The sequence below is a fragment of the Leptospira gomenensis genome, from assembly GCF_004770155.1.
Taxonomy (GTDB): domain Bacteria; phylum Spirochaetota; class Leptospiria; order Leptospirales; family Leptospiraceae; genus Leptospira; species Leptospira gomenensis.
Genome location: NZ_RQFA01000080.1, coordinates 230,686 through 288,356 on the forward strand (window position 1 = coordinate 230,686; position 57,671 = coordinate 288,356).

Sequence of the window (57,671 nt, forward strand, 5' to 3'; positions counted from 1 at the left end):
GACGATCGTATCGTTTGCGAAACGGAACCGGGCCAATTGATTTTGAGCAAATTGGATTTTCAACCCGAGGATTGGAGCATCTGGAAGTTGTACGAAGAAGTGCGAAGTAAATAGGGAATTTTTACGTTTCCCTTTTATATTCCTTTTTTTTAATATACGAGCGAATTCATTCGAGGATATCGGTCGCCGTTTTACAGAAATAAGTTGAGAATCAAAGGTTCCCGACTGTTTACCCCGGGGATGGGTGCGCCATATCTCGTTTTGACGTAACTTCCTCCGCCTTGGTTTAAATCCAAATACGAACCGGAAGGGACGATTCGAACCGTGGATTCGAAATTGGACTTGGACGCCCAGTCCTTAAGAAAGGTTTCGGAAGAGGTTTCTCCGATGGCCACAACCCTCGAAACGAAAGTCTTCTTTACCCTTTCCTGAAATTCCTCGTTCTTCAAAGTTTCCAGATAAAAAATCGCGAATCTCGCAAAGGGAAACTGAACCGTTACTAAAGAGTTTGTAGTTTCAGATTCGACGGGAACCTTTGCAAAAGAAACGTTTCCCTGAAACGCATCGAAATACCGTTTCCAATTTTCCGACGGAGAACGATAAAGGATTTCCTTCGCGACTTTTCCGTCGGGTTGAAACAGGACGGAAATTTCTTTCCATTCGTTTTCTTTTTCGGAAAGATTCCTTTCGCTTTTATCGTCTTTGAAAATCGTTTCGAGCGCGGCTTCATCGGATACTATGGAACCCGCGAGCAGATAGACCGAGTATGTTCTTGCAAGATTGGAAAAAATTCTTTTATAGATGCGAGCCGTTCCGTTAACGGGATTTTCGGCTTCTCCCGAGAGTTTTTCGATGGATCGTCTCAATAATAGTTCGTATCTTAGAACTTGAAACGCCTCTTCCAATCCGGAACGTTGAAATACGTCGCGCCGGGAATGTAGGAAATATAAAAAACTTCCCGTGTGCGCCGGAAATACGACCAAGGTGTTCTTCTTAATTAAACCTTTTTGTTGCGCTTGTTTGATCGGAGCTTCCAAAGATTTTAAAAATCTTTCCTCCGAAGAAAAATCCTCCAACTTCCATTCCGGTTGGATCGCGAGAACGTTTCCCGCATTTCTGTCGTATCCTGCACTCAGGATCTGATATTCCTTCCGGGGCAGGGAGTTGTATTGTTCGTCCGAGACCGGTTTTCCTGAAAATAAGACGGCAAAGATAAAAAGGACGGGAAGGAGCACGAGTGCTGCGATTGTATTTTTCCAAAAAGGAGTCATATTCTTTTTTTCTAATGAACTAACGAGGCGTATTCTTTGAGATATAGATTTACTGCGTCGAGCATGTATTCCGAAAACAGGGAATTGGGATCGTAGGTTTTCACGTTTTCCCACGCTATATAATCGTGTTCTTCGGAAAGTACGATTTCTCCTCCGAGAAAATCCGCGTGATACGCGATGATGATACACGGAAAATTCCCTTCGTTTACCCTGTGTTTGTGTACAAAAAGAGGTTTTTGCCGAACGCGGATTCGAACGTTCGTACCTAATTCTTCTTCGATTTCGCGCTCCATACTGAGGCTCCAATCTTCGAAAAATTCGTCCTCGTTCATCCTTCCTCCGGGAAGATCTCCTAGGCCGGATTTACGATCCCGTAATACGAGGAATTCCTCCTCTTTTCTTAAAAAAAGTTTTTGAGTGATTTGAAAAAGGCCGTGTTTACTCAAGGATGATCGCTTCTCCGAATTTCCTTACAGGGACTTATTATTTTTCGCAAATGACAATCATTTTTATTCTTTCGAACGAACGGCCGATCCATCCAAGCTCATCGATTGGAATAAAAGAACGCCAAAATCAAAGTCAAAACGATGAAGATAAGATTGAGAATAAATCCCGAATGTAGCTGTTTTCTTTCGGTAGGTTTTAAAAAATAAGCGGCAAAGATCACCGATATAAAACCTCCCAGATGGGCCCAACGAGCTACTCCGTCGTCCGTAAAGACGTTGCTGATATCGGAATACACCATGATCCAAGCGACAAGAAATACCGGAAACGGGATGTTTTTTCCGTTGAATCGTAACGAGAACGGAGAGAGTAACGCGGCGACCGCCGCGATTCCGGATATCGCTCCCGATGCTCCGACTACGGGAGTCGGATCTCGTAAGACCACTCCTCTGATAAACGAATCGAGCAAAGAAGAGATCAAGGCCGCCATAAAAAAGAAAAGAAGCCATCTTCCTTTTCCGGCTTTGTGTTCCACCGCTCTTCCCAAAAAGAATAGATAAAACATGTTTCCGAAAAGATGAATCAAACTGCCGTGATAAAATACGGCGCCGATCCAAGCGATCGGATGGATTTGTCCGGGATGATTGAGGAAATACTTGGAGATCAAATGTTCCGGAAGAAATAGATTCACTCCGAAAAAAGTGAGCGTCATTAGAAAAACGAAAAAGGTCGTTAGAGGAAATTCGAAAAGAAGAATCCGGATCAAAGTTTTTTTCTCTCTCCCGGAAAATATAAGGTAAGATAGGACTTTAGAATCAACTTCAATTCGATCATCATTCGATTGGAGAATTCCTTATCTTTTTGTTCCCGAATCCATCGGTTTAGGATCGCGTCCGTAACTTCGACGACGATTCTCGATATGATCTTATTTTCGGCAGGATCGACGTCGAATTGAGAAAGAATTCGGGAAACGTTTTCGGAAATTTTGATATTGTTTTCCCGGTCGATTTCGATCAATTCCGGATCTTGTTTCATAGAAGACCACAAGGGAGCGAATCCGGGTTCGGTAAGATAAAAATTCGCGAACGAATCGATGACGGAGTCGATCAAGTCCTGCCAAGAACGTCCGGTAAGATCCGATTGAAAAATTTCCGTTAACATTTGGTTGACCCGTTCCAAATGTCTTTGTCCAACCGCGTTGAGGACCGCGTGTTTATTGGGAAAGTATTGATACAAAGAACCGATGGGAATTTCCGCTTCCTGAGCGATCATATTGGTCGTGATCGCTTCCGCTCCGTGTTTTTCCAAGAGAGAAGATACTACATCCAGAATTTTTTGAACCCTATCTATGGATCTTTTTTGAGAAGGCTCTTTTCTTGGATTTAAGGAAAGGGAATCTTTCGCGAAATCGCCGTTCGGATCCTTTTTATTCTTGGTTGTCCCTTTTTTGGAAATCAATGCGAATCTCCGCCTTACGACGATCTCGTCCCATTTAGGAATTTTGCGGAATAAAATTCAACCAAGTATTACCGGGTTGTAACGATTGATTTCTGCCGAAGAAGGGACTCGCCGTTACGCAGCCTCACTTCGTGCTCGGCTTGGCTCCACGGCGTCTCGAACTTGCCTCAGCACATCCTGCGCTTCGGTCGCGTTTTTCGCTTTTTACGAAAGCTCAAAACGCTTTCAAGTTCTCGCTTCGAGTCCCATTTTGTATTTAAACTTTGATTTCTGCCGAAGAAGGGACTCGCCGTTGCGCAGCCTCACTTCGTGTTCGGCTTGGCTCCACGGCGTCTCGAACTTGCCTCAGCACATCCTGCGCTTCGGTCGCGTTTTTCGCTTTTTACGAAAGCTCAAAACGCTTTCAAGTTCTCGCTTCGAGTCCCATTTTGTATTTAAACTTTGATTTCTGCCGAAGAAGGGACTCGCCGTTGCGCAGCCTCGCATCGTGCTCGGCTTGGCTCCACGGCGTCTCGAACTTGCCTCAGCACATCCTGCGCTTCGGTCGCGTTTTTCGCTTTTTACGAAAGCTCAAAACGCTTTCAAGTTCTCGCTTCGAGTCCCATTTTGTATTTAAACTTTGATTTCTGCCGAAGAAGGGACTCGCCGTTGCGCAGCCTCGCATCGTGCTCGGCTTGGCTCCACGGCGTCTTTCTCGCGCGCTCATCCATCCTGGATTCGCATCGCGTTTTTTCGCTCCCTATGGGTCGCTCAAAACGCTCCCGCTCGAAATCTTCGAGTCCCATTTCGTATTTAAACTTTGATTTCTGCCGAAGAAGGGACTCGCCGTTGCGCAGCCTCGCATCGTGCTCGGCTTGGCTCCACGGCGTCTTTCTCGCGCGCTCATCCATCCTGGATTCGCATCGCGTTTTTTCGCTCCCTATGGGTCGCTCAAAACGCTCCCGCTCGAAATCTTCGAGTCCCATTTCGTATTTAAACTTTGATTTCTGCCGAAGAAGGGACTCGAACCCCCACGACCTTGCGATCGCTGGCACCTGAAGCCAGTGCGTCTACCAATTCCGCCACTTCGGCGAGGTGGAATGCAGTGAAAACTGCTGTTACAATTTCGGAAGACTCGGGTTTTACGTCATCCATTATTTTGGAATTCATTGACAGGGAGATCCGTCCGATTCTATGATCCAGGTAGAATGAAAGCTGAACGAAAAACCTCCGAAACCGAAATCAAGTTGGAGATGAACCTGCGCGGTTCCGGCAAATATCGTTTCGATACCGAGATCCCTTTCTTCGAGCACATGCTTTCCCATATCTCAAAACACGGCTTGATCGATTTAGATCTCTGGCTGCGAGGAGATATCGAAATCGATTGTCATCATTCCGTCGAAGACACGGCGATCTTATTGGGTTCCACGATCCACAAACAACTCGGAGATAAGGCGGGAATTTTTCGCTACGGTCATTTCACTCTCACTATGGACGAAGTGTTAACCACCGTCGCCGTCGATCTCGGAGGAAGATATTTTTTCAAATACACCGGACCCGAACTCACCGGTAAGTTCGGAATTTACGATGCGGAACTTTCCCTCGAGTTTCTCCAAAAACTTGCGTTGAACGCGAAGATGAATCTTCACGTCGTGGTTCATTACGGAGATAATCGTCATCATATTCACGAATCCATTTTTAAGGCCCTGGGCAAAGCGCTCCGAATGGCGATCGCACAGGATTCCGCCGCAGCCGGCGCGATTCCTTCCACCAAAGGAGTGTTAGAGTGATCGCCATCCTGGATTACGGAATGGGAAACATCCATTCCTGTCTCAAGGCCGTTTCACTTTATACGAAGGATTTCGTTTTTACGAACGACAAAACGAAAATCGAAAATTCAAAAGCTCTAATATTGCCGGGAGACGGACATTTCGATAAGGCTATGGAGAATCTGAATGCGACCGGACTTCGGGATACGATCGACAAACACGTGCAAGGCGGTAAACCTTTGTTCGGAATCTGTATAGGCTTTCAAATTCTTTTCGAATCCTCCGAAGAGATCGCCCAAGGCACGAGAAAGGAACAGATCGACGGCCTCGGTTATATAAAGGGGAAGATTAGAAAATTTCAAGGCAGAGATTTTAAGGTTCCTCATATCGGTTGGAACCGTCTTCAGATCCGCAAAAAAGAAAAGAGTATTCTTTTACAGGGAATTCCGGATCAGTCCTTTTTTTATTTCATTCATTCGTTCCGTCCCACCGACGCGGAAGGAAACGCGATTACCGGACTTTGCGACTATTATCAGGAGAAATTTCCGGCGGTCGTGGAAAAGAATAACATCTTCGGAACCCAATTCCATCCGGAAAAATCGCACACGCACGGTCTTAAACTTTTGGAGAATTTCATTCAATCCGTATGATCATCATTCCCGCCATCGATTTATTGGATAACTGCGCGGTCCGTCTTTTTAAGGGGAACTACGACGACCGAAAAATTTATTCCTCCGAACCTTGGAAACTCGCGGAAGGATTTTCGAAAAACGGAGCTTCTCTTTTGCATCTCGTAGATCTCAACGGTGCCAGAAACCAGATCGGAATCAACGAAACTTCTATATTAAAGATTTGTGAAACGACTTCCCTGAAGGTTCAACTCGGTGGAGGAATCCGCGACAAGGAAAAACTCGCCTATTACGATAAGATCGGAATTCATCGTTTTATCATCGGAACCGCCGCGGTTACGGATCCCGATCTTCTCAAACACGCGCTCGAAACATACGGAAAAGATCGTGTCGTCGTCGCCGTGGACGCGCGCGACGGTTTGGTGAAGATCGCTGGTTGGGAAAAGGATTCGGGAGTTCATTACCGGGATCTTCTCGAACGTCTTGCGAAAGCGGGAATCGAACACGTAGTCTTTACCGATATAGCGCAGGACGGAACCTTGGCCGGACCCAATCTGGAAGCCTATCGAGAAATTCTGAATTCGTTTCCGTTTCAGTTGATCGCTTCCGGAGGAATCTCTTCCTTAAAGGATCTTATGGATCTTTCCTCTCTCAAAACGGAAATTCCCCTTTACGGAGTGATTACGGGCAAAGCGTTGTACGAAGGGAAATTGGATTTAGCGGAAGCGATTTCTTCTCTTTGAGGAAAGAGCGGATTCAGCCGGATTTTTCTTTCCATAGAACCAGGAACCATACATAAAGGTAAATCGATCTTACAGGTCGGGGAATATCATGAAACAATCATCCAAAAATAAAATATCCGTCGTTCTTTCCGCGTTAGGACTGATTCTTTCCTTTTTATTGATCCAAAAATATTACGGAGATCCGGGATCCGTAGGAGAAGCGTTGTGTAACACTTTGAGCGAACCCGGCTCTTGCGACAAGGTTTCCGAAAGCTCTTTTTCCGCGATCCGTAACGTTCCCGCTTTGGGAGATATTCCGATCGCGTTATTCGGTTTCGTATTCTACGGTTTCGTCGGATTTCTTTTCGTTCTTTCCGAAATCAAAAAGGAAACCGCGGATTCCAATCTTAGAATCGCTTTTTACGTTTTACTTTTGGGTTTGATCGTAGACGGGGGATTGTTCGCTATTTCCGTGGGAGTCATCCAAGCGTTATGCGGTCTTTGCGCCGCAACGTATGTAATCACGATCGCCCTTCTTGCGGTAAATTTTTCCGGCTTTAAATCCCTTTCGGATAAATCGATCCCCGCGGTTTCAGCGTCCTTGAACGGACAATACCTCAATCTTTTGATCGTTGTGCTTTCGTTTTTCGTCGTCGGTCTTTACGGCGGAAGGATATCAACGGGCGGATCCCGTTTGGTTTCCGGCGGATTCGGAGAAAAAACCGCCGCTCAGTTGATTCAAGAATTCGAAAAAACTCCGACGGTCCGGATCGATTTAAAGGATGTTCCCGTGGTCGGAGATCCGAACGCTCCGATAACCATCGTAAAATACGCGGACTTCAACTGCGGTCATTGTATGCACACTAGTAAAATCTTAAAATCTTTCCTTTCCGAATATAACGGTATTATAAAAGTTGCATATAAGAATTTTCCATTGGACGGAAACTGTAATCGTCTCGTGGGAAGAAAATCCCCGGAAGCGAGTTCTTGTGTTGCGGCAAGCGCGGCGCTTTGCGCCAATCAGCAGAATAAATTCTATCCGGTTTATACGGGTCTTTACGACGACAACGAAGCGGGCGTTATGCACACCGCTGCGACCGTAATACGACTTGCGGAAAGGAACGGTCTGAATATGGATCAATTCCGTTCTTGTATGAGTTCGACCAAGGTTCGCGATCAGATTTCCAGGGAAGTGGAAGAGGCGGAAGTCCTGAAGATCAATTCCACGCCGACTTTATTCATAAACGGCAAACCTCTTCCGAAAAGCGGAACTCCCGACGTAGATTTTCTGCGCCAGCTGATCAACCAACTGATCAATCAAAGTTGATTTCGGTTTAGTTCATGGAGACGGAGAAACGATTCTGCAGAAACTGCGGAACCCATATCTTGCAGGATTCCGTTCAGTGCGTTTTTTGCGGATCGTTTCAATCTTCCAAAGCGGTTTCTTTTTTCCGATATCTTTCCGAAAGTAAGTTTTTAAGACTTAAAGTTTTTTATCCGGGAATTCCGATATCCGGAATCGCGTTTTTCGTTTTTTATTTTCTTTTCGGAAGGGAGTTTCTTTCCTTCAAGGCGCCTCTTTTGTTTTCGATTTGGTCTCTGTTCTTTTCGATTTCGGGTTGGATCGGAGAAGTCATTTTGGATCTGAAATTCAGAGGAGACGTAAAAGATTTTCGGGAAGGATTTATAGAATGGCAAAAACATCTTTATGATCGTTCTCCGTATCTTTCCTACTTGGGAATGGTCCTTTTCGTAGCAACTCCGCTGATTCAATGGCAAAATTCTCTGTCCTTTTCTTTCGTTTCGGCCACGATTTGGACCGGCTTGCTCTCCTTCATCGTTTTTGTCATCGTTCCTTTACTCTGAAAGTTTCATGTCTTTTTCCGATTTTAAAAAGGCGTTTCGTCTTCCTATAACCCTCAATTCGATTTTAGGAGGGGCTTTCGTTTCCGTTTTGTTTTCCGTTCTTAAGTTTTCGAATACGGAAGGATTGGAGAATATTTCCTATCTTGAACTTTCGCTTTTTGTAATATTGAATGCGCTCAGTGCGATCCCGCTCAATTATCAATTGGCTTCCGGAAAATGGAATCTTCAAAAATGGACGCGCGTCTCTTTTTTCGCATGGTATGTTCCCATGCTTTTTTTCAATGCGTGGCTTGCGGTCCAAGTTCCGGATTTTTTGGTCGTTATGGTTACGATTCTATACGCGGCTTATCTGGGTTCCTTCGGCGTGATGAAACGGCGTTATTTCATATTTGGTGCGTTGATCTATTCATCGTCTTTGTTCTTTCTTTATTTTACGGGAGTGGCCGGAACTCCCCCGGTCCGTTTTTCGGACCGCACTTTGGTGATATTTTTTATCGTTCTCGTACTGACGATACTCATCTATTTCTACTGGATGAGTGTGACCTCCGGTTTTCTAAAAAGTCAGAGTGAAACGGTGCAAAGGTTATTGCGCGAGTCCCGTAAAGACAAACGTAAGTTGTCCGAAGAAAGGCAAACGATCGAAGACCTGATGACGAGATTGAACAAATCATTTCAGATCATCAAAAAGGATTTGTCCACCGCCACTCGAATCCAAAAAAGTATCCTTCCTTCCGGATTCGACCAATACCAAGACGTTTTAGTGTGCGCGGAATATTTTCCCCGGGACGAGGTGGGAGGCGATTTATACGACGTAGCACGTCTCGGAGACGGAACATATCGGTTTTTTCTCGCCGACGCAACGGGTCACGGAGTACAGGGCGCGTTGATAACTATGGCGATCAAAGTGAATTACGAATTCGTAAAGTATTCCGGAAAAAGCCCGGGTGAAATATTAGAAATTTTGAATACAGAATTCATATCAAAATTCAGATCGCTGAATCTTTACTATACTTGTATTCTCGCCGATTTGGATCTGAAAAAAGGGATTCTGAGATATTCTTCGGCCGGACATCCGGAGCAGATCCTTCTTCAAGGAAGGGAACCGCACAAACTTCCTAAAACCGGAAGAATGATCGGACTTTCGCCGACATCCATTTATCGAGATAAGATCCTTAAGATCGACGCCGGAGATAAATTATTTCTTTTTTCGGACGGCCTTTTCGAGGAGCAAAACGAGGAACGCCGATTTTTCGGAGAGGAACGTCTTTATGAGATATTTAAGAGCGGCTCAGACGAAGATGTACGTCAAACCGTGGACCTTGTTCTTAAAGAATTACGCGATTTTTTAAACGGAACTCCGTTTCAGGACGATCTTACTTTTATAGGCATCGAAATACCTGAATAGTATTCCGTCTTCGGAAAACTTTTTTCGATTTTTGGTTCGCGATTTCGTAAAATAGAATTTTCATTCATCCGTTCTTTCGATATCAGTGATTTCATGTCGTATTCCAAAATCATAAAACGTTCCCTTTTAGTTCCGTTAATTTCGATTGCCGTATGTTTCGGTCTGATCGTTCATACGATTTTTTTTAAACCGCTTACACTCGGATTGTTCTACGAAAAATTTTTTTGGGAATCGATTCTGGAAGATCCGGAATATCTTACTTCCTTGGGGGTTCTCAGCCGATTTGGAATCACTGGATATCAGAAAAAACTAACGGACATATCGGTCGAAAAACAAAAGCAGGATTTGGAAATGGCGAGGAAAAACCTTGAAATTCTTAGATCCTACGGAAAGGAAGGTTTGAACGGCCAGGAGCTTCTTTCGTTCGAAATTTTAGAATGGTCTTTGGAATTGCGGGTTTCCGGCGGAAAGTTTTTATTTCACGATTATCCCGCTAATCAGCTTTTCGGAGTTCAAAGTCAACTCCCCACTTTTTTGGCGACTCAACATCCGATTAAAAATAGATCCGACGCAGAGGATTATATCGTTCGATTGGAAGCGGTTCCTAAAAAGATAGAACAACTCATCGAAGGAATTCTGCTTCGGGAACGAAAAGGAATTCTTCCTCCCGATTTCATTCTGGACCGTTTGATATCCGAAGTGCGGGGGTTTATTTCCTCTTCTGCAAAGGAGAATCTTTTATATACTTCATTCGAAAGGAAGATTGGCAAAATAGATTCGATACCTAAGGAGGAAAAGATACGACTTCTTTCCCGGGCGGAAGAATCGATAAAAAGCAGTATATTTCCTGAATATTCAAAATTGTTAAATCTTTTTTCGGAGCAGAGAAAAAAGGCCGATTCCAAGGCCGGTGTTTGGAAATTGCCGGAAGGGGACGAATATTACGCGCAGGAATTAAAAAAACACACGACTACAGATTTGAGCGCGGAGGAAATCCACAAACTGGGATTGTCCGAGGTGGAACGAATTCAGAACGAAATGAAGTTCATACTAAAAAGATTGGGAAAATCCGGCTCGATTCCCTCCGTCATGGCGGAACTCCGCAGAGATCCGGAATTTTTATTTCCGGATACGGAGGATGGAAAAACACAAGCTCTAGAAGAATATAAGAATATTCTAAAAGATTCGATCCAAAAAACGGAGCCTTTATTCGGCAGAATGCCCGAAAGTAAGGTGGAAGTGGAAAGAATCCCCGTCTTCAAGGAAAAAACCGCTCCCGGGGCATACTACGACGAACCGGCGTTAGACGGTTCAAGACCCGGAATTTTTTACGCTAATTTGCGCGATACCAAGGAAATTCCCAAGTTCGGAATGAGAACTTTAACCTATCATGAGGCTATTCCGGGCCATCATCTTCAGATTGCGATCATGCAGGAATTGAAAGGGCTTCCCCGTTTCAGAAATACGATCACTTTCACCGCCTACGTGGAAGGTTGGGCTTTATACGCGGAGCGTCTCGCCAAGGATTACGATTTTTTCAACGATCCGTATTCCGATTTAGGAAGACTACAAGCAGAACTTTTCCGCGCGGTCCGTTTGGTGGTGGATACCGGATTACATTACAAACGTTGGAGTAGGGAACAGGCGATCTCGTATATGATGGAAAATACTGGAATGCCTCCGAAAGACGTGACTGCGGAAATAGAACGTTACATCGTTTACCCGGGGCAGGCTTGTTCGTATAAACTAGGTATGTTGAAAATTCTCGAGCTGAGGGAAAAGGTCCGCGCGGTAAAAAAGGAAAAGTTCGACATCAAGGAATTTCATTCCGCTGTTTTGGAAAGCGGTTCTCTTCCTCTGACGATTTTGGAAAAAACCGTAAACGAAAAATTGTTAAACGAAACAAAATGACCGTTTCCGATTTTAGGAAGCGTACGGCGTATGATCCAGGGTTTTGTCCTTTCCGGCATAGTAGGCGTGTTCTATCGCGGCGTGAAGATATTCCTTCGCTTTAAAAATGGAATCCGTTAAACCGAAATTTCTCGCGATATGTGCAGCTATCGCCGAAGAATAAGTGCAACCTGTTCCGTGCGGATAAAATCCTTCTACGAATGGCTTTCGGAATGTTGCGGAATTTTTTCCGTCGAAAAAAACGTCGAGAGCGATCGTTTCGTTCTTTAAATGTCCGCCTTTGAGAAGTACGGGAACGCGATAGATTTCGAAGATTTCACGGACTAAGGCGTCCATTTCCGAAGCGGTTTCGATTTTTTTTCCGGAAAGGATTTCGGCTTCGTCCAGGTTCGGAGTAATTAAATCGGAAATCGGAATCAGTTTTCGCAATAGTATCTCGATCGCGGAATCCTGTAAAAGTTTCGCCCCGCTTGTTGCCACCATAACCGGATCTACAACCAGGGAAAAAGATTTTCCTTTTTTCTTATATTCGCTTAACAACGAAAAGGTTTTATCTATGATCGCAGCGGAAAAAAGCATTCCGGTTTTTACCGTTTTTACGGGGAAATAATCCATAACGGCCCGTATTTGTTTTTCGAGAAAATCGGAATCGACCTCTAAAATTCCTGTCACAACGGAAGGATTTTGTGAGGTTAAGCAAGTGATCGCCGAAGTTCCAAAGACGTCTAACGCGGTAAAGGTTTTTAGATCCGCTTGAATTCCCGCTCCGCCTCCCGAATCCGAACCGGCTACGGTCAAAACGACGGGTTTATTTCTTATCGTCATATTCTGCTAAATCCTATCCGAGGATCGATTTGCAAACAACGAAAGAAATTCATTTCGTATTATTTTTCGGATTTCGTTTATTTCGAGACGGAGCCGACGTTAAACTAGGCCATCCGAACCGTTTCCAATCGACCGTTTCCGTAGAATCGAACACGATCCCCTCGTCCTCCAATATTTTTTTCTGTAAAATCGACCGGTCCGTATCTCCTCGGAAGGAGATTTTCCCCCGACCGTTGATCACCCTTTGCCAGGGAACCTTTTGTTCCTGGTCCTTAGACAAGGCATTTAACGCGTATCCTACTGCGCGAGCCGCCCTCGGTTTCCCCAAAAGGGCCGCGATCCGTCCGTACGAACTTACCTTTCCTTTGGGAATTTTCCTAACGAGAGCGTAAACTTTCTTAAAAAAAGAAATTTCTTCGCTGGGATCTTCATTCTTCTCTATTTTATTTTTCATTCTCTCTATATATCAAAAAATTGCGAAAAGGAACGATTTTATTCAACGAAATTTGAATATTCAGTTTCGATTGAATATTGTAAGGTTCTCAAAAATCGAAATCACTTGACTCGTCCGCGATCCGCATATTCTTTAGAAATCCGTGATTTTTATAAAATTAAGCGCGAATCAAAGGATCTTTCTGTTTTCGGTTTTATTTTTGACTCAATTCGATTGTAAAACATCGAAACAGAATCTTTCTTCCTTGGAAGAAACGTCTACGTCTTTATCCGAATTAAAACGGTCGCACATCGCCGATCCGTGTACCGGAAAAAATTCAGAGGAACAAATACCGCCAAAAACAATTTTGTATTATCCTAAACCGAAAAATCCTAAAGAGCCGCATATAGTTAGCGTAGAAGTCACTTATGCGCCGATCAACAACGAATTACGACCTGAAGATCGTTCGAAAATGTCCTCTTATTTAAAACCGTTGGATACGATCTTGGAATTTCGAGAAAAAGTCGCTCAAAACACCGTACAATGGAGAAAACCGGAAGAGGATGCAGATTGCGAAAGGAAATTTCTTACAACAGAAATACCCTGCGAATTACAAGGCGAGTTTTCACATCTAAAACGGCGCGGAGAAATTTCTAGAGCTTGGTATTATTACTCGAACCAAGGACCGAGTTATCTAAAGTTAGAATTCGCCGATCGCTCCAAAATCTACTTGGAAGGCGGAATGTTTACCGCCTGGAAGAAAACACGAGAAAATATCCGGTTTATTGCTTGGAAAAAAACGCGAGCGAATATAGACGTTTTAATATCCAGATTGGAAAAAATCGAATCCCATGACGGTAAAGGATTCATTTATCTCTTCGCAAAAAAGGAAACAGGAGGTAAATTGAAATATCTTTCCGAAAAGGAATTGGTTGTTAAATTACCTTCAAAAACGGATCCGTAACCCTTCCTTAGATAAGGAAAGTTAAGAAGTTTTATCCCGGTTTTTTGGCGGATTCGTTCGTTATCACTTTTGTTCTCTTCGAGAAATCGTTTTAAAAAATTAATAAATTAGAATAAACAAATATACTAAACTTATCCACGGGTTTTCTAAATTTCCGGATTTATGGGGAGTTCCACGCGGAATACGGTTTTTCCAGGATCGGAGGTCAGCAAAATTTTTCCCTTGTGTTTTTCCACGATTCCTTTTACGATCCCCAGGCCCAATCCGGTTCCTTCTCCCTGATCCTTGGTCGTAAAAAACGGATCCCAAATCCGATCCTGAATTTTGGCGGGAATTCCCGGACCGTCGTCCTGTATCTGCACGATCACGTTCCTATCCGAAGTGAAAACGGATATTTCGATTTTTCCTTTTCCCTTTAACGCCTGAATCGCGTTCTGAATGAGATTGGTCCAAACCTGATTCAGTTCGTCCGGATTGCAGATTACGGGCGGAATCGGTTTGAAGTTGCGTATCACTTCGATTCCGTATTTGATCTGATTGTGCAGAATCACAAGAGTCGTTTCCAATCCTTCGACGATATCCGCGGAAACGAAGGATTTGGATTGATCCAAATGGGAATAGGATTTAAGAGCTTTTACGATCCTAACCACGTTGCGTATCGCATAACGTATGTTTTTGATGTTACGGTTGATGTTGGTTGCGTTTTTGAGCATAAGATATCCGCGGTCGTCGTCGCCCAAAATGATATTGTATATGTATTTTCTCTCTTCTCCGATCTGGTTTTCTATGATGAAGTTGGAAAGATCGCCCGCCAAAGAAGGATCGAATTTCATTTCCTTCATTTCTTCCTTGAGTTGCGTTTTCAGTCGGAACTTTTCCTTGGAATCCAAGTCCGAATTTTTTTTATCCCGTAAAAGATGTAATAAGGCCAATTCGAAATTCTTGCGTAAACCTTTGTTCTCCGCGAGGAGAATGATGTCGAAGATATTCCGCACCAGATAATTCATGTTCTGATCCAAATTGTCGGCGGCCCCGTTGATCACACCCGCGGGCGTATTGATCTCGTGCGCGATGCCCGCAACCATGATACCGAGAGAAGCCATCTTTTCGGACATGATAAGTTGCGATTGTGCGTTTTCCAATTCCCGTGTGCGGATTTTCACCTTTTCCTCGAGTGTTTCCGTCAGCTCGATCAGACGTTCGTAGAAGATGGCGTTGGACAAAGCCATCACCGAAGAGGACCTGATCTCGTTCAGCTTAACGATTTCCTGTTTGGAATATTTTTTTCCGTTTTTTCTTTTCCCCAACACGATCATTCCTAAAAGACTTTTATTGAGGATCAATGGAACCACGAGTTCCGCTTCCGTAGTTTTGAAAAAAATCTCGGCGTGGTTTTTGATTTTGAAAAGATTCGAATCGGATTCAAAATCCGTAAAGTGATAGATGTCGTCGTTTTCAGTGATCCACAATAGGAACGGATCGAAAATGAAAAATTGGATTTCGCCGGAATCGGGAAACGGCGCAAACTTTCCCATTTCTTCCCTCCACAAAAAGACGGTCACCTTTTTTGCCGGAATTATCGTACTTATGAATTTTACGATTTTCTCACATACCAAATCGGTGCGGTTGGTCGCGATTAAATCGTTCTTGAATTGATCCAAAGCGGAAAGATACTTTACGATTTCCACGTTCGAGGTTTGTAAAAACGGAAAAATTTTTCCTAAGAATCTGCTGGAAATTCTCCTTAAAATCCGGATCGATATTATATAAACCAAAAATCCCAAAACCGCGGCGGGAATCAGAGACAGAAGTAGTCTGAGGATTTCGAAATTAAAGAAATGAAATGACCGCAAAATTAGGACGGAGATAAGCTGAAAACCGGCTATCAAAAAAATGAGATATAGGATCGGGCCTAGGGCGTTGAGTCGGCGGTCGGGCATAAGAAATGCGTTAGAATCATGGTAGATCAGGATAAATCAGTCAAAGAGTTTTTTGTAATTTCCAGGGTTTACGGAGCCTACTATGAAATTTATTCCGAAACGAGAGGAATCGTCCGTGCGTTTTTGCGCGGTAAGCTGAGGACGATTTCCGCAGAGGAAAGACATCCTTTCGTCGTCGGAGATCGGATTCTGGCGGAGCCTTCCTCCGGTAAGGATTGGGTAATTTCCGAAAGGATGGAACGGAAATCGTTTCTTACGAGAAAAAGCCGCACAGGTGATACACAGGTTCTTTGTGCGAACGCGGATCAAACCGCTGTCCTTGTTTCGTTAAAATCTCCGGAAACGAAGGACGGATTCATCGATCGTTGTCTTGCCGCGGTGTTTACTTCCAACACAAAACCGCTGATTCTTTTCACCAAATCGGATTTGGTGAACTCCGAAGAAATCGAATCGCGGTTGAAAACGTATCGTGATTTGGGGTATCGGGTTTTGGCGGTTTCCTGCGCGGACGGGAACGGTTTGGCGGAGTTGTGGAGTTTTTTGAAGGGAAAAACCACGTTTTTGGTGGGAAACTCCGGAGTGGGAAAATCCACGTTGCTCAACTCCTTGATTCGAAAGGAAGTCCAGAAAACTTCGGGGATCAGTTCTTCCACCGATAAAGGAAAACATACCACCACGAATTCGCTTTTGCTCGTGTTAGACGAAGATACGGTTTTGATCGATTCTCCCGGAATCAAGGAATGGGGAATTCTTCACCTAAAAAAAGAGGAAATTATGGAGAGTTTTCCCGAACTCTTTAGTCAAAAAAAGCATTGTGAAGAATCGAATTGTTGTAATCTTTCTTCCGATTGCGCGATGTTATCCGCCATGCAGGGCGATGAAATCATGACCTTGGAAAGAAAAAAAAGTCTCGAATCGATGATCACAAGTCTCGATAATCCACATAGGGTCACACGGAGAGATAGAATTTCAAAATGAAAGTGACGCATTCCAGTCTTGAATTTGATTCCATCGACGACCTGATCGATTTCACAAAAGAATTCGAAACGGGTTCCATGATCCGCTTTCTTTCTCCGATAGAGGACAATTCCGGTAATGTTCTCGTAAAAGAGGAGGTTCAGGTAAAAGAATCGGCTCTCGCTCGTCTCAAGGACATCAAAGGGCAGTACAATCCGAAATTCGACGTAAAACTCAACAAAGAACTGTTGGAGCAGATCCGGAACATTCTTTCCATGAAAATCGTCGATCAGTTGAAAATTTCGGACATGAAATTCCTCAAGTTCATGTACGAAAATTCGATCTACAACTACAAGGGAATCATCCGGAATTCACTTCTTTCCAAAAAAGTAATATTAACGCTCCTTAAAGTATATAATCAGAATATACATTTTTTCAAATATATCAGCGAGCTCGGTCTTCTTACCCTCGGAATCGTGATGATTCCCGATACGATGAAATTCCGACTTTTGAGGAGATACGCCTTTACCGCCGGGCTTTTGATGGATATTCCGAGGATCGGGACGGACCGGTTTACCCACCTTCCATCCGAGGACGGGGAAAAGGTTCGAGTAGTGAAAAAATGTTCCGATATCCTTCAAAAACTCGATCTACAGGATTTCATTTACAGTTCGATCGCCAATCATATCCCTTTGGGAATGACCGAAAATCCGGAAAAGCCGATTTCCGTGGAAAAGAACGGTCAAAACGAAACCTTGAACGAGACGTTTTTGGACGATATCCTTTCCAACGACGGGGAAAGCGACAGTAACAGCGATATCGCTCAAGAGGATGCGGTCGCGGAAAAGTCGCACGATTTTTTCCAGGCGCTTTTGACGGATGCGCTCAAACTCGCGCGTTATATCGCCCACGTAAGTCACAACGCGAGCGATAAGGATTACGTTATGGAAGAGTTGGTGTATTATATCGCGTACAACACTTCGCGGAAATATTTCGACGAACTTCTGGCAAATCCTCTCGTGAGCATTTTTAAGGAATTCGAAGGGAACGTTCAACGTCTCCGTAAAATCGCGGAAGTAGAAATGAAATGTGTTTTCCCGCCTTCGGCTTGGGCTTATCCGAAACCGAAATCGAGTCAGGTCCTTTGCAAAAATAAGGTTTGGAGCTGTCCCAATATCGTCATGGGTTGGGACATTCATGTGATCACGGCACAAGAGGCTTTCGGTTGGGTAGGAACCAGCTTACCGGTGGACAATTATCCGAAATGTAAATTGGAAGAAGAGTTGGATGCGATCTCTCACGAACCGGAAAATCCTAAGAAAAAATAATTCGATAGGAATTCTTCCGTATTTTAATGGAAATTCGTAACATCTTGTGTTATAACTAAATCAGACTTACTGCAAATTTCTACTTGTAAGATTGTAGTTTATATTGCATTCTTTCGTAATGTTCGGGGGTAGTATGAAACGTATCATAATGATCGTCGCAAGTTACGCAATTCTGGCGTATTTGGCGGCGTGTAGCACTCACAAATCTACGGGCGGAGATCAGATCAAATCCGAGTCCGAAACCGTAACCGCAAGAATCGTATGGGTTCTTGGAGACGTAAAAATTGTTTCCGATTCCGGGGATAAAAAAGCCGAATTAGGGGCTGTTCTTTCCGCGACCGATCGTGTAGTGACCGGAGCGACCGGTGGAGCGGAGATAATGGTTGCCGACAGCGGTATCATCAAAATGTCCAAAAATTCGGACATAGCGATTTCCACTTTGATGAATCCGAACGGTTCCGATACGAACGTTCAGGTCAATTACGGAAAAATCGTCACTATGGTCAAAAAAGGTCAAAAGGGAACCGAGTTTTCGGTCTCTACTCCGACCGCACTCGCAGGCGTTCGAGGAACTTCCTTCCTGACTTCCGTGGAACATCCGGAAGGATCTAAGGTAAATTGTGCGAAAGAAAGTTGTACGATTCGTTTTGCGGTTATCGAAGGGACCATCGCCGTTTCCAAAAAAGGCGAAACTTCCGAAGTGATTCTCAATAAAAACCGTGAAATTAAAATCGAAAAGAATCAGAAATTAACGGAGCAGTTGATTCGTTCCCTACAGAAGGATTCTCTTTCCGAAATGAAAGAACTGATCGTACTTCATAAAAACGAAACGTTCGAATACGGAAAACTCGTGGAGGAATTGAAGTCTTCGAGCGAAGAGCTGAAGATTCTCAGTCAGTCGGGTTCCGTGGACGAGGTCAAAGCGGAATTCCAAAAACGCGAAGCCAATCGTAACAACGCGGACGAGGTAACAAAAACCGCCAAAGCTGTGAACGAAACCAAGTACGTTCAACAAGACGTTCAAAAGGAAAAACTGAAGTTAAATCCTAAGGAAACATTTTAGGATCTCTGTTTGCCCTGAACGGTTCAAAACCGGGGAATTTTCCCCGGTTTTTTATTTTTAAGTCAATTCGTGAAAATTACGGATGATTCCGATCCGGAAATTTTTTATACTGGTTATCTCATTTATCTTTACGAAACCAACTGAGCTTTTATGAAATCGATTCTTACATTAATTTTCGTATTCTTTCTCTTCGTAGTTTCCTCTCCCGTTTTTTTCGGTTGTTCTTCCGTACAAAAGATCGAAAATTTCAGTTCGGTTTTACAAGAACCGACTTACAAAGCGTTGAGCGAAGATGAAATCGTTCAGGGAAACAACTCTTCTTCGGACTATAAAATTCGTAAAAACGGAAACAACGAGCCGATCTTCGTTTTGGCTCCCGTACAAATTCCCGCGGGAATGGATCCGAAATTGTCCGCTTTCTTAAACGACGAGATTCGTTTGATTTGGGCCAAAGTAAAAGGGAAACAAGTACGGATCGCGGACGCGGTTTGGAAAAATCCATCGCAACTTTCCGCCGAATTCAAGAAGTCGGAAGTGGACGCAGTGGTTCGTACTTCGATCCGGGAAGCGGAAGGGAAGTGGCTCGTGACTCAAAAAATCGAAGATCCGGTGAAAGAAATCGTCTACGGCAAGTTAGACGCTTCGTTTCAACCTCCTTCTTCGCAAAACGAATTACAGGCCAATCAGGTTTATTACTTAAAACATTCCTCCGGGGTTTTGGCTTTGGATCCGAAAAATTCCTTGGTTCCAATTTGGGAAAAATCACTGAGTTCCGGAGAAATCGATTCGATCCTGAAAAAATCGATTCAGGGTTATCTTTCTTTCAGTGCGTCCTCGGCGGATACGGAGGTAGTGTTTCAAGGAGAAAAAATAGGGATCTCCTATTTCAGAAATTATCCTCTTCCCGAAGGATCGCAACAGATCCAAATCACACGCCCCGGACAAAAGGACGTTCTCAAAACGATCCAAATCCGTGCGGGACAAACCGTTTCCTTATATCAGGAATGGAAGGAAGACCGCACCTTGGGCGGAATCCGAATTCTGAGTTTTCCGGAAGCTCTTCAGGTGGCCCTGGACGGATTTAGAAACGGAGAAACCCCGTTTTACAGAAGTAATCTTCCTGCGGGCGCGCTACAGCTCGAACTTTTGAAAGATACGGAAAAAGGGCCTTTGGTGTATTACGAAGGCCAATTGGTCGTTCAATCCGATAAAATTACGGAAATCGCCCTTCCTTATAAGGCGGAAAATCTCGTCGTTGAACCGGAATTTTGGAAACTTTCCGGAGAAAAAGGATTTCAGGCCTTTGCCGGTAAGACATTAGATTTTCAGAATGTTTCCAATCTCCCTCCGGGTTGGTTCGGGGTCTTTTCCGTTCCGTTTGTCGCGGAAAATTTGGAGATATCCGGTGTCATTCCGATCTCTTCCGAATCCGACGGAGGGATCGTCGCCTTTTCCCTTCATACGCCCAAAAAAACCGTCAGCTTGGAATACGAAAAAGAAAGACTCAGCGTTTATACGTTTCCTTCGGACGGAAAGGATTTGGGGAGTTACCGTTTTAAAAAGGAAGAAAAAGAGGAAGGTCGTCCGTTTCGAATCGTAACCGATCTGAAAGAAGGAACGATCCGTCTTTATTTAGGATATTCTAAAGTTTTGGAAGATAAGTTGGATCCGGCTTCCGGAGCCTGGAGAATTTCCGTCGTTACGAGAGGGGAAAAGTTCTCGAAACGTTCTCCGATTCGAAATCTTAAGATCGAATATAAGGGTTATAAATGAAAGGTCTCAATTCCATGAAGAATTATTTCGCTCCGTTTATCGTACTCATTCTGTTAGGCGGTTCCTTATTCCTAAATTGTGCGAGTAAGGAATTCAGAAAATCGCAGACTCAGGATTCCGTTTTGGAAAAGGATTCCGCTGCCCGGGAAAAATTAAAACGAGTCTCCAAAATATTAAACGACGGGAATTCCTTTTTTCAAAAAGGGAATTACGACAAGGCTTTGGAAAAAGCCAATCTCGCGATCAATACGTATCCGACCGCTCCCGGTTATTATTTAGCCGGTATTTCGGAATACAAAATGGGAAAAAACGAAGAGGCGCTGGCTTCCCTCAAAAAAGGAACGGAGATCGATCCTGAAAACGAACAGATCCTTTTGACGTTAGGCATCATTTATACGGCGGAAGGTAAAAACGAAAGCGCGATCGAAGTTTACTCCAAATTGGAAACTTTACCCGTTAAGGAAAAATACAATTACTCCTTCAAAAAAGCGGTCCTTCTTAAGAATCAGGGAAAATTCGAACAGGCATATTCCACTTTAAAGAGTATTCCAAAAAACGAATTCGCTTTTCCCGCACAGTTGAATATGCAGCTCGGCGACGCGGCGGTTCAGCTTAAAAAATACGAGGAAGCGGAAGCCTATTTCGAAGAGGCGAGAAAAAACGACCCCGAGTTGATTTCCGCCAAAAAGTCCGCGTCCGTTACACGGGTCGCTTCCGCATTGGAAAACGGAAACCAGGCGATGCGCCGTAAGAATTACAAGGAGGCTGCCTCCCATTTTCAAACAGCGGTTCAAAACGATCCCAAAAATCCGGCTCCGTATATCTTTTTGGGAAATGCCAGAATCTTAAACGGAGAATACGAGGCCGCGCTCAAGGCGTTCGAAACTTCCCTTTCTCTGAAGTCCGATTATCAGGAAGCGATTTCCGGAATCGCGGCGGTTCATTATAAAACCGGAAACTATAGAAAGTCCGTCGTCGTTTTAGAAAAGGCGATCGCAACGTTTCCGAACAACGCCGTGTATCAGAATCAGATGGGCCTCAATATGAAAAGCCTGGGTGAATCCGCAAAAGCGTTGGTTTATTTTACGCGTGCCCAGGAATTGGATCCTTCCTTTGCCGAGCCGGTTACCAATCTCGTATTTCTTCTCATTGCGGAAAATCGTTTTAAAACGGCGCGTAAGGAAGCGGAGTCCTTAAAAGCCGAAGCCGAAAAAAAACAAATCATCGCGTTCATCGACGTTTCCGAGCAGATTTACGAAGGGGACAAACATCTAAGGAAGGGAGATTTTAAAGGAGCCAAAGGCTTTTACGAAAAAGCGAAAAAGGCTTCTTCGGAAGAACCTTCCGTTTACAACGCGTTCGGAAGATTGTATTTCATTTCCGGAGATCCGAAAACTTCCGAAGAGAACTTTAAAAAAGCGTTGAATATCGACAAACAGAATATTCCCGCGTTTCAAGGTTTGATTCGTTTGTATTCGGCGCAAAAAAATCAGACTTTGGCGAATCAATACACGAAAGAATTGGAAAATCTCACCGGGAACGATCCTTCCGCGGCAATCGTCCTCGGAAGAACATACGAGGATAAGAAGGAATACGATAAAGCGGAATCGGTTTATAAAAATCTTCAGAAAAAATTTCCGAATCACGAAGCGGTTAACTTCCGTTTGGCGATGTTATACTACAAAATCGCTTTGGAAGAAAACGAAAAGAACAATCACGATTCAGCACTTTCTTGGATTTCGAAAGCGGAAAAGTTATCCAAAGATATTCCCGAGTTGGCGGAAACGAGAAAAACGATTCAGGAAAATCAGAAATTCGCGACCGTGATTCCCACGATTCAAAAGGCCAACAAATCGTTCGACGCCGCGCAGTACGAAAAAGCCATCCCTTTGTATCAGGAGGCGTTTCAGAAAACCGGAAAGTTGACCTTATATATTAAAATAGCTGAATGTTATCTCGCCCTCGGCAACGAGGAGAAAGGGATTTCGATGTTGGAAAATCCGCCGCAAGGAGGACGTAACCTTCAGGCTAGGGAAGCGATCAACGCGTTCCTCCTGAGAAAAGGCGAGATCGATAAGGCGGAAGAGGGGTTTAAGGAGATTCTCTCCAAAAAGCCGGATTCCTATTACAGTCATTATCAAATGGGAATCATCCATCTTCAGAGGAAAAAATACGAAGCCTCCGCGGACGCGTTCGATCGTTCCATTCTTTTGAATACGGATTTCGTCGCTGCCCGCATCGGAAAAGGAATTTCCACGTATCATTCCGGAAATAAAAAATTGGCGAAGGAGGAGTTCGAAACCGCGATGCAGCAGGATTCCGAAAACGAATTGGCTCCTTACAATATCGGGATCATACTTTTTAACGATAATTTATACAACGAAGCAATCACGATCTTCAAGGAAATCATTCAGAAAAATCCGGAGTTTCCGGACGCACACTATCAAATTTCCTATATCTATTATAAACGCGGGGATTTGGATGCGGCGGAAAAAGAAATCCGAAAGGCGCTTGAATTGGAGAGAAACGAAAGGAACCTTTTCGCTTTGATCCGGATTCTTTCCGATCAAAAAACGAAGATGGCCAACCCGGCGGTGAAAAAAGAGGTTTTGGACTTAGGCCGCGAGATCGCCGAAAAATTCCCCGCTTCTCCCTACGCAAGTCAGGCGGAAAAACTCGTCATTTCCGACGAGGACAATCCGGTCATACTTCAATCCTATCAAAGCAGAGGAAAGTTGGTCGGTGTTCCGCTTTTGATCAACGACTCGGTGATTCTAAACTACGGAACGAGTGTCGAATCCTTGGATAAGGATAGAGGCGTTCGTCATTGGAGAATTCAAACTTCCGCTCCGTTTAAATTCATCTTGGCCGATAAACGACTGATAGGAATTTCCGAAAAAAAAATGGAGGTAATGGATTTAAAAACCGGAATCATATTGCGAGAATCTAAATTACCTTCCGGTGAAATCAAAAAAGCGGTTCTTTCCGGAGAAAACATTCTCGTGGAAATGGTTTCCGGAAAAAATTCCAAGATATACAGTTATTCGGATCAGCTGGAACAAAACGGCTCCGTTTCTTTCGAGGGAAATTTTTGGTCCGCGATCAAATCGGGAACCTTGTTTACCGTAACTCAACAAAAAGATACGATTCAAACTGCGGCTTATGATTCCTCTTTGAAGGATACGAACGCTAAAAAAACGAATCAGAAATCCTTCGGTGATTTGAGATATCTGGGTTCATACGATTCCGGAATCTTTTATCTTTCCGGTAAAAAAATCGTTTCCTTGGATAAGGACAATTCGACCTCACTGGATCTTCCCGCGGAATCCGCTTCGCAGTTCGTAGTGCGTTCCCCGTATTTATGGTTCCATTCCGGAAAAACGGTTTATCGCGTGGAGGCGGGCTCTCTAAAGCAGAATTCGTTTACGGCGGAGGCTTCCGATATCGAAGGAATTCTTCCGGGCAAAAAGGACGACGCGATCGTGTTATTTAAATCGGGAAAAGCGATCCGATACGGACTCGACGGCAAACCTCTTTGGTCTTATCCTTTGAAAGACGAAACCGGAAAGGTCTATTCGCTCGTTTATCGTTAAACGAAGAAGTTCACTTTTTTATCAGAATACGATCTATGTAATAGATCCTTTTTCCTTCTTCCCGTTTTTTTCTTTCGAAGTGAGAGACGGGAATTTCGGATCTTTCGAATTTAAGTTCGATCTCTTCGGGGCGGAAACGATCGTCGTCCCGAAAGATACGCAGCACACGTCTTGCGTACGGACCGTAATCGGTGGCGAAAGAGAATTTTCCTCCGATCGGTAACAAAGTCTTTAACGAATAGAGGAACTTCGGATTCATCGTTCTGTTTTTATGATGTCTTCGTTTGGGCCATGGATCGGGGAAGTTTAGAAGTATTTGAGAAAACACGTTCTCCGCAAATACGTCTTCTAAAAACCAATTGAAGTTAACGCAGAGAATTTTGACGTTTTTTAAGGAATGTCTTTCGATGCCGCGAAACGTATGCCGAATTCGGTCGAATTTTTTTTCCATTAGGACGAAACCGGTGTTCGGTTGTTTACGAGCCATTTCGATTGCGACTTCTCCCCAACCGGAACCGAGCTCTAAAAAATATGTCTCGAATTCTTTTGAGAATAAATTTTCTTTTTTCAGTTTCCTTGTAGGGCTGGCTTGTAAAAAATATTCAGAATCGAATGGAATCCCGCTTGCGATCGACCACAGTTTTTGCTCGAGATCTTGAGTCATGATTTATCGTCAGAGAATTTTACACATTTTGTTTGTCTAATATAATACAGTGAAAGTAAAACTATACGGTGTACGGGGATCTCTCCCCACCCCGCTGAGCGACTCGGAATATAGGGAAAAAATCCTCAAAATCCTGAAAGCTGCTCATTCCGAAATACAATTAAAGAACGGGGCGTTTTCGGAAGAGGAATTTTTGAACACTCTGGATCCTTCCTTGTCCCGGACCGTCGGCGGTAATACCACCTGCGTATATATCCAAGCCTCCTCCGGGGATCGTTATATCATAGACTGCGGTTCCGGAATTCGTCAGTTAGGAAACGACCTGATCGCGGAAGGATTAAAATCGGGGGATCGCATTCACATTCTCATCACGCATACGCATTGGGATCATATCCAAGGTTGGCCTTTTTTCAAACCCGCTTATTTTCCGGGAGTCGAAATCCATTTTTATTCCACCATCCCCAATCTTCAGGAACGGTTCGAAAGACAACAGAATGAGGAGAATTTTCCGCTTCCGCTTTCGGGAATGATGTCCCAAAAGACGTTCCATCTTTTGGAAAAAAACGAAAGCGAGGAAATCGGCTCCGTAACGATCACACCGTTTTTGCTCCGCCATCCCGGAAACTGTACAGGTTTTCGTTTTGAGGAAAAGGGAAAAAGTTTTCTTTTTTGCACCGACGTGGAGGTTCAGGAGCCGGATCTGGACGAATTTCATGACCTCAAAAAGACGTTCGGCAAAACCGACATGCTCATCATAGACGCGCAATACAGTTCCGAAGAAGCGGAAAAAAAAGTGGGCTGGGGTCATACGAGCGGAAGAGTCGCCGTTCGTTGTGGAGAAATTTTGGAAGTAGGTCGTTTGGTTTTAACCCATCACGAGCCGGATCATAAGGACGAAGAAATCCTGAGAATTTTTCAAAAAGAATCGGGAGCTACTTCGAGACTCGAGGTCCTTCTGGGACGAGAAAACGATTCCTTTTTACTCTAAACAAGATTCCTTTTTTCATCGTTTTAAAATTCTTAGAAAAGTTATTTTTTCCCGTTCTTGTTTTGTTCCGAAAATTTTTCTTTTCATTCCGCCGAATCGGGTTTATCCTGTATGCGCTATGCAAACTGAGATGGGAAAACAAAAAAAGAAGGATAGCGACTCCTCGGCGGACAAACGATTTTATAAAAGATTCCGTAAGAAGAATAATCTCGTAAAGATGGTTCTCGGCAAAAACGAGATTCTAGGGAATTTGGAAGATATCAGTATGATAGGCGCTTCGATCAGTTCCCGAGAGGAAATTCTTTTGGGTCAGCGAGTTAAATTTATGTCTCCGATTTTATCCGTTGAAATCGAAGCGGATGTGATTCGAAGAGATTTGGTCCAGGAAACGTATAAATACGGACTCGTATTTCATGATTTGTCCGATGCGGCAATCGTTGAAATTCTGAATAAGATCGCTTCGGCCGATTGAATCTTTTTTTGCTGTTCATTTATAAACCGAGAATTCTCCTTTTCTTTTTAAATTTTAGAAATATTTTATGTACCGGCCCTTAACTTGGGTTTTCCGAAGCCGACACTAGTAATAGAATGAGAATCGGCGGCGAAAATAGAATGCAACTCGGCATCCCTCGCGATGAGTCTTTGCATTATATTGGACACGGTCAACTGGAGAGCGCCCCGGCTTCCACTTCCGTGCTTCACGTGATTTCCCACGAGTTGGGACATGTGGCCGAGTTCCGCTCCGAGGCGATGCGGGATCGCGCTGAAATCCGTTCTTTGAATATGAAAATTCATTACGAGTTTAGAAACGGTAAACTCGTGGCCGTCGCAGGTGAGACCGAAGCAGTAACCGCGAAAAAAGAAGAACCTCATTCTAGAAACGTTATCGATTCTTCCTTACAAAAATCCGATTCCTCCTCTCGCGATGCGGATCAAACCTCTTCGGAGAAAGCGGAAAAAAATAAAAAAAACGAATCTTCCAAAACCGAATCCGAAGACAAGGAAAAACAAATTCTTTCCGAACTTCGCAGGATCGAATCCGAAATCCGAAGTTTCGAGAATTCGCCCGAAGAAAAAAGCGAAAGTTTCGATTCGATCCGCAAATCGGAACTCGAAGAGAAAAAACGTAAACTTGAAATGTCGCTCAATCAGGAAAAGCTAAAAGCCATTTTAGAAAAAACGTTAGACACCTTTCAGGAACTCACCGAAAAACAAACCGAAATGAGTTTAAAAATTTTGAATGTAGGCGAAGCCGATCAAATAGGAAGTATCGTGGACGTTCAAGTCTGATCTCAACGATCAGGAAATTTCCTCGATTCGTTGTTCCGCTCCTTCCGCCGCCGTTCCGAAAACTCCGATCATCGAATCCACGATCTTTCTCAGTTCGGGGAGTCCTTTGCCCGACTTATTGGACACGAGCACCGTTTCCAACATGGGATATAATTCGTGGATGTTCTTCATCTTTTTTCTAAGTTTGGAAAGATCGCTTTGATTGAGTTTGTCGATTTTCGTCCGTATCAAAACGGGTTTGATATTACGTTCGAAACAGGTTCCGATCAATTCCAATTCCTCTTCCGGTAAATCCCTTTGCGAATCGCAGACTAAAAACAAGGACTTAAGATCTTTTGCATGATTGAGATAATCCATCAAAAGTTCCATCATCGCTTCGTGATCCTTATGAGAATTTGCGGAATAACCGAAGCCGGGAAGATCGACGAGATAGATCGAACGATTTACGAAGAAGAAGTTGAGGAGTTTGGTTTTGCCGGGGGTGGCGGATACTTTTGCCAAGGATTTACGTTCTAAAATTGCATTGAGCAGCGAAGACTTGCCGGCGTTGGATCGACCCGCAAAAGCGATCTGCGGAATTCCCTTATTGGGAATTTTAGCGGCTTCGCCGTAAGACGCGGTAAACTCCACGTCCTTGAAGAATGGTTCATCCTTTTTCTGAGGATTATCGGTCATCTTCCAGGCTCCTGAAAATCAGGGTAGTATCTCGGTTTCTTTGTCAGCGACTAGATCCCCCAACTTAGGATCCCAAAGACTGAGACAAATCACATCAACTTTCCCTTCCCCGTAAAGTATGGGTAGCATTTTTCTAACCGGAACCGGAATCTCTTTTTGTCTCAGAATTTCGGAAATTTCTAAACTCATCCCGTTTTTGCGGATTTTGGCTCCTTCCGGACAAAGATCGGGAACGAAGCCGGGGGGGATCTTTTTTTGATGTCCGTTCCATTTCAACGTCATTTGTCTCGGTTCGAATCTGTATTTCTGAAACGCCGGAGAATTTTTCGGAATAAGATATAGATCCGAGGAAGCGGATTTCCAAAACCAAACTTCCTTGTTTTCGATTCCGAAAGATCGATTTCGCATTAAACAATCCGAAAGATCCTGGAAAAAATTCCTTGTAATCGGATGTAATCCGAGAGAACGAAGGTATCGATCTATGAAAAATTTTCTTTCTCGAACGGAAAGGTCGTTTAACAACCATACGCTGATTTTTAGATACGAAGGCGTTTTGAGAGGGCCGTCGGTTTTTTCCGTAAGGATTTTTTCGGAAGGACGATCCGGTCTGTGGAAATTCTTGTAAATCCGATCGGGGTCGGCGCCTTCGTGTAACAAAAGTGGAACGATATGATTGCGGATTCTGTTTCTTAAATATTCGTCGCTTCGATTCGATTCGTCATCGAACACGGGCCAGAATTCGGTTTGAAACACGGTTTTGATTTCGTCCTTAGTAAACGCAAACAAGGGACGAAACCGATTTTTTTCATACCAACCTAAGGTCCGTAACGAATTCCATCCTCCTCCCCGGATGAGATTTAAAAGGATCGTTTCAAGATAATCGTCCGAATGATGTCCGGTTACGATATAACCTTCGTATCGTTTTGCGATCGTTTCCAGATCTTTATAACGAAAGGCTCTTCCGGTTTCTTCGAGGGTTTTTCCTAATTTTCTGGATAAGGCAGGAACGTTTTTTTTTTAAAAGCCCTCGGAAAAGGAAACGTCGTTTCCGCATATTCTAGAATTTCACGTTCCTGTTCCAGATTGAATCGGATCGAATGATCCAAATGATAGATACACGGCACGGGAATTTTTTTTTCGATCCATAGCCAAAAGTAAAAATGAAGTAATAAACTGGAATCCTTACCGCCGGAATATGAAATTACCGCGGGTCGGCTCAGGATCATGTCTTGAAACGGAAGAATTCTCCGCCAGGCGGTTTCGAAAATTTTTCCGGTGTTTTCCGAGATTTTATCTCTCATACGATTTCGTTTATGCACGTTTAAACGATCCTGCGGATCGCTGCAAGAGTAATATCGTCCATCTGCTCCCGATTCCCCGTAAATTTACGGATTTCGGAAACGATCTCATCCAACATCGTCTGCAAAGGAAGATTCTGTAATCTTAGAATCGTACGTTTAAAACGTTCGATTTCGAATTGAATTCCTTCCTGATCGGCCGCCTCTAAGGCTCCGTCGGTACACATGATCAACAGATCTCCCGGTAACATTCTGAACTGGTTTATATTTTCGAATCTGGATATGTCGGCGTCGATACCCAATATGATTCCGCCGGTGGTTATCTCTTCGATTTCGCCCGACCTCGCTCGGTAAAGATAAAGATTTCCTTGTCCGGCTCCGCTGAAAGTAAATTCGTTTTTGCTCATATCCCATCGAATTACGGTCATCGACATAAAACGAGGGGATGCCGAATCGTTGTAGTTTTGGAATATGTACGTGTTCACGGTGTTGACGATATCCCAAGGACTCACCTTTTTTCTTACGAGGGAATGTATGATCGTGCGGACCGTCGCCATTACGATTCCGGCGGGAACTCCTTTTCCGCTTACGTCTCCGATGCAGATCACCGTTTCGGTGTTAAACGGATCCGTTATAAAATCGTAATAATCGCCTCCTACACCTCGCGCCGGCAACATGGTTCCCGCGAATTCGTATCCTTTGTGTTCCGGCATCTTTCTGGGAAGCAGGGATTTTTGCAGTTCTTTGGCGATTTCTATCTCTTTGTCCAATCTTTCCTTCTGTGCGCGCTCGTCGAAAAGATGATAATTCTGGATCGAAATTCCAGCTTGGATCGAAAACGCATTCAAAACTTCTAATTCTTCGGAATTGAATTGGCGGTCTTTCCGTTTTCCGAGTATGATCACTACATCGGATTTGTCCGTATGAACGACGGGAAGAATCGCAAGATTCAAACCCCACATTCCGAATTTCTCCAATTCGGGAAAATCGGCGGAGTGTGCGAGTTTGGATTCCTTCAGTTCGAAAATCTCCTTTAAAAAGAATTCATAACGTTTTAAGGGGATGGACAACTCCCCCGGAATTCGCTCGGATTCTTTTTTAGGATTTTTTCTTTTTAATTCCTGACTTCCCGATTCCTCCTGCGTCGTTTGAATGCGGATTTTAAACGTGGACTGTTTTCCCATGTCGATATCGAGACGGATTTCGGGACTTGTGATGTTTCCCGTTAAAAAATGTCCGAACAACGTATGATTGTCTTTGTTCCATTCGAATAGGGAATACAGTTCGTTTTCGGAAAATTCGGTTAAGGAAAGAAGAATAACGCGGAAAATTTCGACCTTATACTTAAAACCCAACGAAGAAAGCCGAAGTGCCGCGGAATGAAGAGAACGGAAATTTCTGGATTGTGTCTGCGATACTTCGAAAAGGATTCTGTTTTTTAACGTTACGGCGAATTGAGCGGCGATCAATTCCAAAAAATATCTGTCGTTCTCCGCTTTTTCGGGATCGTCCCGGTTGTAGTCCACGGTGATGATTCCCAAAACTTCTCCGTTGAGATGGATGGGCACGGCGAGAGCGGCCACGGTCCGGTTGAGTCTTGCGTATTGTCTGAAATGTTTGTGCTTTTGATCCGCAAACTTGTAATAAATCGATCTACAGTTTTCGATACATTCCGTCAAAGGTCCGTTATCTTCGCCTTTTTTGATTTCGAAATGTAAAGCGACTTTGGAAAGGGAAGACTTTTGATTTTTTACGGACATTACGGTCATACGATCCAGTCGAGGTTCGTAGATCAATACGCTCACTCCGGGAATCCCCAATTTATAGAATGCAAGAGAAGTGAAACTTTCCAGAAGGTGAACGAGATTCGGACTGGTATTGAACAAGGAGAGGAATTCGAGCAGAACTTCGTTGCTAAAACGGGCGTCGCTCGGAGGTTGAAGACGAGGGTTTTTCCGTTTTTCTAAAATCCACTCGCGGCCACAAGATCTGCAAAAGAATCGACCGTTTCTAAACATTCCATCCGGAGTTTTCCGTTCTGAACAAAATGTACAGACCATCCGCGTAATCGTATCAGGAATCCGATCCGTTCTGATACAAATTATTTACCGAACTTCTGAAAAAGTCGTCTCGGGTGGAAACAAAGTCCTTCACTCCGCTAAATTTTACACCGAAAGACTCATTTTTTCGTCGAAAGCCTGAAAAAAGCGCTCTAAATTTAAGCGCGATGAAAAAAATCGATTGACCTCAAAAACACCAAATCGCAAAAATTTTAAGCATGTCAGGATATGTGAAGCCAAGCCCCTTAAGATCTATACAAGAAGTTGCCACAGCTATGAATTCCACCCTGGATCCGGATAAACTTTTGGATCTGATTTTGGAGCGTTGTATTCAGATTTGCGAGGTGGGTTCCGGCTCTTTGATGTTGATCAACGAGAAGGAAAACGTTCTCGATATCGTGACATTCCGAGGGATGAATCCTTCCATTCGAACCAAAGTTAAATTAAAGGTCGGTGAAGGAATCACTGGAATCGTCGCGGCTTCCGGCGAAGGAATGATCGTTAGCGACGTGACCGCCAATCCACATTACATTTCCATAAAGGACGATATCATGTCCGAACTCGCGGTCCCGATGATCGTGGAGGACGTGGTGATCGGGGTGATTTCCCTCGACTCGAGCCGGAAAGAAGCGTTCAACGACGAACACTTAGAAATCATTTCCACTCTGGCCAATCAAGCGGCTCAGATTTTCAAGAACCTTCAGATATTCAGACAACTCGAACAAAAAAACAAAATTCAACAGGTCTTGATCGATATTTCGAGAACGGTAACGTCCACTTTGATCCTTCAGGAAATTTTCGAGGACATCATGGATCGATTGGAAAAATCCCTCAACTTGGAACGGGGAAGTATCGTTCTCTTCGAACCGGATAAAGGAATCTTAAAATTGGAAGCCGCCTCCGGTTTGACAGCCGAGGAAATGGAGAAGGGAGTTTATCTTCCCGGGGAAGGCGTAACCGGAAAGGTTTTCGAAACCGGCGAACCGATCATCGTGGAATCGATCGCCAACGACGAAAACTTTTTGAATCGTGTCGGAAACGCCGCCCACTTTAAGAACAATCCGGAGAACGTCAGTTTTCTCGCGGCTCCGATCAAATCGGATACGGACGTTCTCGGAGTGGTAAGCGTTTATTTCGTTCATAAAAAATACATCGATCTGAAAACTTATTTAGATTTTTTGCAAGTAGTCGCTTCGATCATTTATCAGGCGATTCGGATCCAGAAATTGATCGACGAGGAAAAACGGGAGATTTCCAGAGAGAACGTTCTTCTCAAACGCGAACTGAAGAATAAATATAAGTTCGGTTCTTTGATCGGAAAATCGAAGGCGATGGAGAAGTTGTTCGAAATGATACATCTCGTTTCCGATTCCAGAGCCTCCGTTTTGATCACGGGAGAATCCGGAACCGGTAAGGAAATGATCGCTTCCGCGATCCACTACAACTCCTCGCGCGCGGACAAACCGTTCATTAAAATCAATTGCGCCGCTATTCCGGAGAATCTCCTCGAAAGCGAATTGTTCGGTCATAAAAAAGGATCCTTTACCGGCGCGGTCGCGGATAAAAAAGGAAAATTCGAAATGGCGGATACGGGAACGATTTTTCTGGACGAAATCGGAGAAATGGATCTCAACCTTCAATCCAAACTTTTACGCGTGCTTCAGGAAAAGGAAATCGAAGCCGTAGGTTCCGTTAAACCGAAGAAGATCGACGTTCGTATCATCGCAGCGACGAATGCGAATCTCGAAGAATTGATTTCGGAGAAAAAATTCAGACCGGACCTTTTTTACAGATTGAACGTCGTAAACATGATCACACCGCCGTTGCGCGAAAGAGCGGACGATATTCCTTTATTAATCAACCACTTCATCGCCAAATACGCGGAAGAGAACGGTAAAAAAATCAACGGTGTTACGCGCGAAGCGCATAAACTTTTGATGAATTATAATTGGCCCGGAAACGTGCGCGAATTGGAGAACGTAATCGAACGTGCAGTGGTTTTATCGCAAATGGAAATGTTGGACATTCAGGATTTTTCCGAAATCAACGGACGTCTTCTTTACGGAGACGAGGAATTCGACCCGGAAACCGGAGAATCCGATTCTTCCGTGGAAATCGCGAATTCCCGGTTTTCCTCCTCGCATTTGGACGCTTTGGACGGACGCGCCATCGAAGTGGTCGTAGGCGAAGTCGAGGCGCGCTTGATCAAATACGCGATGAAAAAATTCAAATACACGAAAACTAGGGTCGCCAAATTTCTCGGAATCAATCGCAACACATTGGATAAGAAAATCAAGGATCTCAAGATCGATTATTGATTTTCCGGATTTTGGAAACAAAAAAGAACGTAAAAAAAATCCGGCTCGGTCTAAGAATATGATTTCCGAAACGCGTTTCCGGAAAATTCGAAATCCTTCCGGAACGTCGATACGGTTCTACGTTTGAAATCCGGCGACGTAGAATTTTGACAAATATAACTTCGATTAGGTGAACGAGATGATTCAAACCCAGGATAAAAAACAATCCTTGAATACCCAAAATTTTTATAAATATCTGCCGTCGCTTTCCTCGTTCGCTGAAATCATCGAACCTTCGAATTACTATACGGTTCCGGACGACTGGAATTTGGTCATCACTGACGTGGTCAATTCCACGGATGCGATACAGAACGGAAATTATAAGGACGTGAATATCGCCGGAGGAATTACGGCTATGGCGGTTTCCAATCTCATGGGCGATATGGATTATCCGTTTTTGTTCGGTGGAGACGGCATGACGTTACTCTTACCGGACAGCGTTCTTCCCGGTGTTACGGATATCTTGTTTTCGATTCGGGAACTGGTGAAGACGAATTTCGGTTTAAAACTAAGAGCGGGGATCGTGAACGTCGGCGAGTTAAAACGCTCCGGTAAAGAATTAAAACTTTGTAAACTAAAGATCTCCGATTTTTATAACCAGGCCATTCTTACCGGAAACGCTTTGGACGTCGCGGAAGCCTTCGTAAAACGGGACGATACCAATAATCCTTATATCGTTCCTTTGACGCATAAGACCACGATCAAACCGGATTTCACCGGATTCACTTGTCGTTGGCAGGATATTCCGAGTCATCGCGGTGAAACCGTTTCCTTCATCATCAAAACGAACGATAGAAACGGCGATTCCGATCCCGGTCTTTTAAAATTGATTCTCGATCAGGTCGCCGTTCTCCTTGGAAACGACGTCGATATTCATCCCCTTAAAGAGGAAGGAATTCGCGTGGATATGTCCGGAAAATATTTCGATAAAGAAGCAACGGTTCATAGCGGCAGCGGAAACGGTTTCGTTCATTTTTTTCGGATGTTAAAGATCAAAATCGAAGGTTTCTTAGTCGATCTGGCCATTAAAACACAATGGAGTTTCGGTCCTAAGGTAAACGGGATGGAGTTGCGGGAACTTAGAAAATCGCAGATCATCGCTTCGGATTTCCGAAAATACGACGGCACCTTGAAGATGGTGGTGGCTTGCGATTCGAAATCCAGAGCAGCGTTTTTGGGGTTTTTAAACCGACTTTACGAGGAAGGAAAAATCTTTTTCGGTTATCATATTTCCGACCGTGCGTTGATGACTTGCGCCTTGCACGAAGGATCGGTTCGAGAGGTTCACTTCGTCGATTCGGCTGACGGCGGTTATGCGCTTGCTGCCGTTCGACTCAAAGAGCAGATGCGATCAGGAAACTGATCCGAGTTTTATCTTCCAGTTTTCGTCGAAAAGTTTGTAATTGCAGGTTAGTTCTTCCCCCATCGCGATGTTTCTCGTCGCGCTGTCTCGACCCATAGGATTCGTGTCGTCTCCCGTAAAATCCTCTTTCGTATTGGGATCGTCGCTGTGGTTCATAAACTTCGAGTTGTCGGAGCAGTAATACCATTTCCCGTCGGTTTGATACGAATAAGTCCGGAACATTTCCCGAATTCCTTGGGGAAGCGCGTTCATTTCCTCGTTTGTGATTACCCAAACCGTTTTAGGATGATATTTCCAAATCAACTCTCCCTTACGGATATCTCTTCCTGCGAAAACGCCGAAACCGCCGATCTTGGAATCGGAAATATAAGTGGGTACGAGCAACATTTGGATGAATGGAATTCGGCGGGTCAATAAATTGCAAGTAAGAAACGTTTCTTATCTTTAAAGAACCATCGCTTGTTGTCCCGGTTCCGGAACCGAAAAACGATCCAGCTTGCCGTTTCTCATCTGAAAAACCTGATCGGCTTCCCGTATGGTAGAAAGTCTATGAGTGACCGATATTACGGTCCTTCCTTCGCGTAAGAGGGAAAGGGTTTTCATGATCCTCGCCTCCGTCACCGGATCCAAAGAGGAAGTGGCTTCGTCCAAAAGTAGGATTTGCGGATTGCGTAAAAAGGCGCGCGCGATCGCGATCCTTTGTCTTTCGCCTCCGGAGAGTTTGGTCCCTCTGTCGCCCGCGTTCGTTTCGTAACCCATCGGTAAGGACAAAATCATTTCATGAATTTCGGCGCGTTTGGCAGCTTCGATCACTTCCTCGAGAGTAGCGCTCGGTTTTCCGATCCGTATGTTTTCGAATATGGTGGTGTTAAACAGAAAGGTTTCCTGAAAGACTACTCCGACCAACGAACGCACGGAACTTCTCGACAACGAATTGACGTCCGTTCCGTCGAAAAGAATTCTTCCTTCGTTCGGTTGAACCATTCCGAGAAGAAGTTTGATAAAAGTACTTTTGCCCACTCCGGATGCTCCAACGATAGCAGTATAACTGCCTTTGGGAATCGTAAGAGTGATGTCGCTCAGATTTTTGGACCTTCCCTTGTATCGAAAATGAACGTTCTCGAAATGGACGGCTTCCTTGAGTTCGGAAATAGAATTTTCCTCCGGGCCCGTTTCGAACACAGGAGCTCGCAATAATTCTAATATACGTTTTGCGGAACCGCTAGCGTGATTCAAAGTCGGAAGATACTGCGAAAGATACAAAAGCGAATAACTCAGATTCAAAAACGGGGGAAGAAACGCGGCCAATGTTCCGATGCTCAACGTATTATGATATGCGAATGCCGTTCCCACCAAAAGTAGAACTCCTTGAAGCAACAGAATTCCAGATCCCGCCGAACGTTCGAGATACGAGTTGGTCAATCCGAGACGCATGGAAACTTGAAAGAGTTTCTCGCAGTTGTTCTTAAAACGACTGAAAAAATAATCGCTCAGGTCGTAGGCGCGGATCAAATTTTGTGCGGCGACGGATTCTTCGACCATGCTGAGTATTTGAGCTTCCTCTAATTTTCTGGCGTAACTGATTTCGGTGGATTTTTTGGATAAAAATCCAGGACCTAAAAAACTGATGGGCCAAATCAACAACGCGATCAAGGCGAGCTTCCAATCCAAAAGAAAAAGAAGCATCGTTCCGAAAAGCGCCTCCAGCAACGGACCCAAACCCCAAGGGATAAAGGCGAGTAACGCGTGTTCCAGAGCAGATAAGTCGTTGAAAAAACGGGAAAGAATGTCTCCGATCTTATTGTTGGAAAAAAAATCCAAACTCAATTTATCTAGATGTTCGTACATCTGCAGACGAAGATCCTGAATGATTCTGGAAGAAGCCCAGTTGTAAAGATAGTCGCGTACGGTTCCTAAAACCGTAAAGGTGACGGTTCCGACCGCGAGGTACGCCCCGATCCAATAAAGGGCGGATTGATTCCGATTGATCAGGGCTTCGTCGATCAGATATTTGAAACTGAAGGGAATACTCGCATAAAAGCCGATCTCGAAACAGAGAAGCCCGATGATTACGAAAATTCTGCCCTTGTATTTTTTTACGAAACGAAAAAGGCCGAAGATCAATAGTCCCGGGCCCCCTTCGTTTTCGGAAGTGGCCATTTCTTTTTTCGGAACGGAAATTTTCCTTTTTTTTCCGTATCCTTTTTCCGTTTCCAAAGGAAGCGGTTCGGTTTTTCGGATCAGTTCCGAGATGTACTCGAAGGGACGTTTCATAAGATTATCGGAAAGAGAATGCCTTTCTATTTTCGGCAAATATCTTTCATTTCCACTATACTTTGACTGTTTTTCCCCGAAATTACGAAGCAAGAATTTTTCATTCGATAAGAGACAGAATTCATCCGTAAAAGACTCGTTTTTTTAGAAACGTGCTAGTATCTTTGTTACGCAGGCGGAAGAGATGATTCAGTTTCACTATAAGGAAAACGACGGGCTTTACACGGTTACTTTAAAAACTTCGGAAACCGCACCCGGGACGCTGCATAAAATGGTGAAAGCGATGTTTTTTATGGGATGGGAAATCGTATCCGGAGACATCGAGACGATCGAGGAAAAAGGGCAACTTTTCAGTTACGACGTTTTCACTTTGAAATCGGATGAAACAGATTCCAAAATTAAGGCATCCAAACTCGGCATTCTTATGACTTCGGTTTTTACCGAGGATTCCGCCTTGGAAGAACTGATCCATCATTCGAGCGAGATCGATCTTAGAAATACGCATCATCTCAGTAACGATTCCAAATTGGAATTCGAAGATATAGAGTCCGGTTCCAAGACTAAATTGTATTTGGAAGCGCCGGACCGAAAAGGTCTTCTTTATTTCATAACGGGCGTGTTGAAGGAAAACGGGGTGAACATTCATTCCGCGAAAATTCGAACCGACCGAAGCGGAAATCGCGCGCAGGATACGTTCGTGCTCACCGATTCCAAGGGAACGGGATTCGCCGGCTCTTCGTTGGAGGACAGAATCAGCAGGAATATTCTCGAAGTAAGTTTGAATTCCTCTTGGAAGTAGAGGGTTTATTATTTTTTTCGTCTACTTTTGAAAATATTCGGTGCAAACGGCTCCCCTTCGCTTTTATTGGATCAAAATGGAATTCCGAAAACTGTTTCTTTTAACGTTAGGTGACCTTTCGGTTTTCGATTAATTTCCCCCTTATCGATTAGTTTTCATGGACGCGCAGAAAGACTTACAGAAGTTCGATTTCACAGAGGAAATCATCCAACACTTTAAAGTGAATAGCATCATTCCCGTGGACTTCTACAATCGTAACGGGCAGATTCTCATTCATAAAAAAGAAAACGCCAACGGAGAGGATATCACTAAACTTCTCAAGTTTGAAAGTCAGGGGATTTACTTTCTTAAATCGGAATTCGAAAAAATTTCCGGCGGCAAACAACAAGGGAACGGTGCCAATACCGTCAACGGGCGCGAAGTAAGTTTTACGAAACTGGTCAATTCCGAATTAACCGTTGACCTTGCCAGAAACGCTTCCTCCTTTTTAACCGAACTCAAAAAATTTCCGTTGAACGGCACGCAGGTCCGGCAGCTCAACAAATCGATAGACGGCATTTTGGAGGATTTTCGTTCCACGCCCGATATGGAAACCGGTCTGGTCAACATCATCGAGGTGATGAGCAGCGCAGGTGTTCCTATGGATTCGGAGATATTGACCAAACGAACCGTAATCTCCATGGCTATGAAAGTGAGAGCCGGAAAAGCGTTCACCAAAACGGACATGGAACAGAAAAAAATCGATCAGATGAATCTGATGATGTCCTCCTACCTCGCCGATATCGGTTATACGCAGATGAAAATTCCGATGCAGAAGGATCTGAAAACGGAAGAGTTCGAATATATCAAAAATCATCCTCTAATCAGTTATCTGATGGTAGCTAATCTTTCCGATTTGGAAGATAATATCAAAACCTTGGTCCTGAATCACCACCGTCCTCATAAAGGGGAAGGGATGAACAACAATTATCCTCAGCCGAAAATCCTGGTTCAGAAGCTGAATCAATATAAGGAAAAATACAAAGACGATCCGAAGCGTACTGTTCTTGTGGCGGATATCCAAAAGCAGATCCGTAATATCCTCACCAACAATCTTCCGGTCGAGGATATCGGCGTGATATCGATCGCCGGAGAATTCGCTTCCCTGACCACTAGACAAGAATGGCGCGACGCCTACGAACCTCTTGTTGCGATGAAGTTGATCTTAAATAACAGTTTTTTTGCATATAATGAAAAGACGCTTCGAGATTTTTACGATCACATTGGTTTGTCTCTCTGCAACAACCAACCTTTTATTCGGGAAGGCGATTTCGTTGTGGTAGTAACCCAGGATTCCAATCAAAAAGTTTTTTTCGAAGTTTGTATCATACGGGAAATGTACAAAACGTTGATCCGACCTATGTTGGAGCGAGTGGGAACGATACGTCCGAATTTCAGTAATATGGGTAAACTGAGGATTTCAGGTTTCGATCTGGCTTCTTTCAAATTGGATCGAAGAAAGGCGATTTTTAATCTCGAAAAAAACCAAGATCCACGCAGGATTATCTACGTTTTGGATCCGGAACTGGACGCGCGATTTTACGAAGAGTTGATCAAACAAACCGGCGAAGTTCCGAAAGAACCCGCTTAACTCACTTGCAAAATCGCCTTTTTCCCACTCGGATTCATTCTTTGCGAATCTAACTGCGGAAGTTTCCTTTTAACGTTGTGCGCGCTTGGCCCCAATGGGAACGTTTTCCATGTTCCATTACCGAGTCGAACTTTTATGGAATGACACAAAAATTTCGGGGATCTGACATTCTTCTAAATAATTTTTTTCCATTCTTTTCGTCCCTTGATTAAGAAAAGATTGCAAAAAGGTTCCGTTGTACGGAATTCTTTTCCGAGTAAAGATTTACACCAACTTATAAGAAGAATTGAAAATATGAGCAATAACTCACATTCTGTCAACAAAGAGCTCCTCGAAAAATTCGAATTCAATTCTGAAGTCATTAAAAGTTTTATTTTACAGAATGAAATTCCAATAGATTTTTATAACAAGAATGGACAAATTCTTATTCATAAAAAATCCGACGCCTCGGAGGAGGATGTTACCCGTCTTCAGAAATTCGAAAGTCAGGGTATTTATTTTTTAATCTCGGATAAAGATAAGTTCATCCAACCTAAAAAACCCGACTCGGTGAACGGAAGGGAAGTTTCCTTTACAAAACTCGTAAACACCGATCTTACGATCGCTCTCGCGCGGGAAGCCTCCGATCTTTTGGAGGAATTGAAACATTATCCGTTAAACAATAATCATATTAGAAAAGTACAAAAGGGAATCGACGAGATACTCGTCGATTTTAAGTCGAGTTCGGATATGGAGCTAGGTTTGGTGAACGTCATCGAAGTGATGAGACAAGCCGGGGTAAAAACCGATTCGGAAATCATGACCAAACGGACCGTCATTTCCATGGCCATGAAACTCAGAGGTATGAAGGCTCTGAGTAAGGCGGACAACGAAGTTCAAAAAGCCAAACAACTGAACGTTATGCTCGCTTCCTATATGGTCGATATCGGAAAGGCTAGGATGAAACTTCCCAATCACTCCAATCTTCGTCCCGAAGAATACGAGTACATCAAAAATCATCCGATCATAAGTTATCTTATGATCGGAAATCTGAACGGTATCGATTCGGACGTCAAATCCGCCGTTTTAAACAGTCATCGTACTTTCCGCGGGGAAGGATTGAACAACAATTATCCTACCACGAACATGCTCATCCGTAAGTTGACCGAGTATCTTCAGAAATACAAGGACGATCGAACCAAGTCGATTCTTTTGGAGGATATCCAAAAACAAATCCATCATTTGGTTAACAGCACTTATATGGACGAGGATCCGGGTATTATTTCGATCGCGGGTGAATTCGCCTCGCTTAGCTCCGATCAGGATTGGAGACAGGCTTACGACGCGGTCACTTCGATGAAGTTGATCCTAAATAACAGTTTTTTCTCATATAACGAAAAGATCGTCCGAGACTTTTTCGATCTGATGGCGCTCAGTCTTTGCGAAAACAGAAGCGTTCTCAATGCAGGCGATTATATCATCGTGGTTTCCATGGATTCCCAAAGAAAAGTCCACTTTGAAACCTGCGTCATCAAGGAAATTTACAGACATCAGACCAGACCGCTTCTGGAAAGGATCGGAACGATTCGCCCCGTGATCACCAATAAGGGAAAAATAAAGATAGAAGGATACGATCCGCATTCTTTCCGTCACGATAAAAGAAAGGCGGTCTTTAATCTGAACAACAGCTTGGATCCGCGCAGGGTCATTTACGTGATCGATCCGGAATTGGAGCCGAACCTTTTCGAAAAAGTCGATCAGAGTTATCGGGGAAGCGCTCCTCGCTCCGTCGCCTGATTCAAACCGAGCTTCCTCGTCCAAGAAACTGGCTTTATTCCTAAGGTTGATCCGATTTTTCTGGCATTATGCCTTCTAGTTGGGGAAAAATATTCAAAGTCAGTACGTTCGGCGAATCTCACGGCGAATCCGTGGGTGTGGTCGTGGAAGGAGTTCCCGCAGGAATTCCGATTCGATTGGAGGAGATCCAAAAGGACCTCGATCGTAGAAGACCCGGACAAAGCAATCTTACCACTCCTCGGGATGAAACGGATCGGGTCCGCGTCGTTTCGGGGGTTTTCGAAGGAAAGACGATCGGTTCTCCGATTACTCTCATCGTAGATAATCAGAATACGATTTCCAAAGATTACGAAAATTTAAAGACCACCTTTCGACCTTCGCACGCGGATTACACTTACCAAGTCAAATACGGATTTCGTGCACACGTCGGAGGAGGTAGGTCTTCGGTTCGGGAAACGATCGGTCGTGTTGCGGCTGCGGCGATCGCAAGGATGATTCTCAAAGACGACCTCGGAATCGAAACCGTAGCATGGGTCGATTCCATCGGGAGAATCGAATCCGGAATCGGTGAAAATTATCCCAAGTCCCGCGACGAAGTCGATCGTAACGAAGTCCGTTGTCCGAATTCCGACGGAGCGGAGAAAATGCGCGCTTTGATTCTTCAAATGAAAGAAGCCGGAGACAGCGTCGGAGGAACGATCAAATGCGTTTCGTACAATCTTCCTCCCGGATTGGGCGATCCCGTGTACGATAAACTGGACGGGGATCTTGCGAAAGCGATCCTTTCCATTCCTGCCTGCAAAGGCTTCGAAGTGGGATCCGGTTTCGGCGGGACACTTCTTACCGGAAGCACGCATAACGATGAATTTTATGTGGAAGAGAATACGGGAAGGGTTCGCACGAAAACGAACAACTCCGGCGGTCTACAAGGCGGAATTTCGAACGGAGAAGAATTGGTCGTTCGCGCCGCGTTCAAACCGACTTCGACGATTTTTAAAAAGCAGAATACAGTTACTCTCAAAGGCGAAGAAACCACTCTCGAAGCAAAGGGAAGACACGATCCTTGCGTGCTTCCTCGTGCGGTGCCGATTGTCGAAGCCGTGGTCAATCTCGTACTCGTGGACGCATATTTGTATCAACGGGCGATCAATCCCCTTTGGTTTCAAAAGTGGGCGAGAATTCCGGATTATTACAAAGACTTGAATCTTTAAGAATCAGTCTCAAAAAGAACAAAACGATTCCGGTAGAATTCTCCGCGTTACCGTTCGGAAACAACGGACAATATTCGAACTTTTTGGAAACGGGTTGCCAGAATGGGAATGGTACGTTTCTATAGAATTGCTTCCCGGTAATCGGGACCTATTCAAAAGGATGATTCCATGGTAAAAATCAAAATCGACGGAATCGAGTATGAGGTGGACGAAAAGAAAAACCTCATATCCGCCGCAAAAGACGTCGGAGTAGACATCCCTTTTTTTTGTTATCACCCTAAACTTTCCATCGTGGGCATGTGCAGAATGTGCCTCATCGAAATCGAAGGAGTTCCCCGGCTTCAGGCGGCTTGTAACACCAAGGTCGCGGAAGGTCTTTCCATATTCACGAAAAACGATCGTATCAAGGAAGCCCGGGAAGGTACGATGGAATTTCTACTCGCCAACCATCCTTTGGATTGTCCCGTCTGCGACAAAGCCGGCGAATGCCAACTTCAGGACAACGCTTTCAACGAAGGAAAGGGAAAATCCAGATTTACATTAGAAAAACGGAATGTTCCTCAGGAAGAAATAGGTTCCAATCTCATCATCAACCACAACCGTTGTATCGTTTGTTATCGTTGTGTCCGTTTCGAGGAAGAGATCGTGGGAGAATCCAACCTCGGTCTTTTTGAACGCGGATATCATTCCATCATCGGTTTAGCGAAGAACGAACCGATTCGTCATAATTTTCAAGGTGCGTTGGCGGATCTTTGTCCTACAGGCGCCTTGTTGAACAACAAAACGCTTTTTAAATCCAGGGTTTGGTGGTATAAAACCGCGGAATCTATCTGTCACGGATGTAGCACCGGATGTAACATTACTACCAACGTTCGAGACAACAAAATGTATCGTTATATGCCCCGCGTTGACGAGGAAAAGGATATGTATTTTCTCTGCGACAAAGGACGTTTCGATATCGATTGGCTGAACGAAAACCGTTTGTTTTCCTACTACACATCGGGAAAACCTTCCGAAAGCGCCGTCGTATTTCCCGCGATCGCGGAAAAAATCCTAAGTTCCAAAAAAATCGCTGTATTGGGCGGTGCGAGCGAATCCACGGAAAACCTACAATCCATCGTCCAAACCGTTGCGAGTTTCGGAAAAACGGTTATTCTGGAAGCCAGGGTTCATGCGTCACAAATGCAGGAACCGCAGCAGAAGGACTTTTTGATGACAACCGATCACCGACCGAATACGAAAGGCGCCATCGAAGTCGGGATGATTTCCGCGGAAGGCCCCGATTCGCTCCGCAAAGCCATCGCCTCCGGAGAAATCGATTTAGTGTTCGTGATTCAGGAAAATCTCAAAGAAATTCTTCCGTCGATTCCGGCGGAAGTCGTTACGGTCGTTCTGAATACAAATCTCACTTCCGACGTTTTGGAATCGAACTACGGGGTTCCGATCCAGACGTTTGCGGAGCAGTCCGGTTCTTTCACCAATAAAAACGGTTTGAGTCAAACGTTTCAAAAGGCGATGGAACCTCCGAAAGGATTACTTTCTTCCGGAAGCGTTTTCCAGAAACTCGCCGAATTTAGGAAAGAACTTCTTTCCTCACCGAAGGAGGTAAGCTCAGTTGGGAACCGTTAACGTAGTCCGAGTTGCAAGTCGTCATAAACTTTCGTGGTATGAAAAGTTTTATTTTTATTCCGTCGGAAAAGGTCTTTGGATCACCTTAAAACATTTTATCAAAGCCGCGTTTTTAAGAAGAGCGGTTACGATCGAATTTCCCGAAAAGAAAAGAAAGTATTCCACTCGGTTTCGCGGAATGCATACGATGAAACGCGACGAACAAGGAAGAGAACGTTGTACGAGTTGTTTTTGTTGTATGTGGATTTGTCCCGCCGATGCGATTTATATCGAAGCGGGAGAAGTCACCCCGGAAAGACAACACCTTCATCCGGAGGATAAATATGCGCGTACGTTCGAAATTAATTTGTTACGTTGTATTTTTTGCGGATTGTGTGAAGAAGCCTGTCCCAAGGGAGCGATTTATCTGGACGGTCCCGCCGAGATGGCGACGGATAACCGGGAAGATTTGATTCTTACGAAAGAAAGAATGATGCAGAAGGTGGGCGGTCCGATCATCGGAGAGAGAAATTGATCTCTCCGATGACAATTACGATTTGGAAGATTGATTGAAAGTGATTCGGGTTTTAGCTTACCTTTTGCGAAAGGTATTGGTTGTTCAATCTGGCTTTTACCAATTGTGATTCCAAGTAGGATACGGTTTCGTCGATATCTTCGTTAGAAATTCCAGGATATTCTCTCAAAATTCCTTTTCTAGACATCCCCGCCAAGAGCAGATCCAAAATTTCCAGAACCCGAACCCCGGTTCCTTTGATAAAAGGTTTTCCACCCATATAACCGGGGATAATTTCTATCGCAGCAAACTTGTTGTTACTCATACTTCGAATAACAGGTCGTTTCCAGGAATTTGTAACGGATTTGTTTTTTTTCGAACGGGATCGTTCCGAATATTTTGTATACTAAACTAATTCTGAATTCATAAGAGAACTACGTCTCTTTTCTTTTTCGAAATCGACTCCGTTTTTGTTCCGAAAAAGGAAACTTTTTCGGTTCGCATTCGATCTTTCTAACTAACCCGAATTGGAAGAAGAACTCGTACTTGTCCCGGTGGGGCAGGTGGGAACTAACACGGTGCAGACGCCCAGCAGGAGGATCGGATCTCCTTTGCAGAAATCTTCCCAGGGTTTGTCGGAGCTGATTTCATTGAAGATACAGTATTTGAAAATTTTTTCGTAGCATTCGTTTGATTTTTTGTCTTTTTCCGCGCAGGTTTCGGTTGTAGAAGATTTGAAATCGGAAGCTGCACAATGAAAAACGAATAAAATCAAAAAAAAATGGCATTTTACGGGGAAATGCCATTTTTCAGGTTTTTTTATAGAACTCGAAGGAACGGTTTCAGAATACGATAAAAAGGTCATTTTTGACGGCGAATTCCTTTTGAGGACGATGAAACGAATTTCTTTTTATGCTTTTAGAATCGCAAATTGTCCCAAACACTGCTAAAACTTAGGGTCTTAAACATTATTTCCGATGGTTGAATCCGATTCTACAGATTTTTCAATATTATACGAGGAAAACCACCGGACTATCTACCATTTTCTTCTCAAAATTTCCGGTGATCCCGAAGTTGCAGAGGATCTAACACAGGAAGCCTTTCTGAAGGTCTTTACTTTTTATTCGAAGTTTGATCCCGAAAGAGGATCGTTTACTACTTGGGCTTGTTCGATTGCAAAAAACCTTTATTTCAAACATTATAATAAGCAGAAAAAGGAGTTCGGAAATCTTAGCATAGGCGATTCCCATTTGGAAATTGAAGTAAATCCCGAAATTCCGGAAAATCTGGAAAGAGCTTTTTTAGAAAAAGCGATAAAAGATTCGATTCAGAGTCTCCCCGAGCCCGAAAAAAGTATAATATTACTGAAAGAACTAGAGAGAAAAACTCTCAAAGAGACAGCCTCTGCGTTGGGTATTTCCGAACGCACCGTAAGTAGGAGATTGATTTCCGCAGTCGCACTTTTAAAAGAAAAAATGGAGAGTCAAGGACTTCAGTTTTAATATCTACGATGAATATAGAAGTAGAGAACATAGAACGTTTTGAAGAACTTCTCGGAAGGTATCTATTCAAAGAATTGAATACCTCGGAAAAGAAGGAACTTATGGACTTTGTCTTTAAAAACGATAAAGCCCGCTCCCTCTATTTATCCACGACTCGTTTTCATTCTTCGTTAGAATTCGTTCTCACTCCTTCCGACGACGTAGTGAATTCTCCGGTAAAAAAAAATGACTCGGAAAAAGTCGTAACTTTTAAAAACACCAGTAAGTCTTCCTCTTTCCGGATCGTTTCGGCTTTGGCCGCCGCGGCGATTTTGTTGATCACGGGTTTGCTGTTTTGGCTTGATTATCGTTCTAAATCGGAATCCGTTTTGGACCAAGCCTTCCTCAATTCTTACGGTGATTGTAAAATCGACGGAGCTCCCGTTTCAACGGGTGCGAGCGTTCTCGATAAGAAGTTGAATTCGGGAAGTTTTTCCGTTTGTGAATTTCAATTCGAAGGAAGCAAAAGCGTTTCCGTCCGCGTTTTACCGGACTCACAGGTTTCCCTATCGGGTACGCGAAAGAATTCCGCGATCAACGTGAAACAAGGATCGGTGTTGATCGATTCGATTTCGAAGGAATCGAAAGACCCCGAGGAAGTCGGCGTATTTTCCGTTTTATCTCCGGACGTAAAGGCTCGTCTTTTGGGAACCAAGATTCAATATTCGAGAATCGTCAGCGAATCGTATTCCCAATTGGATTTGGAGATTTTGGAAGGTTCCGTAGAAATGGAAACGGGTCCGTATGTGGCTTTCGAAAAGATCGCAAATTCTCTCACAAACGAGGAACGCGCGGTTTTTCAATTGGAATTTCCTGCCTTATTCAAAAGTAGTAAAGTGGTTATGAATCACGGACAAGCCCTCTCTTGGAAGGGAATTTCTGAGGCAGGCCTTTCCAAAATCGAATCTTTGGGCAAGGTCATTTTAGAGGCGAAATCGAAAGGAATCGCCTTACATGAGGATTTTTTTTCCTCCCTAGCACCCGATTTAAAAACGATCAAGGAAGAACGTAACTTTTCGATCGAAAAGGATCTTGATAAAAAAATAAGGAATTTATTACCTACAGAAGAGAAGGAACTCGAAGAGAAATTCAAGTCGATGGTTCGTTTTCCTCCTTCGGATTTAAAGGAAGTGGAAAAACTGAAATCCTTGGTTTCAAAACTCGATAATACTCCGTTGATTGAAATTTTGAAGGATAGAAATCAACCGGATATGGAACGCGTGATCTATTTTAAGGACGGTTCCAAGGTGAAAGGTTTTGTTTATCAGCACGAAAATTTCTATATCCTTTTAAAAGCGGACGGAAATCTTTTATTTCCTGTGGAAGCGGTAGATTCCATAGAATTCGAATAGTTTAGAATTTTACGGTCTGCGCGTGCGTGCGGCGGCCTGCGGGCTTTTTCACCGAGTTTCCCATTCGAATGAGTCCTATTGAAAATGAAACCAACATCTCTTTTTTTCAGGGTTTTTAAATCGCACATACTCGATCGCGGTTCCGTTTCGTTTTTTAGAACCTTGTTTTTGGCGTTTTCGATTTGCGGATTTTCCGGATTAAAAGCCGATACGGTAATTCTCCGTTCCGGAACGGAATACAAAAACGTTAAGACGATTCTCGGAAAATCCAGCGTTAAAATAGATACGGAATCCGGCTCTTCGTTTCAAGTTCCTATTTCTTCGATCAAGTCGATCAAATCCCAGCCCGTGAAATGGAGCGCTTCTCCCTCCAACGCCGTGAGCGCATCGGAAACGGAGACGAATCCCGAACCCTTAAAAAATTCCGAGCTAATGAGGCTCACTTTTCTGGGAGCGCTTCCGAGTTTGATCCCGGGTTGGTCCAATCTTTATATAAACGGACATCCGCTTCTCGGTTCCCTTTTTTCGATCGCGGAAATTTATCTCGTCAGTCTCGTGAGCGTTTACGCGAAACCGACGGTGACTTTCTACGAAGAATCCGGAAATATAGCTTTAGCATATTATAATTTATTTCCAAACGGCCTTTCACAAAATCCTTCCTTTGCGGCCATACTTGTGGTGGAACAGCAGGCTTCTTTGGTTAAGGATCCGATGAGCGGCGGTTATACGACTCACTCAAAACTTCAGGAAAGTAGGGAAAGGGCGATCAGCGGTTTGATCGGAGTTTTGTTTTTGGATTTTTCGCTCACGCAGATTCTTTCCTATTCCTCGAAAACCAAGCCGCAGACGGCGAAAGAGAGCGGGGATTTCGATATTCGTTTCGGAGGAGGTAAGTCCAGGACGGACGGAGAACTCGAATCTAAATTTTCTTTGAATTTCTATTTTTAAAACCCGCTTTTGCAAGCGGGTGGAATCTTGTTCGATTTACAATTAGGCTTCTACGGAACTTCTTCCCAATTTGCCGAGGAAATAGAGGATAACGCCGCCTACGATCAAACCGCCGCGGATTGCCCATCCGGTGGAAACTCCCCAGTTGTCCACCCACATAAGAATTTTCAGATTGTAATTAAAGAAACTAAGAGCCGAAGAAACGATTCCCGCAAAGGACAGAAACGCCCCGAACGAAGAAATCTTATCTTTTATTTGATCCATAGAGTAAAGCACCTCTCGCGCTGAATTATTACCAAGTTAACAGCCGAATTTTTTTTTTTTTCGTCCTTTTCGAGTTCTCTGCAGATTTGATACGAAAAATCGAGTTTCGTTTGTTGCAGATGTTTCAACTTTTACGAGATTCCGCGGAGCTAACGTCGGAAATCTTCCGAATTTAAAAAACTTGCAGAAAACGGTTTTTCGCAAAACTTTGACAGTCTAATCCACAACAGGGGACGAAATTGGTTTCGACTGTTGTTGTCAGGGATCATGTGGCGTGTAGAGGTTGTAGGCTCCTCTCAAAACCTTCAAACAATAACCGCTAATAACGAATTAGCTTTAGCAGCTTAATCTCTGCTACGAAGTCTCGGTTCTTTCTCTCGAGTTCCGAACGCTTTGACACTTACCGAGAGGCGGCTTTTTCGGTTTTCGGTTCCCGAAAAAGACTGTAAACGAGCCGGATAGAAAAGAGAGTCCTGTCTGAGGGTTAAACTCTTTTCGAACACTTTATACACAGACTACACACGTAGAGGCTGATCTGGGGCGCAATAGGACGCGGGTTCGAACCCCGCCGTCTCCAGGATTGTTTTACTGTTCCATGTACGGTCCGAAGGTTTTTTAAAAAAGATTCCTTTTTTCTGAATCTTCTCCAATCAGGAATTTATATTCAAACCGATCCGATCTTTCCCAAGTCAGAAATTATAAAAAGTAAGTGTTTTTGTAAAAGAAGGACGCATGCGTTTTTTCGTAATTCGTTGAATCGCTTTCGCAAAAGGAAAGATCGGTTTTCGATTCCCCTTTGAACCGGAATCTTTTCAAAAACAGAGGAACTTATCTTGGAAACTAAGATCGCGCTTTATTCGGACGTAGTTTGTCCTTGGTGTTATATCGGTAAAAAAAGAATGGAAGACGCGATTTTCCTTTGGAAACAATCGCATCCAGAAGACGAGATTCACGTCGAATGGAGAGCGTTTCAACTCAATCCGGATCTTCCGCCCGAAGGCGAGGATCGTGAACTCCATATGAGCCGTAAATTCGGTTCCTCGGATCGTATCAAACCCATGGTTCAACGTGTGGCGGATATCGCCGAGGCGGAGGGATTGCCCTTTGCGACCGAACAAAAAGGTCGCCAGCCGAATACGTTTCTTCTTCACGCCTTGATCCGTAAGGCGGAGGAAAAAGGAAAGGCTTTCGAACTCGCGGATATATTCTTCAGGAATTTTTTTGCGCAACACAAGGATCTTACCGACGCGGACGTGATTCGGGAAAGTTTAAAAGAAGCGGGGCTTGATCCGGAGGTTCTGGAACGGGTAAAAAACGATCGGGAATTATTGGACGAGATCCGAGAAACGGAGTTTCAGGGTAAGAGATCGGGAGTTTCCGGGGTTCCCTTTTTCGTCTTTAACGAAAAATACGCCGTTTCCGGAGCGCAGGAATCCGCGCTCTTTTTACAAGTGTTCGATCGTTTGAAAACCGAAAGCCTTACGGTTTAGAATATTATACTTTTCTAATCTTTTGGTGAAATCACCGGTTTGTATACCGATTGTTCTTCCTCGGACCAGGGAAGTTTAAACGGAAGTTTTCGAACCTTCGTTTCCGATTCTTTTAGGTATTTCCGGATTTCCTCGTCCCTAAAAATGACTTCCGAAAATACGATTTCTCCCGCGTCGGCGATCGCCTGAAGTTTAGAGGCGTAGTTGACCGTGTTTCCAAAGTAATCGATATTACTGTTGAGATTTACGGCGAGGCAAGGTCCCGAATGTAGGCTGATTCTGATTTGGATCCTATTCTGCGGGGTTATTCGGAAAATTTTCTGCAATTCGATCGATGCCCGTAACGAATCCAGAGGACTTGCGAACGCCGCCATAACCGCGTCTCCGATCGTTTTCACTACCGCACCTCTGTGTTCCTTTACGACGCGGAATACTTGCACGAAATGATCGCGCACTTCCTTAAACGCTCCCGTGTCCCCTTCGGAAATATAGAATCTCGTGGATCCTACGATATCCGTAAATAGAATCGTCTGAACTCCTATGTCCAATTGCAGATCGGAAGCGACCGCCTGCTCCGTGAATAAGTCCCTGAAATCCTGAAAGTTGAACAAGTCCGCCGGACGGAGACTGTAATAATCCTCTTTCTTCTCTTCGATAATGAACGTCCTCGGAGAAGTCGCAGTGTTCAGAATTCGAATCGTAGGACGAGGTTGTGCCGACAGTTCCTCTTCGTTTTGTTCCGCGGTCCATCGGACGGTTTCCGGTGCGGAAGGTTTTAACTGAAGAAGGCTGTATTTTTTTTCTCCTCCCACACGAAGTCTAAAGATCCCTTCGTTTAACAATAAATCCGTATCGTATTCTACGCCCGGAGGCACCGTTTTTTGAAACCGTATATGAGCTTTGGTCGCTGGTTCCGCGGCGCAGAAATATCTTTTTTGTACTTCGCGGATGGACGGATGAACGTGGAACGTGATTTCGATCGAATTGAGTTTCGTGGATTCGAAATCGATTCCGCATACGTCGCAAGAATCCTGGGAGGGAACTTCTCCTAAATTGCTCAATTCGGAGCGCACTCCTCTACAATGAGGACAAATGACGTCCCAGGATAAAGTGAATAATCCGGAACGACATCCGTGCAAAAAAAGGAAAAGAAGCTCCTCCAGAGGAACCTTCCAATCGTATGATATTTTTTTAATACGAATTCTATAAAGTTCGTTTTCGTCCTCGGATAATACGTAGTCTATCACACGATCCACGAGTTTTTGATCGATTCCAACGCCGATAAGGCCGGATCGGATTTGTTTGACTTTGACGTTTTCCGAGACGGCTACGTTTTCTTTCAGTATTCGATTGGAGGCGAGTAACGTTTCGTTTTCTTTACGAGTCCGTATGTCATCCAAAAGTCCGCTTAGTCCCTTTTGATACTCTAAATACAACTGTTTCATTCCGTAGGGAAGAATCAATTTTCCTAATATTCCCCGCGGAATCCATCCGAAATATACCGTGAGTTTCGTTTTGTTTTCGGGGAGTTTGTCCAAAAGATATCTCGTCCGCACGTATTTCGCGAGGCCTTTGTTATAGATTCTCGCGTTGTTTAATCCTTTGCAGTATTCCCATTCCCAGGGAACCTCTTCCCATTCCATTTTGATTCCGGCGTTCCGTGAAGAACCGAAAAGTTTTCCTTCCTTTTCCACGTATTTCATTTCGGGAATTCCGATTCTTTTGTTAAACGAAGACGTGTCGATCAACCAAGGCCAAAGCGATTCGACGTCCACGTCCAATTCGAATTCCCAGAGAGTGTCGATCGAAGGATCCGATTCGATCCATTTCGGATCCCACGGGAATCGGTTTAGGAATTCGGAGAGATCTAAAATTTCGGTTGTCTTGATCTTATTAGAAACGGTTTCGACCATCTGTTTGCTCGGTGTCCTCGCGATATTTTGAACGGATTTGTTTCGATCGTAAATTCGACGTAAGGTTTCTTTCCGTGGCTGAGATTTTTAGGAATCGTAAAAAAAATACAAGAGGATTCCGTTGTTCGATTCCGTAAAATTTCCCTTTTCACTTAGATTCTGGTTTCTGCTTCGAGGTTCGTAGGAAATTTGGTACGATATGCGTTCCGCTTATTCCGACTTCGGCAAGAAATTTCTTAAACAGACGGGCATCGGTCAATTGATGGACGATCTAGGGAACCCACCTCCTGGATCCTGTATGTTGGGGGGCGGCAATCCTGCTTTGATTCCAGAGGTCGCGGCGGTTTGGAACGAAATCGTTTCTAAACAAATCGATTCCGGTGCCATGGAAAAAATTTTAGGAAGTTACGAATCGCCCGCCGGAATTATAGAATTACGCGAACGACTTGCGTCGATTTTTTCGGAGGAATCCGGATCGGAAATTTCCCCCGCACAGATAGCCGTCACCAACGGTAGTCAGAACGCTTTTTTCTTTTTGTTGAATTTCTTTTCCGGACGTTTTTCGGACGGAAGCAAAAAGAAAATCCTGTTTCCGATTCTTCCCGAATACATAGGTTATACGGATCAAACTTTAGAGGAGAATTCCTTTTTGTCTTTCGGTCCGGACATTCGGGAAACCGGAGATCGTTCCTATAAATATTTTATTGCCAAAGAGAAATTAGATTCTTATCCGGATTGGAAACGGGAAGCGGGTTGTATCTGCGTTTCGAGACCCACCAACCCAACGGGAAACGTGATCACGGACGAAGAACTTTCGTTTTTGATTTCCAAATCCGCGGAAGCCGACATACCGCTGTTAGTTGATAACGCGTACGGATTTCCTTTTCCGGGTGTCGTTTTTAAAGCCGCGTCCTTAATTCACAAACCTGGGATGATCCAAGGTTTTAGTCTTTCCAAATTGGGACTTCCCGGAGCTCGGACCGGTTTTATTTTAGGCGACGTCGAAACGATTTCGATGTTGCAACGCGCGAATTCGGTGATCAATCTTACGAACGCCAATCTAGGTCAATTCATCGCTTTAGAACTTTTCCGTTCCGAACTTTGGAAAAATCTTTGTCGTGACGTGATTCGACCCTTTTACGAAAGAAAGTCGCTTTTCGCCCGTGAGACGATTTTTCTGAAATGGAATTCCTCGATCGATTATAGAATCCACGAAAGCGAAGGCGCTTTTTTTCTTTGGATCTGGGTGAAGAATCTGAGCTTGCCCGTTTCCGAACTTTATCCGATCTTAAAAGAGGCGGGAGCGATCATCGTTCCCGGAAAAACCTTTTTCCCTGGAGCGGATTCGAACTGGTCTCATCGGGAAGAATGTTTTCGATTGAGTTTCGTACGAGAAGACAAAGAGATCGAGGAAGGCATCGTAAGAATAGGAAGCGTATTGGAGAAATTCTCCAAATAAAAAGGTTTCATCCCGTCATTCGCATTAAAAGATTGGACACATAAAAAGGATCATTTTGCCGGACGCGTTGCGTTATCCGAATTATAAATATGGAAAGTACCGAACAGGACATAAACTTCGAAGAACTCGCCGGAGCCAAGCCGGTGGAAATACAATCCTTAATGCCGGATTATATCTTCTTAAACGAAGGTGCGGTCGGTCTTTCCTCTACGGCTCGATGTATTCTCGATGAACTTCGCGACTGGCATAAAAAAACGGAAAAACACGGATCGAAGAGCATTCATCCTTCGTATCTTTTGACGTTAGACAAGCTCGGCGAACTTCTTAACAAATACAGGAATTTAAGCGAGCAAGCCAAATCCCCTCAGAGTGTGGATCTCGCATTACGTCAGTTAGTTGATTACGATAAGCGCGGAAAGAATAAATCCGCATATATCTATCCGTTTCTCGTCCGTAACGGAGCCAAGGTTTTGGCGAAAGTCGCGATTGCCGCTCCTCAAAAAGAGGCGAAAACGGACGTAACTCCGTATCGGGTCGCCTGTTTCGAATTTTCGGAAGAAATGATCGATCTCGTTTTGCAGAACCGCGCCAAAAAACCGAAACTTCCGGACGAGGACAACCCGGGTGCGTTTTTACTTCATAAGAACAAAGCGGGTAAAAACTGGCTGTTTCCCAAACTCGCGTCCATCGAAGCGGAGTTTTCCACTCTTTTAAAAAGAGGGTTTCAGCCGTACGGTTATATTCCGATGACCGACTTTTTACGCGATTTCGTAACGTATTCCCTCAAGAAGAATTTCGTTATGAAAATCCTTCCGGATTATCATATCATCCTGGACGATCTCCAGCTCAATCCTGATGGTTCGTACGTAAATCAGCCGGAAGTAGTAGCGCATTATCGTTGTCAGGCGGATGCGTTGGAAAAGTTTGCGATTCCCTATCTTAAGGAATTGAGCGAACGGGCGGGTTATTCCCTTTTTAGAAACAGGATTGCCGAATTCGAACAAACCCATGTGCAGATGGTCGAGCCCGGGAGAAAACAAAACAAGGAAAAAGTGAAAGCCCTGATTTCTCTGATCAACGATTATCCGTTCGATCGGGAACCGGACGAACTCGGAAAAAAAATTTCCGAAACGTGCCGAGGTTCGATCCAAGTTCTTTCAAGATTGATGGAAGAGATGGACAAACTCTCCCAAAGAAAAGAGGAAAGCGTATTCAAATCCTTGAAAGCGAGAATCCTTCAGCAGATCACTGATAACACTCTGCAAGAACAGACCTTATATAAATTCTCTCCGGAACAAAAATTGAAATCCTCCGGACTTTTAGACGAAACGCGTTATCCGGCATTGATAGAGGAATTAAAGAGGGATATTACCGCTCAGTTCGGAATGAAAGAAGTCGAACGAGCGGATCAAAAGACGGACATCTATGCGGTGGATCACGGTTATATGGCTGCGGTTCTGCATAAACTCAACAGTCTCGCGGTCAACAATCCGGCGTATCAAAAGGATCTTCAGATCGCCAAAGAGATCAACGCGAGTTTAAGTAATCCGAAACATCCCGGCTTGAATGCGAAACTTAAGGCGGAGAACATCGTGAAACTCCAGCAAGGCATCCAAACGATGGAGCAGATTGAAAACGAGCGTAAACGATCGCGGGAGTTCGCGAAAAAATTCAATCTTCCTATGGGAATGTTGGGCTTTGTCGCGAGTATGATTTTATTTCTGATCGCGTCCGTTTATTTTAGAACCACGGGAATTCTCTTCGTCGGAATTCCGGTGAGCATCTTCTTCGGTTTAATGCTCGCGTTCTACTTTCGGGAGAGGGAAAAAACGGATATTTTTGCGTCCGGAGGAAACTCTTCTTCCTTGGGTTCCGGTTTTAAGGGAGAATACGGAGCGACGACTTCTTCTTCCGAGGATTATTATTCCGGCGACGATTCGGACGAGGAACATTCGTATTCGAAAGGTGAAACTCCCAAGGAGAAGAAAGTAAGTCTTATCGCAAAAGGCGCGGAAAGATTCGTGTTTCCGAGTCGTTTTACCAAGATCACCGATAAAATTCACGATTCTCGTTCCCTACGGAAGAAGATATTCGAAAACCTGGACAATATCAGAAATAGCGTCGCGCATCTAAAAAGCGAAAAGGACGACGATAAGGTGGCGTCCACGATCGAGTATGCTTTGTTGCAGAATTCCGCTACGATTCTGATCCCTGACGATATCGTTCCACAAGGAATGCCCGGCTCCATCATTCTCAGTCATACCGATCTCAAGGCTCCGCTGATTAGGGATCAAATTTCCGAGTTCCTTAGAAACGAAGCACAGAAGAAAAAATACGATAAGAAACTCGTAAAGTATTACACATTTCTAATAAATACCATCGAAGTTGAATATTATAAATATCTGCCTAGTCGTAAAAAGAGATAACACTTCGGTTTAACGGATTTTTTGTCTTCGTATCTACGATTTTTCCTTGAAAAACGGACCGAACATCGGATCTTCAAATCCGTAGACGAAAGTTATGCGAAAGCGATACTATAAAATCCTTTTTCTTCTCGTTTTATCCTTCGGATGTTTTCGTATTCCCAGTTATAATCCGGGGGATCTCAGTTCCGGGCCGTATTATGAAACCGTAATCTTACAATGTCTTCTGGGACAAAACGAAGGTTGTTTTCCTTTCGGTCCGACCGTTCGAAACGTCCGTAATCTCGGTACGATCCGTTCCGGATTCTTGATAGGAACCGTTTTTTCGGATCAGGAAGTTCAAATTTCCCTGGACGAAGGGCCGTTTCAAAAGGCTTCCGTTGCGGGCGGGCGTTGGTCCTTCGCCTTACCTACGGGCTCCTCAGCCTGGAAATATCATTCGTTGCATTCGGTCGGAGTTCGTACCTCGTCTTCCGGGACGAATACCATTCTCGTCCGAAAAGGAAACAACGAGGACGTAAACGGGGACGGTTATCCCGATCTTTTGGTCGGAGCCAATCAATTCGGAGGAAGCGCAAACGGTAAGACCTATTTGTTTTACGGAGGCGAACAAGGCGTCGTTTCCCAATCCGCAGCGTCGTCAAACGCGGGTTTGGTGGGACTAGCTCCGGGTGATCAGGCCGGTTGGTCTTTGGCCTTGGGCGATTTTAACGGAGACGGTTACGCGGATGCGGCTGTGGGAGCACCCACATCACCTTCGGTTTACATTTATCATTCCGCGGGAACTGGCGGGATTTCGAGTTCGGATTCTCCCGCGAGAATTTTGTCGGGAGTTTCTTCCAGTTTTTTCGGAGGCGCACTCGGGGCAGGCGATGTGAACGGGGACGGTTACGAGGATTTATTCGTCGGGGCATACGGCGAAAACGCATCGCAGGGAGCCGTTTATATTTTTCATTCCAGCGGGTCTTCGGGAATCGTAGCGAGCGGATCTGTTACGGCAAGTGCTACGTTGGTCGGAGAATCGACCAACGATCGTTTTGGAATCTCGCTTTCCGTCGGTGATACGAATTGGGATCAATACGCGGACGTATTGGTCGGAGCGGACGGAATTTCCAAGGCCTATATTTTTCATTCTTCGGGAATTAGCGGAATTCCCTCCAACTCCGCTCCGTTTGCGGACACGCTTCTTTACGGACCGACCGCAACTCAGTTCGGTGTTTCCGTCGCTTTGGGCGATGTTACGGGAGACGGATTCGATGACGCTTCGATTGGCGCGAAAGCGTTTTCCTCCAGTACGGGGAGGGTGTTTTTCTTTCATTCCGCGGGTGGGGTAGGCGTTGCGAATCAGGATTTCAGCGCCTCCGGAGTCGCCAATTCTACCATTACCGGTTCTATTTCGGGCGGTCTTTTGGGAAGTTCGGTTTCTTTGGGAGATGTAAACGGG

At 44.2% G+C, this 57,671-nt stretch carries 46 protein-coding genes, 1 tRNA gene, 1 other RNA gene and 2 pseudogenes (2 of these 50 only partly in view); 33 read left to right on the top strand and 17 right to left on the bottom strand.

Annotated elements, in window-relative coordinates; genetic code table 11:
• Window positions 1–114, top strand: the final stretch of a protein-coding gene (locus EHQ17_RS18625; RefSeq protein ID WP_135593932.1) for a hypothetical protein. 972 nt of this gene lie to the left of the window's left edge; only the last 114 of its 1,086 coding nucleotides appear in the window; its start codon lies beyond the left edge, outside the window; it ends in the stop codon at window positions 112–114.
• Between the two features lie 77 nt (window positions 115–191).
• Here EHQ17_RS18625 and EHQ17_RS18630 read toward each other — a convergent pair whose 3' ends face one another.
• From EHQ17_RS18630 to EHQ17_RS18650, 5 genes and pseudogenes are all read right to left on the bottom strand, one after another.
• Window positions 192–1,271 (bottom strand): hypothetical protein, encoded by a 1,080-nt coding sequence (locus EHQ17_RS18630; RefSeq protein ID WP_135593575.1) that lies wholly within the window; start codon window positions 1,269–1,271, stop codon window positions 192–194.
• 11 nt (window positions 1,272–1,282) lie between these two features.
• On the bottom strand, window positions 1,283–1,717 hold the full coding sequence (locus EHQ17_RS18635; RefSeq protein WP_135593573.1) for an NUDIX hydrolase: 435 nt from the start codon (window positions 1,715–1,717) through the stop codon (window positions 1,283–1,285).
• A 98-nt stretch (window positions 1,718–1,815) separates the two neighbouring features.
• Complete coding sequence (locus EHQ17_RS18640) at window positions 1,816–2,427, bottom strand: rhomboid family intramembrane serine protease (protein WP_425460730.1); 612 nt, start codon at window positions 2,425–2,427, stop codon at window positions 1,816–1,818.
• 34 nt (window positions 2,428–2,461) lie between these two features.
• Window positions 2,462–3,173, bottom strand: a pseudogene (locus EHQ17_RS18645) (TetR/AcrR family transcriptional regulator); the annotation flags it as partial.
• A 987-nt stretch (window positions 3,174–4,160) separates the two neighbouring features.
• Window positions 4,161–4,244: transfer RNA gene (locus EHQ17_RS18650), tRNA-Leu, on the bottom strand.
• A gap of 116 nt (window positions 4,245–4,360) precedes the next feature.
• On the opposite strand from EHQ17_RS18650, the gene hisB reads away from it, so the two are divergent.
• From hisB to EHQ17_RS18685, 7 genes are all read left to right on the top strand, one after another.
• A complete protein-coding gene (hisB, locus tag EHQ17_RS18655) occupies window positions 4,361–4,942 on the top strand; it encodes an imidazoleglycerol-phosphate dehydratase HisB (RefSeq protein ID WP_100745643.1) in 582 nt (193 codons plus the stop codon).
• A complete protein-coding gene (hisH, locus tag EHQ17_RS18660; protein WP_135593565.1) occupies window positions 4,939–5,571 on the top strand; it encodes an imidazole glycerol phosphate synthase subunit HisH in 633 nt (210 codons plus the stop codon). The genes hisB and hisH overlap by 4 nt, the downstream gene beginning before the upstream one ends.
• Window positions 5,568–6,293 carry a 1-(5-phosphoribosyl)-5-[(5-phosphoribosylamino)methylideneamino]imidazole-4-carboxamide isomerase gene (gene hisA / locus EHQ17_RS18665; RefSeq protein WP_135593563.1) on the top strand — a complete coding sequence of 242 codons (726 nt, stop codon included), beginning with the start codon at window positions 5,568–5,570 and terminating at the stop codon, window positions 6,291–6,293. The genes hisH and hisA overlap by 4 nt, the downstream gene beginning before the upstream one ends.
• A gap of 88 nt (window positions 6,294–6,381) precedes the next feature.
• A complete protein-coding gene (locus EHQ17_RS18670) occupies window positions 6,382–7,599 on the top strand; it encodes a vitamin K epoxide reductase/DsbA family protein (protein WP_135593561.1) in 1,218 nt (405 codons plus the stop codon).
• Window positions 7,600–7,613: 14 nt separating this feature from the next.
• On the top strand, window positions 7,614–8,138 hold the full coding sequence (locus tag EHQ17_RS18675) for a zinc ribbon domain-containing protein (protein WP_135593559.1): 525 nt from the start codon (window positions 7,614–7,616) through the stop codon (window positions 8,136–8,138).
• A 7-nt stretch (window positions 8,139–8,145) separates the two neighbouring features.
• Window positions 8,146–9,543: a PP2C family protein-serine/threonine phosphatase gene (locus EHQ17_RS18680; protein WP_135593557.1), complete on the top strand. Its 1,398-nt coding sequence runs from the start codon at window positions 8,146–8,148 to the stop codon at window positions 9,541–9,543.
• Window positions 9,544–9,636: 93 nt separating this feature from the next.
• A complete protein-coding gene (locus EHQ17_RS18685) occupies window positions 9,637–11,454 on the top strand; it encodes a DUF885 domain-containing protein (protein ID WP_135593555.1) in 1,818 nt (605 codons plus the stop codon).
• A 12-nt stretch (window positions 11,455–11,466) separates the two neighbouring features.
• Here the strand turns inward: EHQ17_RS18685 and thiD are convergent, their stop codons facing one another.
• Window positions 11,467–12,279, bottom strand: a complete 813-nt coding sequence (thiD, locus tag EHQ17_RS18690) for a bifunctional hydroxymethylpyrimidine kinase/phosphomethylpyrimidine kinase (RefSeq protein ID WP_135593553.1) — start codon at window positions 12,277–12,279, stop codon at window positions 11,467–11,469.
• Window positions 12,280–12,328: 49 nt separating this feature from the next.
• A complete protein-coding gene (locus tag EHQ17_RS18695) occupies window positions 12,329–12,733 on the bottom strand; it encodes an MGMT family protein (RefSeq protein ID WP_135593551.1) in 405 nt (134 codons plus the stop codon).
• Window positions 12,734–13,184: 451 nt separating this feature from the next.
• On the opposite strand from EHQ17_RS18695, the gene EHQ17_RS18700 reads away from it, so the two are divergent.
• Window positions 13,185–13,676 (top strand): hypothetical protein, encoded by a 492-nt coding sequence (locus EHQ17_RS18700; RefSeq protein WP_135593549.1) that lies wholly within the window; start codon window positions 13,185–13,187, stop codon window positions 13,674–13,676.
• A 146-nt stretch (window positions 13,677–13,822) separates the two neighbouring features.
• Here the strand turns inward: EHQ17_RS18700 and EHQ17_RS18705 are convergent, their stop codons facing one another.
• Complete coding sequence (locus tag EHQ17_RS18705; RefSeq protein WP_135593547.1) at window positions 13,823–15,616, bottom strand: sensor histidine kinase; 1,794 nt, start codon at window positions 15,614–15,616, stop codon at window positions 13,823–13,825.
• 18 nt (window positions 15,617–15,634) lie between these two features.
• Between EHQ17_RS18705 and rsgA the strand changes: the two genes are divergently transcribed.
• The 5 genes from rsgA (at window position 15,635) to EHQ17_RS18730 (ending at window position 24,330) form a co-directional block, all read left to right on the top strand.
• Complete coding sequence (rsgA, locus tag EHQ17_RS18710; RefSeq protein ID WP_135593545.1) at window positions 15,635–16,594, top strand: ribosome small subunit-dependent GTPase A; 960 nt, start codon at window positions 15,635–15,637, stop codon at window positions 16,592–16,594.
• On the top strand, window positions 16,591–17,901 hold the full coding sequence (locus EHQ17_RS18715; protein WP_135593543.1) for a hypothetical protein: 1,311 nt from the start codon (window positions 16,591–16,593) through the stop codon (window positions 17,899–17,901). Before rsgA ends, EHQ17_RS18715 begins: the two co-directional genes overlap by 4 nt.
• Window positions 17,902–18,034: 133 nt before the next feature.
• Complete coding sequence (locus EHQ17_RS18720; protein ID WP_135593541.1) at window positions 18,035–18,964, top strand: FecR family protein; 930 nt, start codon at window positions 18,035–18,037, stop codon at window positions 18,962–18,964.
• 150 nt (window positions 18,965–19,114) lie between these two features.
• Window positions 19,115–20,737, top strand: a complete 1,623-nt coding sequence (locus EHQ17_RS18725) for an LIC10124 family lipoprotein (protein WP_135593539.1) — start codon at window positions 19,115–19,117, stop codon at window positions 20,735–20,737.
• Window positions 20,734–24,330 carry a tetratricopeptide repeat protein gene (locus EHQ17_RS18730; protein WP_135593537.1) on the top strand — a complete coding sequence of 1,199 codons (3,597 nt, stop codon included), beginning with the start codon at window positions 20,734–20,736 and terminating at the stop codon, window positions 24,328–24,330. The genes EHQ17_RS18725 and EHQ17_RS18730 overlap by 4 nt, the downstream gene beginning before the upstream one ends.
• Window positions 24,331–24,340: 10 nt before the next feature.
• On the opposite strand, the gene trmB is transcribed toward EHQ17_RS18730, so the two are convergent.
• The gene (trmB, locus tag EHQ17_RS18735; protein ID WP_135593535.1) at window positions 24,341–24,994 is read right to left on the bottom strand and encodes a tRNA (guanine(46)-N(7))-methyltransferase TrmB; all 654 of its coding nucleotides are present in this window, start codon (window positions 24,992–24,994) and stop codon (window positions 24,341–24,343) included.
• A gap of 49 nt (window positions 24,995–25,043) precedes the next feature.
• On the opposite strand from trmB, the gene EHQ17_RS18740 reads away from it, so the two are divergent.
• From EHQ17_RS18740 to EHQ17_RS18750, 3 genes are all read left to right on the top strand, one after another.
• Complete coding sequence (locus EHQ17_RS18740; protein WP_135593533.1) at window positions 25,044–25,982, top strand: MBL fold metallo-hydrolase; 939 nt, start codon at window positions 25,044–25,046, stop codon at window positions 25,980–25,982.
• 118 nt (window positions 25,983–26,100) lie between these two features.
• Window positions 26,101–26,454, top strand: coding sequence for a PilZ domain-containing protein (locus tag EHQ17_RS18745; protein ID WP_135593531.1), 354 nt, complete (start codon window positions 26,101–26,103; stop codon window positions 26,452–26,454).
• 116 nt (window positions 26,455–26,570) lie between these two features.
• Window positions 26,571–27,272 (top strand): hypothetical protein, encoded by a 702-nt coding sequence (locus EHQ17_RS18750; protein ID WP_135593529.1) that lies wholly within the window; start codon window positions 26,571–26,573, stop codon window positions 27,270–27,272.
• Window positions 27,273–27,281: 9 nt separating this feature from the next.
• Here the strand turns inward: EHQ17_RS18750 and yihA are convergent, their stop codons facing one another.
• From yihA to EHQ17_RS18765, 3 genes and pseudogenes are all read right to left on the bottom strand, one after another.
• Window positions 27,282–27,947 carry a ribosome biogenesis GTP-binding protein YihA/YsxC gene (gene yihA, locus EHQ17_RS18755; RefSeq protein WP_135593527.1) on the bottom strand — a complete coding sequence of 222 codons (666 nt, stop codon included), beginning with the start codon at window positions 27,945–27,947 and terminating at the stop codon, window positions 27,282–27,284.
• Window positions 27,944–29,248, bottom strand: a pseudogene (gene tilS / locus EHQ17_RS18760) (tRNA lysidine(34) synthetase TilS). Before tilS ends, yihA begins: the two are co-directional and overlap by 4 nt.
• Before the next feature lie 20 nt (window positions 29,249–29,268).
• A complete protein-coding gene (locus EHQ17_RS18765; protein WP_135593525.1) occupies window positions 29,269–31,263 on the bottom strand; it encodes a GAF domain-containing SpoIIE family protein phosphatase in 1,995 nt (664 codons plus the stop codon).
• Window positions 31,264–31,580: 317 nt separating this feature from the next.
• Between EHQ17_RS18765 and EHQ17_RS18770 the strand changes: the two genes are divergently transcribed.
• Together EHQ17_RS18770 and EHQ17_RS18775 are read left to right on the top strand one after the other, a co-directional pair.
• The gene (locus EHQ17_RS18770; protein ID WP_167881202.1) at window positions 31,581–33,623 is read left to right on the top strand and encodes a sigma-54-dependent Fis family transcriptional regulator; all 2,043 of its coding nucleotides are present in this window, start codon (window positions 31,581–31,583) and stop codon (window positions 33,621–33,623) included.
• 178 nt (window positions 33,624–33,801) lie between these two features.
• Window positions 33,802–35,025, top strand: coding sequence for a DUF3095 domain-containing protein (locus EHQ17_RS18775; RefSeq protein WP_135593521.1), 1,224 nt, complete (start codon window positions 33,802–33,804; stop codon window positions 35,023–35,025).
• On the opposite strand, the gene EHQ17_RS18780 is transcribed toward EHQ17_RS18775, so the two are convergent.
• Together EHQ17_RS18780 and EHQ17_RS18785 are read right to left on the bottom strand one after the other, a co-directional pair.
• Entirely contained in the window at window positions 35,014–35,412 is a 399-nt protein-coding gene (locus tag EHQ17_RS18780; protein ID WP_135593519.1) for an SET domain-containing protein, read from the bottom strand. The genes EHQ17_RS18775 and EHQ17_RS18780 overlap by 12 nt on opposite strands.
• Before the next feature lie 57 nt (window positions 35,413–35,469).
• Window positions 35,470–37,299, bottom strand: a complete 1,830-nt coding sequence (locus EHQ17_RS18785) for an ABC transporter ATP-binding protein (protein WP_135593517.1) — start codon at window positions 37,297–37,299, stop codon at window positions 35,470–35,472.
• A gap of 184 nt (window positions 37,300–37,483) precedes the next feature.
• Between EHQ17_RS18785 and EHQ17_RS18790 the strand changes: the two genes are divergently transcribed.
• The 6 genes from EHQ17_RS18790 (at window position 37,484) to EHQ17_RS18815 (ending at window position 44,858) form a co-directional block, all read left to right on the top strand.
• On the top strand, window positions 37,484–38,098 hold the full coding sequence (locus EHQ17_RS18790) for an ACT domain-containing protein (protein ID WP_135593515.1): 615 nt from the start codon (window positions 37,484–37,486) through the stop codon (window positions 38,096–38,098).
• Between the two features lie 157 nt (window positions 38,099–38,255).
• On the top strand, window positions 38,256–39,728 hold the full coding sequence (locus EHQ17_RS18795; RefSeq protein WP_135593513.1) for an HD-GYP domain-containing protein: 1,473 nt from the start codon (window positions 38,256–38,258) through the stop codon (window positions 39,726–39,728).
• Between the two features lie 294 nt (window positions 39,729–40,022).
• Window positions 40,023–41,504, top strand: coding sequence for an HD-GYP domain-containing protein (locus EHQ17_RS18800; RefSeq protein ID WP_135593511.1), 1,482 nt, complete (start codon window positions 40,023–40,025; stop codon window positions 41,502–41,504).
• Between the two features lie 68 nt (window positions 41,505–41,572).
• The gene (gene aroC / locus EHQ17_RS18805) at window positions 41,573–42,715 is read left to right on the top strand and encodes a chorismate synthase (protein ID WP_135593509.1); all 1,143 of its coding nucleotides are present in this window, start codon (window positions 41,573–41,575) and stop codon (window positions 42,713–42,715) included.
• A 168-nt stretch (window positions 42,716–42,883) separates the two neighbouring features.
• Window positions 42,884–44,344 carry an NADH-quinone oxidoreductase subunit G gene (locus EHQ17_RS18810; RefSeq protein ID WP_135593507.1) on the top strand — a complete coding sequence of 487 codons (1,461 nt, stop codon included), beginning with the start codon at window positions 42,884–42,886 and terminating at the stop codon, window positions 44,342–44,344.
• On the top strand, window positions 44,331–44,858 hold the full coding sequence (locus EHQ17_RS18815; RefSeq protein ID WP_135593505.1) for a NuoI/complex I 23 kDa subunit family protein: 528 nt from the start codon (window positions 44,331–44,333) through the stop codon (window positions 44,856–44,858). Before EHQ17_RS18810 ends, EHQ17_RS18815 begins: the two co-directional genes overlap by 14 nt.
• Before the next feature lie 52 nt (window positions 44,859–44,910).
• Here EHQ17_RS18815 and EHQ17_RS18820 read toward each other — a convergent pair whose 3' ends face one another.
• Window positions 44,911–45,162 (bottom strand): DUF433 domain-containing protein, encoded by a 252-nt coding sequence (locus EHQ17_RS18820; RefSeq protein WP_135593503.1) that lies wholly within the window; start codon window positions 45,160–45,162, stop codon window positions 44,911–44,913.
• Between the two features lie 652 nt (window positions 45,163–45,814).
• On the opposite strand from EHQ17_RS18820, the gene EHQ17_RS18825 reads away from it, so the two are divergent.
• The 3 genes from EHQ17_RS18825 (at window position 45,815) to EHQ17_RS18835 (ending at window position 48,678) form a co-directional block, all read left to right on the top strand.
• Window positions 45,815–46,339, top strand: coding sequence for an RNA polymerase sigma factor (locus EHQ17_RS18825; RefSeq protein WP_135593501.1), 525 nt, complete (start codon window positions 45,815–45,817; stop codon window positions 46,337–46,339).
• Window positions 46,340–46,347: 8 nt separating this feature from the next.
• Window positions 46,348–47,730: an LIMLP_03685 family anti-sigma factor gene (gene rsx / locus EHQ17_RS18830; protein ID WP_135593499.1), complete on the top strand. Its 1,383-nt coding sequence runs from the start codon at window positions 46,348–46,350 to the stop codon at window positions 47,728–47,730.
• Between the two features lie 84 nt (window positions 47,731–47,814).
• Window positions 47,815–48,678 carry a hypothetical protein gene (locus EHQ17_RS18835; RefSeq protein ID WP_135593497.1) on the top strand — a complete coding sequence of 288 codons (864 nt, stop codon included), beginning with the start codon at window positions 47,815–47,817 and terminating at the stop codon, window positions 48,676–48,678.
• A 42-nt stretch (window positions 48,679–48,720) separates the two neighbouring features.
• Here the strand turns inward: EHQ17_RS18835 and EHQ17_RS18840 are convergent, their stop codons facing one another.
• Complete coding sequence (locus EHQ17_RS18840) at window positions 48,721–48,942, bottom strand: hypothetical protein (protein WP_135593495.1); 222 nt, start codon at window positions 48,940–48,942, stop codon at window positions 48,721–48,723.
• A 229-nt stretch (window positions 48,943–49,171) separates the two neighbouring features.
• Here EHQ17_RS18840 and ssrA point away from each other — a divergent pair.
• Window positions 49,172–49,522, top strand: a transfer-messenger RNA (tmRNA) gene (gene ssrA / locus EHQ17_RS18845).
• Window positions 49,523–49,775: 253 nt separating this feature from the next.
• On the top strand, window positions 49,776–50,432 hold the full coding sequence (locus EHQ17_RS18850) for a DsbA family oxidoreductase (RefSeq protein WP_135593493.1): 657 nt from the start codon (window positions 49,776–49,778) through the stop codon (window positions 50,430–50,432).
• 14 nt (window positions 50,433–50,446) lie between these two features.
• On the opposite strand, the gene EHQ17_RS18855 is transcribed toward EHQ17_RS18850, so the two are convergent.
• On the bottom strand, window positions 50,447–52,345 hold the full coding sequence (locus EHQ17_RS18855) for an adenylate/guanylate cyclase domain-containing protein (RefSeq protein ID WP_135593491.1): 1,899 nt from the start codon (window positions 52,343–52,345) through the stop codon (window positions 50,447–50,449).
• 199 nt (window positions 52,346–52,544) lie between these two features.
• Between EHQ17_RS18855 and EHQ17_RS18860 the strand changes: the two genes are divergently transcribed.
• The 3 genes from EHQ17_RS18860 to EHQ17_RS18870 form a co-directional block, all read left to right on the top strand.
• Window positions 52,545–53,804 carry a valine--pyruvate transaminase gene (locus EHQ17_RS18860; RefSeq protein WP_135593489.1) on the top strand — a complete coding sequence of 420 codons (1,260 nt, stop codon included), beginning with the start codon at window positions 52,545–52,547 and terminating at the stop codon, window positions 53,802–53,804.
• A gap of 89 nt (window positions 53,805–53,893) precedes the next feature.
• Window positions 53,894–56,230, top strand: coding sequence for a hypothetical protein (locus EHQ17_RS18865; RefSeq protein WP_135593487.1), 2,337 nt, complete (start codon window positions 53,894–53,896; stop codon window positions 56,228–56,230).
• 94 nt (window positions 56,231–56,324) lie between these two features.
• On the top strand, window positions 56,325–57,671 hold the 5' portion of the coding sequence (locus EHQ17_RS18870) for an FG-GAP-like repeat-containing protein (RefSeq protein ID WP_135593485.1). The gene runs 465 nt beyond the window's last position; 1,347 of the gene's 1,812 nt are visible here — the first part of the coding sequence; its start codon is at window positions 56,325–56,327; its stop codon lies off the right edge, out of view.

Coding starts and splice junctions, on each gene's coding strand:
- EHQ17_RS18630 (WP_135593575.1), bottom strand. CDS start 1,271: ATGACTCCTTTTTGGAAAAATACAATCGCAGCACTCGTGCTCCTTCCC.
- EHQ17_RS18640 (WP_425460730.1), bottom strand. CDS start 2,427: ATGACGCTCACTTTTTTCGGAGTGAATCTATTTCTTCCGGAACATTTG.
- hisB (WP_100745643.1), top strand. CDS start 4,361: ATGAAAGCTGAACGAAAAACCTCCGAAACCGAAATCAAGTTGGAGATG.
- hisA (WP_135593563.1), top strand. CDS start 5,568: ATGATCATCATTCCCGCCATCGATTTATTGGATAACTGCGCGGTCCGT.
- EHQ17_RS18670 (WP_135593561.1), top strand. CDS start 6,382: ATGAAACAATCATCCAAAAATAAAATATCCGTCGTTCTTTCCGCGTTA.
- EHQ17_RS18675 (WP_135593559.1), top strand. CDS start 7,614: ATGGAGACGGAGAAACGATTCTGCAGAAACTGCGGAACCCATATCTTG.
- EHQ17_RS18680 (WP_135593557.1), top strand. CDS start 8,146: ATGTCTTTTTCCGATTTTAAAAAGGCGTTTCGTCTTCCTATAACCCTC.
- EHQ17_RS18685 (WP_135593555.1), top strand. CDS start 9,637: ATGTCGTATTCCAAAATCATAAAACGTTCCCTTTTAGTTCCGTTAATT.
- thiD (WP_135593553.1), bottom strand. CDS start 12,279: ATGACGATAAGAAATAAACCCGTCGTTTTGACCGTAGCCGGTTCGGAT.
- EHQ17_RS18695 (WP_135593551.1), bottom strand. CDS start 12,733: ATGAAAAATAAAATAGAGAAGAATGAAGATCCCAGCGAAGAAATTTCT.
- EHQ17_RS18700 (WP_135593549.1), top strand. CDS start 13,185: ATGTCCTCTTATTTAAAACCGTTGGATACGATCTTGGAATTTCGAGAA.
- EHQ17_RS18705 (WP_135593547.1), bottom strand. CDS start 15,616: ATGCCCGACCGCCGACTCAACGCCCTAGGCCCGATCCTATATCTCATT.
- rsgA (WP_135593545.1), top strand. CDS start 15,635: ATGGTAGATCAGGATAAATCAGTCAAAGAGTTTTTTGTAATTTCCAGG.
- EHQ17_RS18715 (WP_135593543.1), top strand. CDS start 16,591: ATGAAAGTGACGCATTCCAGTCTTGAATTTGATTCCATCGACGACCTG.
- EHQ17_RS18720 (WP_135593541.1), top strand. CDS start 18,035: ATGAAACGTATCATAATGATCGTCGCAAGTTACGCAATTCTGGCGTAT.
- EHQ17_RS18725 (WP_135593539.1), top strand. CDS start 19,115: ATGAAATCGATTCTTACATTAATTTTCGTATTCTTTCTCTTCGTAGTT.
- EHQ17_RS18730 (WP_135593537.1), top strand. CDS start 20,734: ATGAAAGGTCTCAATTCCATGAAGAATTATTTCGCTCCGTTTATCGTA.
- trmB (WP_135593535.1), bottom strand. CDS start 24,994: ATGACTCAAGATCTCGAGCAAAAACTGTGGTCGATCGCAAGCGGGATT.
- EHQ17_RS18745 (WP_135593531.1), top strand. CDS start 26,101: ATGCAAACTGAGATGGGAAAACAAAAAAAGAAGGATAGCGACTCCTCG.
- EHQ17_RS18750 (WP_135593529.1), top strand. CDS start 26,571: ATGAGAATCGGCGGCGAAAATAGAATGCAACTCGGCATCCCTCGCGAT.
- yihA (WP_135593527.1), bottom strand. CDS start 27,947: ATGACCGATAATCCTCAGAAAAAGGATGAACCATTCTTCAAGGACGTG.
- EHQ17_RS18765 (WP_135593525.1), bottom strand. CDS start 31,263: ATGTTTAGAAACGGTCGATTCTTTTGCAGATCTTGTGGCCGCGAGTGG.
- EHQ17_RS18770 (WP_167881202.1), top strand. CDS start 31,581: ATGAATTCCACCCTGGATCCGGATAAACTTTTGGATCTGATTTTGGAG.
- EHQ17_RS18775 (WP_135593521.1), top strand. CDS start 33,802: ATGATTCAAACCCAGGATAAAAAACAATCCTTGAATACCCAAAATTTT.
- EHQ17_RS18780 (WP_135593519.1), bottom strand. CDS start 35,412: ATGTTGCTCGTACCCACTTATATTTCCGATTCCAAGATCGGCGGTTTC.
- EHQ17_RS18785 (WP_135593517.1), bottom strand. CDS start 37,299: ATGAAACGTCCCTTCGAGTACATCTCGGAACTGATCCGAAAAACCGAA.
- EHQ17_RS18790 (WP_135593515.1), top strand. CDS start 37,484: ATGATTCAGTTTCACTATAAGGAAAACGACGGGCTTTACACGGTTACT.
- EHQ17_RS18795 (WP_135593513.1), top strand. CDS start 38,256: ATGGACGCGCAGAAAGACTTACAGAAGTTCGATTTCACAGAGGAAATC.
- EHQ17_RS18800 (WP_135593511.1), top strand. CDS start 40,023: ATGAGCAATAACTCACATTCTGTCAACAAAGAGCTCCTCGAAAAATTC.
- aroC (WP_135593509.1), top strand. CDS start 41,573: ATGCCTTCTAGTTGGGGAAAAATATTCAAAGTCAGTACGTTCGGCGAA.
- EHQ17_RS18810 (WP_135593507.1), top strand. CDS start 42,884: ATGGTAAAAATCAAAATCGACGGAATCGAGTATGAGGTGGACGAAAAG.
- EHQ17_RS18820 (WP_135593503.1), bottom strand. CDS start 45,162: ATGAGTAACAACAAGTTTGCTGCGATAGAAATTATCCCCGGTTATATG.
- EHQ17_RS18825 (WP_135593501.1), top strand. CDS start 45,815: ATGGTTGAATCCGATTCTACAGATTTTTCAATATTATACGAGGAAAAC.
- rsx (WP_135593499.1), top strand. CDS start 46,348: ATGAATATAGAAGTAGAGAACATAGAACGTTTTGAAGAACTTCTCGGA.
- EHQ17_RS18835 (WP_135593497.1), top strand. CDS start 47,815: ATGAAACCAACATCTCTTTTTTTCAGGGTTTTTAAATCGCACATACTC.
- EHQ17_RS18840 (WP_135593495.1), bottom strand. CDS start 48,942: ATGGATCAAATAAAAGATAAGATTTCTTCGTTCGGGGCGTTTCTGTCC.
- EHQ17_RS18855 (WP_135593491.1), bottom strand. CDS start 52,345: ATGGTCGAAACCGTTTCTAATAAGATCAAGACAACCGAAATTTTAGAT.
- EHQ17_RS18860 (WP_135593489.1), top strand. CDS start 52,545: ATGCGTTCCGCTTATTCCGACTTCGGCAAGAAATTTCTTAAACAGACG.
- EHQ17_RS18865 (WP_135593487.1), top strand. CDS start 53,894: ATGGAAAGTACCGAACAGGACATAAACTTCGAAGAACTCGCCGGAGCC.